This window comes from Vulcanisaeta sp. JCM 16161 (assembly GCF_001316285.1).
Genome location: NZ_BBDO01000005.1, coordinates 53925 through 108405 on the forward strand (window position 1 = coordinate 53925; position 54481 = coordinate 108405).

The 54481-nt window shown below is 48.8% G+C and carries 78 protein-coding genes and 5 pseudogenes (1 of these 83 running past the window's edge); 50 read left to right on the forward strand and 33 right to left on the reverse strand.

Annotation, left to right across the window (positions count from 1 at the left end):
• The first annotated feature begins 12 nt into the window (after positions 1–12).
• From JCM16161_RS16665 to JCM16161_RS07200, 4 genes are all read left to right on the forward strand, one after another.
• Positions 13–309: an HIT domain-containing protein gene (locus tag JCM16161_RS16665; RefSeq protein ID WP_243670308.1), complete on the forward strand. Its 297-nt coding sequence runs from the start codon at positions 13–15 to the stop codon at positions 307–309.
• Positions 300–476, forward strand: a complete 177-nt coding sequence (locus JCM16161_RS16670; protein ID WP_243670309.1) for a hypothetical protein — start codon at positions 300–302, stop codon at positions 474–476. The genes JCM16161_RS16665 and JCM16161_RS16670 overlap by 10 nt, the downstream gene beginning before the upstream one ends.
• Before the next feature lie 103 nt (positions 477–579).
• Positions 580–1479 (forward strand): hypothetical protein, encoded by a 900-nt coding sequence (locus JCM16161_RS07195; protein ID WP_054855437.1) that lies wholly within the window; start codon positions 580–582, stop codon positions 1477–1479.
• 83 nt (positions 1480–1562) lie between these two features.
• On the forward strand, positions 1563–2345 hold the full coding sequence (locus JCM16161_RS07200) for an acetoin utilization protein AcuC (protein WP_243670310.1): 783 nt from the start codon (positions 1563–1565) through the stop codon (positions 2343–2345).
• A gap of 278 nt (positions 2346–2623) precedes the next feature.
• Here the strand turns inward: JCM16161_RS07200 and JCM16161_RS07205 are convergent, their stop codons facing one another.
• Both JCM16161_RS07205 and JCM16161_RS07210 read right to left on the reverse strand, forming a co-directional pair.
• Complete coding sequence (locus JCM16161_RS07205; RefSeq protein WP_054855557.1) at positions 2624–2758, reverse strand: DNA-directed RNA polymerase subunit P; 135 nt, start codon at positions 2756–2758, stop codon at positions 2624–2626.
• A 136-nt stretch (positions 2759–2894) separates the two neighbouring features.
• The gene (locus tag JCM16161_RS07210) at positions 2895–3410 is read right to left on the reverse strand and encodes a nicotinamide-nucleotide adenylyltransferase (RefSeq protein ID WP_054855438.1); all 516 of its coding nucleotides are present in this window, start codon (positions 3408–3410) and stop codon (positions 2895–2897) included.
• A gap of 84 nt (positions 3411–3494) precedes the next feature.
• Here JCM16161_RS07210 and JCM16161_RS16675 point away from each other — a divergent pair, with 84 nt between their 5' ends.
• The gene (locus tag JCM16161_RS16675; protein WP_243670311.1) at positions 3495–3680 is read left to right on the forward strand and encodes a hypothetical protein; all 186 of its coding nucleotides are present in this window, start codon (positions 3495–3497) and stop codon (positions 3678–3680) included.
• On the forward strand, positions 3593–4504 hold the full coding sequence (locus tag JCM16161_RS07215; RefSeq protein WP_243670312.1) for an acyl-CoA thioesterase: 912 nt from the start codon (positions 3593–3595) through the stop codon (positions 4502–4504). The genes JCM16161_RS16675 and JCM16161_RS07215 overlap by 88 nt, the downstream gene beginning before the upstream one ends.
• On the opposite strand, the gene rrp4 is transcribed toward JCM16161_RS07215, so the two are convergent.
• From rrp4 to JCM16161_RS07235, 4 genes and pseudogenes are all read right to left on the reverse strand, one after another.
• Positions 4457–5023 carry an exosome complex RNA-binding protein Rrp4 gene (rrp4, locus tag JCM16161_RS07220; protein ID WP_243670313.1) on the reverse strand — a complete coding sequence of 189 codons (567 nt, stop codon included), beginning with the start codon at positions 5021–5023 and terminating at the stop codon, positions 4457–4459. The two genes, JCM16161_RS07215 and rrp4, sit on opposite strands and share 48 nt — an antisense overlap.
• A 201-nt stretch (positions 5024–5224) precedes the next feature.
• Positions 5225–5922, reverse strand: a pseudogene (locus JCM16161_RS07225) (ribosome assembly factor SBDS).
• A gap of 47 nt (positions 5923–5969) precedes the next feature.
• Positions 5970–6728, reverse strand: coding sequence for a hypothetical protein (locus JCM16161_RS07230; RefSeq protein ID WP_054855439.1), 759 nt, complete (start codon positions 6726–6728; stop codon positions 5970–5972).
• Positions 6715–7584 (reverse strand): ABC transporter ATP-binding protein, encoded by an 870-nt coding sequence (locus JCM16161_RS07235; RefSeq protein WP_054855440.1) that lies wholly within the window; start codon positions 7582–7584, stop codon positions 6715–6717. Before JCM16161_RS07235 ends, JCM16161_RS07230 begins: the two co-directional genes overlap by 14 nt.
• Positions 7585–7639: 55 nt before the next feature.
• Between JCM16161_RS07235 and JCM16161_RS07240 the strand changes: the two genes are divergently transcribed.
• Genes JCM16161_RS07240 through JCM16161_RS16680 form a run of 3 tightly spaced genes read left to right on the forward strand, consistent with a single transcriptional unit; the run spans position 7640 to position 8977 of the window.
• A complete protein-coding gene (locus tag JCM16161_RS07240) occupies positions 7640–8185 on the forward strand; it encodes a 30S ribosomal protein S4 (protein ID WP_243670314.1) in 546 nt (181 codons plus the stop codon).
• Between the two features lie 37 nt (positions 8186–8222).
• Positions 8223–8726 carry a hypothetical protein gene (locus tag JCM16161_RS07245; RefSeq protein WP_243670315.1) on the forward strand — a complete coding sequence of 168 codons (504 nt, stop codon included), beginning with the start codon at positions 8223–8225 and terminating at the stop codon, positions 8724–8726.
• Positions 8696–8977 carry a hypothetical protein gene (locus JCM16161_RS16680; RefSeq protein WP_243670316.1) on the forward strand — a complete coding sequence of 94 codons (282 nt, stop codon included), beginning with the start codon at positions 8696–8698 and terminating at the stop codon, positions 8975–8977. Before JCM16161_RS07245 ends, JCM16161_RS16680 begins: the two co-directional genes overlap by 31 nt.
• Before the next feature lie 17 nt (positions 8978–8994).
• Here JCM16161_RS16680 and JCM16161_RS16685 read toward each other — a convergent pair whose 3' ends face one another.
• Genes JCM16161_RS16685 through JCM16161_RS16700 form a run of 6 tightly spaced genes read right to left on the reverse strand, consistent with a single transcriptional unit; the run spans position 8995 to position 10485 of the window.
• Positions 8995–9219, reverse strand: a complete 225-nt coding sequence (locus JCM16161_RS16685) for an aspartyl protease (RefSeq protein WP_243670317.1) — start codon at positions 9217–9219, stop codon at positions 8995–8997.
• On the reverse strand, positions 9168–9353 hold the full coding sequence (locus JCM16161_RS16690) for a hypothetical protein (RefSeq protein WP_243670318.1): 186 nt from the start codon (positions 9351–9353) through the stop codon (positions 9168–9170). Before JCM16161_RS16690 ends, JCM16161_RS16685 begins: the two co-directional genes overlap by 52 nt.
• A gap of 45 nt (positions 9354–9398) precedes the next feature.
• Positions 9399–9713, reverse strand: a complete 315-nt coding sequence (locus JCM16161_RS07255; protein ID WP_243670319.1) for a nucleotidyltransferase domain-containing protein — start codon at positions 9711–9713, stop codon at positions 9399–9401.
• Positions 9710–10060, reverse strand: a complete 351-nt coding sequence (locus JCM16161_RS07260; protein WP_054855442.1) for a HEPN domain-containing protein — start codon at positions 10058–10060, stop codon at positions 9710–9712. The genes JCM16161_RS07255 and JCM16161_RS07260 overlap by 4 nt, the downstream gene beginning before the upstream one ends.
• Complete coding sequence (locus JCM16161_RS16695; RefSeq protein ID WP_243670320.1) at positions 10060–10254, reverse strand: hypothetical protein; 195 nt, start codon at positions 10252–10254, stop codon at positions 10060–10062. The genes JCM16161_RS07260 and JCM16161_RS16695 overlap by 1 nt, the downstream gene beginning before the upstream one ends.
• A 9-nt stretch (positions 10255–10263) precedes the next feature.
• On the reverse strand, positions 10264–10485 hold the full coding sequence (locus tag JCM16161_RS16700) for a hypothetical protein (RefSeq protein ID WP_243670321.1): 222 nt from the start codon (positions 10483–10485) through the stop codon (positions 10264–10266).
• A gap of 108 nt (positions 10486–10593) precedes the next feature.
• Between JCM16161_RS16700 and JCM16161_RS07270 the strand changes: the two genes are divergently transcribed.
• From JCM16161_RS07270 to JCM16161_RS07280, 5 genes are all read left to right on the forward strand, one after another.
• Complete coding sequence (locus JCM16161_RS07270; protein ID WP_243670322.1) at positions 10594–11352, forward strand: ATP-binding protein; 759 nt, start codon at positions 10594–10596, stop codon at positions 11350–11352.
• Positions 11318–11659, forward strand: a complete 342-nt coding sequence (locus tag JCM16161_RS16705; protein ID WP_243670323.1) for a hypothetical protein — start codon at positions 11318–11320, stop codon at positions 11657–11659. The genes JCM16161_RS07270 and JCM16161_RS16705 overlap by 35 nt, the downstream gene beginning before the upstream one ends.
• 354 nt (positions 11660–12013) lie before the next feature.
• Positions 12014–12820 (forward strand): hypothetical protein, encoded by an 807-nt coding sequence (locus tag JCM16161_RS07275; protein ID WP_054855443.1) that lies wholly within the window; start codon positions 12014–12016, stop codon positions 12818–12820.
• Positions 12821–12965: 145 nt separating this feature from the next.
• Positions 12966–13181 carry a hypothetical protein gene (locus tag JCM16161_RS16710; RefSeq protein WP_243670324.1) on the forward strand — a complete coding sequence of 72 codons (216 nt, stop codon included), beginning with the start codon at positions 12966–12968 and terminating at the stop codon, positions 13179–13181.
• A gap of 13 nt (positions 13182–13194) precedes the next feature.
• A complete protein-coding gene (locus JCM16161_RS07280; RefSeq protein WP_243670325.1) occupies positions 13195–14088 on the forward strand; it encodes a hypothetical protein in 894 nt (297 codons plus the stop codon).
• A 2-nt stretch (positions 14089–14090) separates the two neighbouring features.
• Here the strand turns inward: JCM16161_RS07280 and JCM16161_RS07285 are convergent, their stop codons facing one another.
• Positions 14091–14435: a hypothetical protein gene (locus JCM16161_RS07285; RefSeq protein WP_054855444.1), complete on the reverse strand. Its 345-nt coding sequence runs from the start codon at positions 14433–14435 to the stop codon at positions 14091–14093.
• Between the two features lie 213 nt (positions 14436–14648).
• On the opposite strand from JCM16161_RS07285, the gene JCM16161_RS07290 reads away from it, so the two are divergent.
• Positions 14649–15161: a type IV pilin gene (locus JCM16161_RS07290; RefSeq protein ID WP_243670326.1), complete on the forward strand. Its 513-nt coding sequence runs from the start codon at positions 14649–14651 to the stop codon at positions 15159–15161.
• A gap of 236 nt (positions 15162–15397) precedes the next feature.
• Here the strand turns inward: JCM16161_RS07290 and JCM16161_RS07295 are convergent, their stop codons facing one another.
• The 5 genes from JCM16161_RS07295 to JCM16161_RS07315 all read right to left on the reverse strand — a co-directional run bounded on the left by JCM16161_RS07295 (position 15398) and on the right by JCM16161_RS07315 (position 19036).
• Entirely contained in the window at positions 15398–15787 is a 390-nt protein-coding gene (locus JCM16161_RS07295; protein WP_054855445.1) for a hypothetical protein, read from the reverse strand.
• A 317-nt stretch (positions 15788–16104) separates the two neighbouring features.
• Positions 16105–16371 (reverse strand): hypothetical protein, encoded by a 267-nt coding sequence (locus JCM16161_RS07300; protein WP_054855446.1) that lies wholly within the window; start codon positions 16369–16371, stop codon positions 16105–16107.
• A gap of 851 nt (positions 16372–17222) precedes the next feature.
• Complete coding sequence (locus JCM16161_RS07305; RefSeq protein ID WP_054855447.1) at positions 17223–17894, reverse strand: hypothetical protein; 672 nt, start codon at positions 17892–17894, stop codon at positions 17223–17225.
• Positions 17895–17931: 37 nt separating this feature from the next.
• Entirely contained in the window at positions 17932–18351 is a 420-nt protein-coding gene (locus JCM16161_RS07310) for a hypothetical protein (protein WP_054855448.1), read from the reverse strand.
• Positions 18352–18409: 58 nt separating this feature from the next.
• On the reverse strand, positions 18410–19036 hold the full coding sequence (locus JCM16161_RS07315) for a hypothetical protein (protein WP_054855449.1): 627 nt from the start codon (positions 19034–19036) through the stop codon (positions 18410–18412).
• A gap of 319 nt (positions 19037–19355) precedes the next feature.
• On the opposite strand from JCM16161_RS07315, the gene JCM16161_RS07320 reads away from it, so the two are divergent.
• From JCM16161_RS07320 to JCM16161_RS07345, 9 genes are all read left to right on the forward strand, one after another.
• Positions 19356–19655, forward strand: a complete 300-nt coding sequence (locus JCM16161_RS07320; protein ID WP_243670327.1) for a hypothetical protein — start codon at positions 19356–19358, stop codon at positions 19653–19655.
• A gap of 192 nt (positions 19656–19847) precedes the next feature.
• Positions 19848–20519 carry a hypothetical protein gene (locus JCM16161_RS07325; RefSeq protein WP_054855451.1) on the forward strand — a complete coding sequence of 224 codons (672 nt, stop codon included), beginning with the start codon at positions 19848–19850 and terminating at the stop codon, positions 20517–20519.
• Complete coding sequence (locus JCM16161_RS16715) at positions 20503–20724, forward strand: hypothetical protein (protein ID WP_243670328.1); 222 nt, start codon at positions 20503–20505, stop codon at positions 20722–20724. The genes JCM16161_RS07325 and JCM16161_RS16715 overlap by 17 nt, the downstream gene beginning before the upstream one ends.
• Positions 20724–22472: a hypothetical protein gene (locus JCM16161_RS07330; RefSeq protein ID WP_054855452.1), complete on the forward strand. Its 1749-nt coding sequence runs from the start codon at positions 20724–20726 to the stop codon at positions 22470–22472. The genes JCM16161_RS16715 and JCM16161_RS07330 overlap by 1 nt, the downstream gene beginning before the upstream one ends.
• Positions 22473–22477: 5 nt before the next feature.
• On the forward strand, positions 22478–22819 hold the full coding sequence (locus JCM16161_RS07335; RefSeq protein WP_243670329.1) for a hypothetical protein: 342 nt from the start codon (positions 22478–22480) through the stop codon (positions 22817–22819).
• 453 nt (positions 22820–23272) lie between these two features.
• A complete protein-coding gene (locus JCM16161_RS16720; protein ID WP_243670337.1) occupies positions 23273–23620 on the forward strand; it encodes a hypothetical protein in 348 nt (115 codons plus the stop codon).
• Positions 23548–24135, forward strand: coding sequence for a thermopsin (locus JCM16161_RS07340; RefSeq protein WP_243670911.1), 588 nt, complete (start codon positions 23548–23550; stop codon positions 24133–24135). The genes JCM16161_RS16720 and JCM16161_RS07340 overlap by 73 nt, the downstream gene beginning before the upstream one ends.
• A gap of 255 nt (positions 24136–24390) precedes the next feature.
• The gene (locus JCM16161_RS16725) at positions 24391–24669 is read left to right on the forward strand and encodes a hypothetical protein (protein ID WP_243670339.1); all 279 of its coding nucleotides are present in this window, start codon (positions 24391–24393) and stop codon (positions 24667–24669) included.
• Complete coding sequence (locus JCM16161_RS07345) at positions 24614–24982, forward strand: hypothetical protein (RefSeq protein WP_054855455.1); 369 nt, start codon at positions 24614–24616, stop codon at positions 24980–24982. The genes JCM16161_RS16725 and JCM16161_RS07345 overlap by 56 nt, the downstream gene beginning before the upstream one ends.
• Before the next feature lie 728 nt (positions 24983–25710).
• On the opposite strand, the gene JCM16161_RS07350 is transcribed toward JCM16161_RS07345, so the two are convergent.
• The 3 genes and pseudogenes from JCM16161_RS07350 to JCM16161_RS07360 form a co-directional block, all read right to left on the reverse strand.
• A complete protein-coding gene (locus JCM16161_RS07350; RefSeq protein ID WP_054855456.1) occupies positions 25711–26745 on the reverse strand; it encodes a hypothetical protein in 1035 nt (344 codons plus the stop codon).
• A 57-nt stretch (positions 26746–26802) separates the two neighbouring features.
• A pseudogene (locus JCM16161_RS07355) lies at positions 26803–27246 on the reverse strand (glycosyltransferase); the annotation flags it as partial.
• On the reverse strand, positions 27195–27689 hold the full coding sequence (locus JCM16161_RS07360) for a hypothetical protein (RefSeq protein ID WP_054855458.1): 495 nt from the start codon (positions 27687–27689) through the stop codon (positions 27195–27197). The pseudogene JCM16161_RS07355 and the gene JCM16161_RS07360, both read right to left, overlap by 52 nt.
• Positions 27690–27841: 152 nt before the next feature.
• On the opposite strand from JCM16161_RS07360, the gene JCM16161_RS07365 reads away from it, so the two are divergent.
• The 15 genes and pseudogenes from JCM16161_RS07365 to JCM16161_RS07395 all read left to right on the forward strand — a co-directional run bounded on the left by JCM16161_RS07365 (position 27842) and on the right by JCM16161_RS07395 (position 40569).
• On the forward strand, positions 27842–28138 hold the full coding sequence (locus JCM16161_RS07365) for an AbrB/MazE/SpoVT family DNA-binding domain-containing protein (protein ID WP_243670348.1): 297 nt from the start codon (positions 27842–27844) through the stop codon (positions 28136–28138).
• Between the two features lie 65 nt (positions 28139–28203).
• Positions 28204–28545 carry a hypothetical protein gene (locus tag JCM16161_RS07370; RefSeq protein ID WP_054855460.1) on the forward strand — a complete coding sequence of 114 codons (342 nt, stop codon included), beginning with the start codon at positions 28204–28206 and terminating at the stop codon, positions 28543–28545.
• Complete coding sequence (locus JCM16161_RS07375) at positions 28535–29062, forward strand: hypothetical protein (protein ID WP_054855461.1); 528 nt, start codon at positions 28535–28537, stop codon at positions 29060–29062. Before JCM16161_RS07370 ends, JCM16161_RS07375 begins: the two co-directional genes overlap by 11 nt.
• Before the next feature lie 136 nt (positions 29063–29198).
• The gene (locus tag JCM16161_RS16730) at positions 29199–29354 is read left to right on the forward strand and encodes a hypothetical protein (RefSeq protein ID WP_243670350.1); all 156 of its coding nucleotides are present in this window, start codon (positions 29199–29201) and stop codon (positions 29352–29354) included.
• 550 nt (positions 29355–29904) lie between these two features.
• Entirely contained in the window at positions 29905–31818 is a 1914-nt protein-coding gene (locus tag JCM16161_RS16735; RefSeq protein ID WP_243670353.1) for a hypothetical protein, read from the forward strand.
• Complete coding sequence (locus tag JCM16161_RS16740; RefSeq protein WP_243670363.1) at positions 31815–33461, forward strand: hypothetical protein; 1647 nt, start codon at positions 31815–31817, stop codon at positions 33459–33461. Before JCM16161_RS16735 ends, JCM16161_RS16740 begins: the two co-directional genes overlap by 4 nt.
• Positions 33458–33712, forward strand: coding sequence for a hypothetical protein (locus JCM16161_RS16745; protein ID WP_243670371.1), 255 nt, complete (start codon positions 33458–33460; stop codon positions 33710–33712). The genes JCM16161_RS16740 and JCM16161_RS16745 overlap by 4 nt, the downstream gene beginning before the upstream one ends.
• A gap of 11 nt (positions 33713–33723) precedes the next feature.
• Positions 33724–34962, forward strand: a complete 1239-nt coding sequence (locus JCM16161_RS16750) for a hypothetical protein (RefSeq protein ID WP_243670373.1) — start codon at positions 33724–33726, stop codon at positions 34960–34962.
• Positions 34962–35582 carry a hypothetical protein gene (locus JCM16161_RS16755; protein WP_243670381.1) on the forward strand — a complete coding sequence of 207 codons (621 nt, stop codon included), beginning with the start codon at positions 34962–34964 and terminating at the stop codon, positions 35580–35582. The genes JCM16161_RS16750 and JCM16161_RS16755 overlap by 1 nt, the downstream gene beginning before the upstream one ends.
• Positions 35495–36322 (forward strand): hypothetical protein, encoded by an 828-nt coding sequence (locus JCM16161_RS16760; protein WP_243670384.1) that lies wholly within the window; start codon positions 35495–35497, stop codon positions 36320–36322. Before JCM16161_RS16755 ends, JCM16161_RS16760 begins: the two co-directional genes overlap by 88 nt.
• Positions 36323–36363: 41 nt before the next feature.
• On the forward strand, positions 36364–37008 hold the full coding sequence (locus JCM16161_RS16765) for a hypothetical protein (RefSeq protein WP_243670392.1): 645 nt from the start codon (positions 36364–36366) through the stop codon (positions 37006–37008).
• Positions 36966–37469 carry a hypothetical protein gene (locus tag JCM16161_RS16770; protein ID WP_243670394.1) on the forward strand — a complete coding sequence of 168 codons (504 nt, stop codon included), beginning with the start codon at positions 36966–36968 and terminating at the stop codon, positions 37467–37469. The genes JCM16161_RS16765 and JCM16161_RS16770 overlap by 43 nt, the downstream gene beginning before the upstream one ends.
• Before the next feature lie 125 nt (positions 37470–37594).
• Positions 37595–38764 carry a DUF3782 domain-containing protein gene (locus JCM16161_RS07385; RefSeq protein ID WP_054855462.1) on the forward strand — a complete coding sequence of 390 codons (1170 nt, stop codon included), beginning with the start codon at positions 37595–37597 and terminating at the stop codon, positions 38762–38764.
• A gap of 5 nt (positions 38765–38769) precedes the next feature.
• Positions 38770–39330, forward strand: coding sequence for a DUF86 domain-containing protein (locus JCM16161_RS07390; protein WP_243670913.1), 561 nt, complete (start codon positions 38770–38772; stop codon positions 39328–39330).
• Between the two features lie 701 nt (positions 39331–40031).
• Positions 40032–40569 (forward strand): annotated as a pseudogene (locus tag JCM16161_RS07395) (PaREP1 family protein).
• A 353-nt stretch (positions 40570–40922) separates the two neighbouring features.
• Here the strand turns inward: JCM16161_RS07395 and JCM16161_RS16775 are convergent.
• The 3 genes from JCM16161_RS16775 to JCM16161_RS07405 form a co-directional block, all read right to left on the reverse strand.
• Positions 40923–41090, reverse strand: a complete 168-nt coding sequence (locus tag JCM16161_RS16775; protein ID WP_243670396.1) for a hypothetical protein — start codon at positions 41088–41090, stop codon at positions 40923–40925.
• A 43-nt stretch (positions 41091–41133) separates the two neighbouring features.
• A complete protein-coding gene (locus tag JCM16161_RS07400; protein ID WP_054855464.1) occupies positions 41134–41871 on the reverse strand; it encodes a glycosyltransferase in 738 nt (245 codons plus the stop codon).
• A gap of 91 nt (positions 41872–41962) precedes the next feature.
• Positions 41963–42307, reverse strand: coding sequence for a hypothetical protein (locus JCM16161_RS07405; protein ID WP_054855465.1), 345 nt, complete (start codon positions 42305–42307; stop codon positions 41963–41965).
• Between the two features lie 214 nt (positions 42308–42521).
• On the opposite strand from JCM16161_RS07405, the gene JCM16161_RS07410 reads away from it, so the two are divergent.
• The 4 genes and pseudogenes from JCM16161_RS07410 to JCM16161_RS07430 all read left to right on the forward strand — a co-directional run bounded on the left by JCM16161_RS07410 (position 42522) and on the right by JCM16161_RS07430 (position 46049).
• Positions 42522–43211 carry a hypothetical protein gene (locus JCM16161_RS07410; RefSeq protein ID WP_243670398.1) on the forward strand — a complete coding sequence of 230 codons (690 nt, stop codon included), beginning with the start codon at positions 42522–42524 and terminating at the stop codon, positions 43209–43211.
• Positions 43212–43302: 91 nt separating this feature from the next.
• The gene (locus tag JCM16161_RS07415; protein ID WP_054855466.1) at positions 43303–43791 is read left to right on the forward strand and encodes a glycosyltransferase family 2 protein; all 489 of its coding nucleotides are present in this window, start codon (positions 43303–43305) and stop codon (positions 43789–43791) included.
• Between the two features lie 449 nt (positions 43792–44240).
• A pseudogene (locus tag JCM16161_RS07425) lies at positions 44241–45487 on the forward strand (glycosyltransferase).
• A gap of 58 nt (positions 45488–45545) precedes the next feature.
• Positions 45546–46049: a PaREP1 family protein gene (locus tag JCM16161_RS07430; protein ID WP_054855468.1), complete on the forward strand. Its 504-nt coding sequence runs from the start codon at positions 45546–45548 to the stop codon at positions 46047–46049.
• Here the strand turns inward: JCM16161_RS07430 and JCM16161_RS07435 are convergent.
• From JCM16161_RS07435 to JCM16161_RS07455, 8 genes are all read right to left on the reverse strand, one after another.
• Positions 46042–46755, reverse strand: coding sequence for a hypothetical protein (locus JCM16161_RS07435; RefSeq protein WP_054855469.1), 714 nt, complete (start codon positions 46753–46755; stop codon positions 46042–46044). The two genes, JCM16161_RS07430 and JCM16161_RS07435, sit on opposite strands and share 8 nt — an antisense overlap.
• 65 nt (positions 46756–46820) lie before the next feature.
• A complete protein-coding gene (locus JCM16161_RS16780; RefSeq protein WP_243670400.1) occupies positions 46821–47033 on the reverse strand; it encodes a hypothetical protein in 213 nt (70 codons plus the stop codon).
• Between the two features lie 29 nt (positions 47034–47062).
• The gene (locus JCM16161_RS16785) at positions 47063–47356 is read right to left on the reverse strand and encodes an NTP transferase domain-containing protein (RefSeq protein WP_243670409.1); all 294 of its coding nucleotides are present in this window, start codon (positions 47354–47356) and stop codon (positions 47063–47065) included.
• Complete coding sequence (locus JCM16161_RS16790) at positions 47353–47550, reverse strand: hypothetical protein (RefSeq protein WP_243670419.1); 198 nt, start codon at positions 47548–47550, stop codon at positions 47353–47355. The genes JCM16161_RS16785 and JCM16161_RS16790 overlap by 4 nt, the downstream gene beginning before the upstream one ends.
• Before the next feature lie 104 nt (positions 47551–47654).
• The gene (locus JCM16161_RS16795; RefSeq protein ID WP_243670917.1) at positions 47655–47804 is read right to left on the reverse strand and encodes a hypothetical protein; all 150 of its coding nucleotides are present in this window, start codon (positions 47802–47804) and stop codon (positions 47655–47657) included.
• On the reverse strand, positions 47755–48219 hold the full coding sequence (locus JCM16161_RS16800) for an NTP transferase domain-containing protein (RefSeq protein WP_243670435.1): 465 nt from the start codon (positions 48217–48219) through the stop codon (positions 47755–47757). The genes JCM16161_RS16795 and JCM16161_RS16800 overlap by 50 nt, the downstream gene beginning before the upstream one ends.
• 8 nt (positions 48220–48227) lie before the next feature.
• Positions 48228–48752 (reverse strand): hypothetical protein, encoded by a 525-nt coding sequence (locus JCM16161_RS07450; protein WP_243670437.1) that lies wholly within the window; start codon positions 48750–48752, stop codon positions 48228–48230.
• Positions 48753–48924: 172 nt separating this feature from the next.
• Complete coding sequence (locus JCM16161_RS07455) at positions 48925–49971, reverse strand: histone deacetylase family protein (RefSeq protein ID WP_054855470.1); 1047 nt, start codon at positions 49969–49971, stop codon at positions 48925–48927.
• 57 nt (positions 49972–50028) lie between these two features.
• Here JCM16161_RS07455 and JCM16161_RS07460 point away from each other — a divergent pair, with 57 nt between their 5' ends.
• From JCM16161_RS07460 to JCM16161_RS07490, 7 genes and pseudogenes are all read left to right on the forward strand, one after another.
• On the forward strand, positions 50029–50286 hold the full coding sequence (locus tag JCM16161_RS07460; RefSeq protein WP_054855471.1) for a hypothetical protein: 258 nt from the start codon (positions 50029–50031) through the stop codon (positions 50284–50286).
• A 41-nt stretch (positions 50287–50327) separates the two neighbouring features.
• Positions 50328–51463: pseudogene (locus JCM16161_RS16805) on the forward strand (NFACT family protein).
• Between the two features lie 167 nt (positions 51464–51630).
• A complete protein-coding gene (locus tag JCM16161_RS07475) occupies positions 51631–52332 on the forward strand; it encodes an NFACT RNA binding domain-containing protein (protein WP_054855474.1) in 702 nt (233 codons plus the stop codon).
• Positions 52333–52338: 6 nt separating this feature from the next.
• Entirely contained in the window at positions 52339–52491 is a 153-nt protein-coding gene (locus tag JCM16161_RS16810) for a hypothetical protein (RefSeq protein ID WP_243670445.1), read from the forward strand.
• Entirely contained in the window at positions 52488–52904 is a 417-nt protein-coding gene (locus JCM16161_RS07480; RefSeq protein ID WP_243670454.1) for a hypothetical protein, read from the forward strand. The genes JCM16161_RS16810 and JCM16161_RS07480 overlap by 4 nt, the downstream gene beginning before the upstream one ends.
• A 26-nt stretch (positions 52905–52930) precedes the next feature.
• Positions 52931–53626 (forward strand): AMMECR1 domain-containing protein, encoded by a 696-nt coding sequence (locus JCM16161_RS07485; protein ID WP_054855475.1) that lies wholly within the window; start codon positions 52931–52933, stop codon positions 53624–53626.
• A 68-nt stretch (positions 53627–53694) separates the two neighbouring features.
• Entirely contained in the window at positions 53695–54414 is a 720-nt protein-coding gene (locus JCM16161_RS07490) for a hypothetical protein (RefSeq protein ID WP_054855476.1), read from the forward strand.
• A 22-nt stretch (positions 54415–54436) separates the two neighbouring features.
• Here the strand turns inward: JCM16161_RS07490 and JCM16161_RS16815 are convergent, their stop codons facing one another.
• Positions 54437–54481, reverse strand: the end of a protein-coding gene (locus tag JCM16161_RS16815; protein WP_243670456.1) for a hypothetical protein. It continues 54 nt past the right edge of the window; 45 of the gene's 99 nt are visible here — the last part of the coding sequence; the start codon falls outside the window, past its right edge; its stop codon occupies positions 54437–54439.

Below are 54481 nucleotides of genomic sequence, written 5' to 3' on the forward strand. Positions count from 1 at the left end.
TGTCTTCACGCCATGGCGATGGACCTACATAAAATCAACAAACAACAAAGGCGGCGAATGCGCGCTGTGCGCTACCTACGTGGTAATGATGATGGATTGGTGGTTTACAGGGGTAGGCGGTGCTTCATTGTTATGAATAAGTACCCATACAATATTGGTCACGTAATGATAGTGCCCAATAGGCATGTGCCATCAATAACAGACCTAGGCACCGATGAATTAAGTGAGTGTGGGGTGCTTTTAATGGCCATTATTAAGGCGTTAGCAAGGTCCTCGGTATTGGTTATGGAGATTTCAACGTGGGCATAAACATCGGGAGGGTGGCTGGCGCGGGTATTGAGGAACACATGCACATACACGTCGTCCCTAAACCCTCGGTGGTGTCGTTCGAATCGGTGGACCCTGAGTTCGTAATGAAGAGAACCAGGGAAATAGCGGCTAGGCTTAGGGAGTTAGTTCCTCAATTTATTGGGTAATGCCGTCATCGGTGTTTATAAAATGGTTTTGCGCCATGGCGTGAATGCGTAAATGACCGATCCATAGATGTACTTTTTATAAACGCCTAGCTAATGAATCAATGTGCCATTTACAGGTGAGCCATTAAGGGCATTACTCACGGACATAGTCACGCCCAAGTACGTGCACTCACTAATGGAATCCCTTAAATGCGGATCAGTAACTAATAGGGAATTCCCAGTATTGACGATGGGCACTGGGGTTAGGCAGATACTCGTAGTGACCGGCTTCTCAATAAATGACTACAGGATAAGCAATACGTTGATCTACATGCTACTTAATAGGTGCATGAACCATGTATACTCAATACCAACATTCAGCGCATCGCAGTTAAGTAAATGGACAATCAGGGTAATACCCATGGCAAATCCATGGCCATTTAACTCATGGGATGTGATTCGAGGCAGGAGCTCATTCTACTCAATGGACGATGAGGGCATTCCCGTAAGGTACGACGCATTAACACTTAGAAGTAGATACTCAATTAAACTTCATAATTTCGTGCATGAGGTGAATCCAGAGCTCATAGTTATGCTTGTAAGCTCTGAGAAGTGGTCAATAGCGACCCCAGAACCAATAAGAATCGATGATTATAACACCGTTAGCTCAGACCCAGCTGACTTCACCCATCACTTCTCCTTTGAGAGCTACCCCACAATATTGCTATCAGTGCCTGAGGACGCCGAGCCACGTGAAATAGCCAATTGGGTTATTCAATTAATTAAGGAGCATAGCACCAGGGCGCAGGAGAGTAAGCCCCTTGAGGTCGTGGTTAGGGTTCATGGCGATATCGATAATATATCCAATATACTCAAACTTCACGGCTTTCTAGTGGGTATTGATGGGGACAAATTAATTATTAGGGCCAACAATAAATCCCAATCACTGCTAAATGCATTAATAGATAATAATCTAATTGAGCATTACTTCGATGTTGAGATTTCAGAGATTCATCTTCAATGACTCCCTGATCTTTACCTAGATAATAAATAATTACTTAATAAAAAAATAAGACTTATTATTCTCTAGCTTTACATAATTAGATTATGGAGAAACTCGTGCTTGCGTACTCGAATAGGTACTTGGATTATAATTTTGGCCCATGGCACCCATTTAAGCCATATAGAGAGAGGCAATTGGTTGAGTTGCTTAGGGAGCACGGCCTACTGGGCTCCCACGTTGATTTGGTAGAGCCTGAACCTGCGTCTGATGAGGAGTTAATGCTTGTTCATACAAGGGATTACATAGACTATGTCAAGAATGCAAGTATTAATGGTGTTGGTTACCTGGACTATGGAGATACGCCAGCCTTTAGGGGTGTGCATGAGGCCGCGGCTATTAGGGTTGGTGGTACGTTGCTCGTCACTAAACTCGTCAATGAGGGTAAGTACGTCCATGGTTTCAACCCAGGCGGCGGCTTTCACCATGCCAAGCCAAGCGAGGCGGCGGGATTCTGTGTGTATAATGATATCGCCATAGCCGTTAAGTGGCTTAGGAGCCATGGCGTTAGGCGTGTGGCCGTTGTTGATGTTGATGTTCACCATGCCGACGGCACACAAGCAGTCTTTGATAGTGAAGATGTCCTTTTAATATCAACGCATGGTTATGACGGTCGATTTTACCCAGGTACTGGCTGGATTGATGAGGATGGCGTGGGTGCGGGTAAGGGTCTTAAGGTGAATATACCATTACCGCCCCACACGGGTGATGACATATACTCCATGGTGATTGACGAAATAATAAAGCCCATGCTCGATAGGTACTCACCTGAATTCCTAGTGCTTCAATTTGGTGTTGATGCCCACACGGGCGATGAGCTTGGATCCTAGATCTAACCACAGAGTCATACCTCAAGGTACTTAATGCGGTTCATGATATTGCCCATAAGTACGCTGGCGGTAGGTTAGTCCTAACGGGAGGTGGGGGCTACGACGTTTGGAACACCGTTAAGACCTGGTTCCTAGCCACGGTATTCCTCACGGACCCCACCAAACTCAATCAATACCCAAACTACTTCGATAAGGAGCCAACGAGGACCCCAGAACGTTACTATGAGGAGGCATTATACATAGTTGATGCTGTGAAGCAGAAATTCGGCCTATGACCCTTACTCAATGTGTGATATCCTCTTCGTCTGGAATGACCTTATCTTAACAATGATCCTATAGCCACAGTATGGGCAGTGCACACCAGGCGTTATCATGTCCTCAAGTGAGAATATCCTGCCGCACCTAAGGCACATGTATATTTTTCGACCAGCAGCCTCGCCCGTCGTCTCCTCACCACCTCCCTCACCTAACGTCTTTGTCTGTTCCTCCTCACCACCCTCTTCAAAGAATTCCTCACTCACGCCGATTCGATGAAGTAAGCCCCTTAAATTATTTTTGCATTATCCTCCTCACCCTGTCCTCGGCATTAATCCTACTCAATACTGGCAATACCCCCGTTGCCACAAGGCTCTGCCACGACTTATCACCCATGGCCATCAACTCCCTAATCCTCGTACCACTGTAAACCTCCTTATTAAAGAGTGGCGTATTTAATACCTTGACACCACCATACTCAAGGCACAGCCTCGTGAATTCATCATTTGTGTATGCCACGTCAAATGAAGGGCACTGCTCATGGACATACGCATACCACAGCGCTGAATCACCCTTCGTGTCGGGTACGGCGCAGTAAAGGACCCTATCAATTAGGTTCAACTCCTTAAGCATCGAGTAAAGCATCTCAATCCTCTCACCAACGGTGAATGGATTCCTCGGCGTAAATGATTCATTAGCAGACCCAATGGCGATGACCAACTCATCATGCTTACTCAACAACCACTTAATCACCTCCTCATGACCCCTATGTAATGGTTGAAACCTGCCAACGAATAATGCCCTAACCATACAGTATTAATTAATTCCGGGTCATTTTATCTATTTCCCAGGGAATAATTATGCTTAAATTAATGCGTTAGAGACGTGATTAGTATGGTTAGCATTAAGGATACCGAGGTGGTTCTTATCGAGGCCGTTCAACCATTCGACATTAACTCCCTGGGCAATTTATTTGGTGGTAGAATGCTTGAGTGGATGGCGAACATAGGCACGGTAGCCGCCACGCGATTTTCAAGGGCCCCGCAGTCCTTGCATACCTGGACAGGCACTTCTTCATAAGGCCTGTCAGGCTTGGAGAGTTCGTAATACTTAAGGCGAGGGTTGAGTACGTGGGCACATCGTCGATGGAGGTGAGGATAGAGGCGTGGAAAGAAAGCCCTGGTGGCAAGCAGGAATTAGTGACAATGACTACAGCATCCTATGTGGCCGTCGATGAGTACGGCGTCCCAAGACCCATAAACAACGTGCTTGAGCCTACAGAGGATGAGAAACAACTCTATGAGGAGGCCAGGATGAGGTATGAGGAGAGGAAGAGAAAAATTGAGGATAGAAAGTTCAAGAGGTTTGACCTGACAGACCCAACCAAGGGACTTAGGTGGCGTGTTGAGTCTAGTCGCTGGGCAACGCCGTCAGACGCCTTTGTTGGTAACCTAGTGTCCGGTGGTAGGTTATTGGCCTGGCTTGACGAAATAGCGGGCCTACTCGCGGCTAGATACTCAGGCGGCGCCGCCGTGACGGGCTCCGTGGACGAGACGGCATTCTACGCGCCAATTAGGGTTGGGGATATAGTCACCGTGAGGGCTGGTATTACTTACGTTGGTAAGTCATCGATGGAGATAATGCTTGATGTAATTGCCGAGGGCACCTATGGACAGGCTAGGCATGTATGCACGGCATACTACACATACATCCACGTTGACAGTAGTGGCAGGCCAGCGCCCGTTCCTGAGTACGTCCCTAGTAATGACTATGAGAGGAGGTTATTCGCTGAGGGTGAGAGGAGAAGGCAGGTTAGGGATGAGGAATTAGCAAGGATTAAGAGGATGTGGCTAAGCCTAGGACTTAACGGCGGCTTTCCTAGCCCTGTACTGGGTCACGATTGACCTAACCCTATCAGTTAACCCACTCGTGTGGCTCTCGCGCTCTATTAGCTTTATGACCCTCGCAACGAATGATTCATCCCCAGGATCCTTACACCTAATCCAAACCCTACCGTTCTGCCCGACGGTCACGTCACAATTAAGCTCCTCACTAAATATACTAACCATTGAGCCCCTCCTACCAATTACCCTAGCCACCTTGCTCGCATCAATCTCGACAAGAGTACCACCCTCAATCCTACCAAGCCTAGCCTCTTTAAGTGTCAATGTCACTGGGTAATCCTTAGTTAAGTTGAAGTCTATTATCCTGGCGAGCACGATATCGCCAATACCCAATAAACTCTTCAGGTCAACGGTGGTTAAATCAATGGGCTTAAGCGTGGCCTCCTGCACAGGTAGGTATGCCGAGTATGGAGATTTAATGTCAATGACCCAACCAGTGAGTCCAATATCAACCACATAACCAATGACTATGTCCCCGACCCTAGGCTTATAAATACCACTAAGTGGTATAACCTCCACGTCTCTCTCACCTCTAATGTTTATGAGCCGACAACCGCCGAGTAGGCCACATCACCATCCCAGTAAATACTACCGCTAACGTTGTAATCCCTTGTAGCTACGGCGTCCCCAGGCAGTACAATCTGCTTGTCGCTTACGTACAGCGGCATAATCAAGATACCCTGTGATTTCCCCAATTTATTTTTAATCCCAAGCCAGCCATTATGACGTGGAAATAATCTTAACATCCCCAGAACCGTGGGTCAACTCATTAACCTTGGCAATTATCGTGTCCTGAAGCCCAGCAGGGACCTCGAGCTGCATCACCAGTGACCCATCACCCTCAAACCTCTCCTTAACCACCCTACCCATCCTCGACAGTGTATTTCTAACCTTATGTGCATGTTCGGCTGGGGCCTAATCTCGAGGACGCTAACGGCCACCTTGAGAGGCAGGACCTTCTGCAGGGCCTTTATTATGGCGTTTACCTGCTCCTCAACGGGCTTAAATGGGTCTATCGCAACATCGACCTGCTGCATCGCAGCCTCAACCCTCTGCGGAGGCACCGGGGTCCTGGTCCTGGTGTCTATGCAATTCCTACTAATCCAATCAATTATCTGCTTCCTCTTTTGCTCAATGAGTCTCCTCCTCTGATCGGCCGTGAGTGGTAACTCGCCGTTCTTAACAATGAACTCGGCCACCTTCCTAGGGTCAGTCGTCTTGAAAACCCTCATTAACGACTCCTCACTCGCCCTAAGGCCCTTCCTTGCGTCCTTATATATCGTGTCCGTTATCAAGACCTTATCAATACTAATAGGCTTACCAAGCCTCATTTCAAGGGCCGCATCTGGGTCAACGAGTATCTCAAAGACGTAGCCATCCTTCTCATACCTAGCAATCACGTAATTCCTCTTACTCATATCACTTAACCCTATGCAGGAGAATTTTTAATTCTTCCACACATAGCCTACGGAGTCCTCCACCTGGCGACCCTCAGGGTAAGTAACGTACCGGCAATGCACCAAGCGGTGTTGGAGATGTACGCAGCGCCTATCTGCAGCATGGAGTAATGCGTTACCCCAACAGCGTTTTGTATAACCATGGCCGTGGCGGATGTCGGCACTAAGTATGCAACCCACCAGGCGCTGCCCAGGTAGGTCGCTGGGTAATAAACCGGTGGTAGCACACCGAGCGAGAGTGTCAGTAGGCTAACGACGGCCCAGGTATACCTAATGTAGGTGAATAGTGTTGATGAGTAAAAGGCTATGGAGGAAATGGCGTACCAAAGCAGTATTAATGACGTGGCAATCTCGAGGGATCCCCATGGATTAACGGTGGTATTGAAAACCATCAATACTGCGAACAGGGCAATACCAGGCAATGTGAATATGACCTCACTAAGTGCAAGGCCGATGGTGTAGGCCAGTGGGCTTGTTGGCGTGGCCACAATCATCTGCTGGAACTTAAGCTCAAGCCTATAATACGCGGCATCCCCGATTAAGGCCGTACCGCTAGACAACATTGTCCAGACGAGTCCTCCAACGATACCCATTACCATGCCAACGCCCCGGTAAAGCACTGTGAGCAGTATTAACAGGGAAATAGGCATTGCCAGGGTGGATACAGTCCAAAGAGGCGACCTAAGTATCGGCAGTAACCCATTGAGCCAGGCAAGCACCAGGATAGCCCTTAACTGATGGCCTAAACCACCACTAACCCTCCTCATCCCCCTCACCCCAGGACTTAATGGTTACAAGCACATAGTGCTCCAGGGACTTAGGCGAGACCCTAAGGGCGCCATTACCAACCTCATCCAGGGAATTCACGAAGGAGAAGCATGAAGAGCCAACCCGAATGCATGGGCCATTGCTCATGGATGCTGGGTACTCAACAACGTACTTACCAGGCAACCTCTCAACAAGCTCACTTGGCCTGCCGCGCGATACTATTAGGCCATTATCAATTAGGAAAACAACATCCGATATCTGCTCAGCCTCCTCAATATAATGCGTCGTTAGGAATATGGAGGCACCACTACTGCTATAACGCCGCAGCGAATTCCAAACAACCCGCCGAGATGCGGCGTCAAGACCCACCGTTGGTTCGTCGAGGAATACGACCTCGGCATTCGACGCGAGCACCGCGGCAACCAAGACCCTCCTAGCCATGCCGCCAGATAATTGGTAAATGGGCGTGTTCCTAAGATCCCACAGGCCGAGCTCCTCGAGTGATTCCTTGGCAGCCTCCTTGGCGTCACCCCTCGATAGGCCGCGGAGTAATAGGTATGAGTAGACGAACTCGTAGGGAGTCATATAGGATATGGGCTTGGAGTCCTGTGGAATCACGGCAATCCTACGCCTAACCTCAGAGGCCTGGTTAACGACGTTGAAGCCCGCTACGTAGGCCTCGCCATCATGCGGCATTAACTCCGTCGTTAATATCCTAATTAGCGTCGTCTTACCGGCACCGTTCGGGCCCAGCAATGTGGCTATCACGCCATAATCAACGTCAAGGTCTATACCCCTCAAAACCTCCTTAGTTCCAAAGCTCCTTCTTAATCCCCTAACCATTATTGCCTGCATTTACATGGCTTGTTGAGGGACCTCAAATTTAAAAAGGGTTCTATGCATATGCCGTTTGAATGGGCGATCCAAGGAAGTCAAGGAAGAAGTACCTAGCGGTAAGCCAAGGAGGCTTTGGAATAGGCAATTACTTGAGGAGGAGCTTAGGCTAATTGGTGAGTATGGGCTCAGGAATAAGAGGGAGCTTTGGCTTGCGAAGACGATACTCAGGGAGATAAAGCATAGGGCAAGGTCACTGCTCTCAATGCCCGCTGAGCAGAGGGCAAAGCTAGAGACAGAGTTTAAGGCGAGGCTTTTCAAGGCCGGGTTCATACCAGAGCAGGATATACCACTCGACGCGGTGTTATCACTGGATGTTAGGGCAATACTGGATAGGAGGCTCCAGACAATAGTCTATAGGAAGGGCCTTGCCAAGACTATTTACGAGGCAAGGCAGTTGGTGACCCACGGCCACATAGCGGTTGATGGTAGGGTGGTCAAGTCGCCGGGCTACCTCGTGCCTAGGGAGCTTGAGGACAGGGTGACCTACGCAATAACAAGCCCAATATTAAAGAGGCTGATGGCACAGCCACAACAGGCGCAGCAAGGTCAACCTGCCTAAGGAAGGTTTTTATTTAAGCCCATTGAACATGCACTAAATGGATATATCATTAATCCTAGGCATTGTTGGGCCTATAGTTACCATAGTGACTATTCTGGGTACGACGCTTTATTGGCTTGGTGGTAAGTTTAGGGAGATTGACATGAGGTTCCAGCAGATTGACGAGAGGTTCAAACAAATTGATGAGAGGTTTAGGCAGGTCGACGAGAGGTTCAGGCAAATCGACAAGAGATTCGAGGAAATCGATGAAAGATTCGATAAGTTAGAAAAGGACCTTAAAAACTACGTTGACACCAGGTTTGGTGAGCTTAAGGGTTATGTTGATTTGAGGATTAATGAATTGAAGGGTTACATAGACTCAAGAATTAGTGAATTGAAGAACTACGTTGATGAGAGATTCAACCAGGTTAATACGAGGATTAATAGGTTGGCTGAGGCATATAGTGATTACCAGGAGTTCTTCGTTGAGTACCTCGCTGCCGAGGGCTTGTTGAGGGCTGAGAAGGCTCAATGCTTCGTAACGAGGCTAGGAGGGTCATGAAGCTCGCCGTCTCCGGCAATCCACTTAGTAAGGAGGAGTGGGATAGGATTAAGGAGCTTCTTGATAAGGATGAATTAACGCTCGAGGAGGCCCTCGAGCTCCGCGAACTCGCCAGAAAGGTGGTTAGGGAGTACGGTGAGTACCCAGAGGCCTGGAAGCTCCATATATACGCGAGCATAATGGTTGGCGAGGCCATTAGGAGACAGTCGCAGCAATCGCAGAAGGGGCAGGAACAACAAAGGCAGTGCTGAATGCGCTAATCCCGGCGCTAATACAGCAATGCCCCCCTCCTCTTCCTAACCAACCTGCCGGTGACCGGATCAACAACTAGGTTTAGCGTCTCTAGGGTTGTCTGACCAATGAGGACCTTATCCAAGCCATCAATCACCATTACGGGCACAACCTTCCTAAGGCCCTCAACCTCTATCAATGCGGCACTCGCTATATACTCAACCTCGCCCTTGGCGGTCTCGGCAACATCCCTATAGAACATGGGCAACCCCAACTCATTGGCCAATTCCCTGGCACCGCCGTGTCCGTAGCCCCAGTATCGACTAGGGCATCTACATCCTTAATTACGGAACCATCCAACGAACCAATCCTGGCTCTAACCCAGACCTCACCCATGGCTAATCAAACACCGTGGATTAAATTAATAAGCCTTTAGTCCGCTTAAAAGACCCTAACGGCATTCCTCAGGAACCACGCGTACGGCGGCCTATCCCTATCCCTGGCATTAACGACCTTGACATCGAATAAGTAGGCCAAGTCGCCAAACCTATCCTCGATTTCCTCGATTACCCTGACCTTAACATCCAGTGGATCCCCACCATCAATCACCAGGAGGATGTCCACGTCGCTTGAGCCCGTGACCCTACCCATCACCACGGAGCCAAAGACGTAGCACTCAACGCCATACCTCCTGAGTATTGGTGAAACCTCATTAATTAAAGACTTCCAATCCCTGAGCAGCCTAATCCTCCTCATAGGCTCCATAGCCTCCTCACCAATTCGATAATGGACTCGGCAATCCTTAGGGCAATCTCAGCCCTATCCCTATCGACACTGGGCATTCCATACTGTCCCAGGCTCCTTGAGTCCTCTAGTATTATTAATTCCCTACGATTACCGCTCACAAACGCCCTAATCTCCTCGCCGGCACTACCTCCTAACTGATTAGCCACGAGCCCCAGTAATGACCTAATGTTGTGTGTCCTTGGCGGCTCAATCCCGAGCTTTATGAGTAACGCCTTAATTGATAATTGGGCAGCTATCTCGGCATTAACCGCCGCGGCGTTGTAAAACCCCCTCTCAAAAGATACCCTGGCAACCACTAGGTACTCCTCAGCCTCCTCATGAAATCCTCAGCAACGTCAATGCTCATGGAATTATCAAGACATTCCTCCTCATACAGGGTAATAAACCTATTGATGCAAGGCCAAGAGCAGCACGCCCATCCTCTCCAGCCGCCCATGGTTGGGTCTATCCTCGGGCTGAAGACTCCCAATATGGTCACCCCAATGAGCACTTGCTCGATCTAATCACCAACCAAAGCCACGTTAGTCCTCTCCTCATCCATCAACCCAATAACCACCACGTCCTCCTCAAGTATGGTCTCGCCCCTCACCATCATTATCCTAACATGCCTAACAATACCGGCAATACTAAGCTCCTTAGCAACCTTCCGAGGAACCACAGTATACGTGACGCCCGTATCCATAGATGCCCTGAACCTGCCAACTCCCTTACTGCCAATCACCTCGATATCACGTATACGTTCCCACAATTAACCTGGAGTCATTTGCTCGTTAATACGGTTTTGGAAAGCTTAAGTATTGGGGGTGTTACTTAGTATTGGGGGTGATACTTGCTCTTCAGCACTGAGCCAAAGACGTCGCTGGATGAGCTCTTTGACAGGGAGGTTGAGGTGGAGAGGTTTAGGAGTGGCCTTAATGAGCGGTTGGTCCTTGTGCTTGGGATTAGGAGGGTTGGTAAGTCCAGCCTTGTGCTTTCTGTCCTTAATTCCCTTGGTATTGACTATGTATTTATTGATGTTAGGAAGCTCTATGACGACGTCTCGAGGAAGGTACCGGCGGAGAGGATATACGAGGAGCTAAAGTCATCATTACGTAGACTCAGCCTTTGGTGGAGGATTAGGGATATCATTAGTGAGGTTGATGTATCCCTCGGGCCTGCCAGGCTTAAGTTAAGTGCCTCGAGGATTAGGGATGGCATTGCGAGGATTCTTGAGACCATTAATAATGCCGGTAGGCGCGTGGTCCTGGTACTTGACGAGGCTCAATACCTCAGGTACTCAACCATAGGCCTTAGGCCATTGCTGGCGTACGCCTATGATCACCTGAGGAACATAACCCTGGTACTCACTGGTAGTGAGGTCGGCCTACTCAATGACTTTCTGGGCCTTAATGATCCATCATCCGAGTTCTACGGTAGGTATTACTACGTTGTGGAGCTAAGGCCATTCGATAGGGGGCGTTCCATGGAATTCCTGAGGAGGGGGTTCAGGGAGTTGGGCATTACAGTCGATGATAGGGTCATCGAGAGGGCTGTTGATGAGTTAGGCGGCATTGTTGGTTGGCTCGTCTACTTCGGCAGGCTCTACTGAGAGGGGTGAGGATGCGATCAATGAGGTTAAGGAGGTTGGGGCCAACCTCGTTAGGGCTGAGTTGGAGGAGTTGTTCTCAAGGAGTCGGTATTACCGGTACGTGATGGAGGCCGTCGCAGTGCTTGGCAGGGCCAGGTGGGGTGACGTGATGAGATACGTAATGGCTAGACTCGGAACAAGGCCAACAAACGCCACCCTCTCCCGGGACTTAAACAACCTGGTCAAAATGGGGTTCCTGACCAAGGACGGCGATTTATACAGTATTCCAGACCCAATAATTAGGTACGCCGTGTTAAAGATGAGGTAGTTAATACGATACTTTACGTTTTTCACACCGCCCCCTCATTTACCTATGGTGGCCTTATTACTGATGAGGGTATCGTTGGCACCGTGAACACTTCGTTGAACCTCCTTAAAGTGTACGTAGGCGTGCCAAAAGCTCAAAACCCTCAATAAAGTCTGAGAGGAAGAGACGTGAACCAGGGAATTAGGAGGATCGCCAGTGCCCTTATTAATGTTCCAATATTATTGCCTAAATTGCCTCGTGAATCGGGCGAAGAGGTCCTTAACCTTACTAGGGCTGCGCGTCGTATGGCTTAGCAAAAGGTATTAAAGGCCGTGATTGGTTATAATACTGGTGGTTCAGGACCTTAAGCAATAATTGCTCAAGTTACTTGAGGAGGATGAGGAGTTCAGGCTCATGGTAGCCGCTAAGTTGGGAATACTGGATATCCATTCAATGCTTAAGGAGCTCATGAACGCAGTCAATAAGTTAATTGAGGTTGATAGAGGCGTGTTAGAGAACCAGGATAGGATGCTGGACGCGTTCAAGGGCATTTTAGAGAACCTAGATAGGTTATGGCAGGAGGTTAGGGCGTTGCGTGAGGGTCAGGAGGCCATGAGGAATGACGTGAGTAAATTATGGGAGGAGAATAGGAGAATCAATGAGAATATTGAGAAATTGTGGCAGGAGGTTAAGGTCTTGAGGGAGGGTCAGAGTAAGTTGTGGGAGGAGGTCGTCAAGATTTGGGGTGAGATTAGGGATATGAGGATGGAGCTTAGGGGCCTTAGGGATCTCTACGGTGGTTTATCAAAGTCCGTTGGGTCTATACTCGAGATGAATGCTAGGCATTACCTACCAGTTTGGGTCAGGAATAACCTGGGCCTTAATATAGGTAGGTTGAGGAGGTTTGTTGTTAGGGGCGTAGTCGAGGTTGACGGTTACGCCGAGGTTAATGGGAGAGCCGTGGTCGTTGAGATCAAGGCGACCCTGAGGTTGGACGATGTCCTGGAGTTCGTGAACTCGAAGCTCCCAAAGATCAGGGAATCGAGGCCTGGCGTTGAGGTGATTCCAATAATAGTCTATGTGAATGAGGCTGAGGATACCGATAAGGCCATCAAGTACGCCAGGAAGAGCGGGGTCAAGGTGCTCAGGCACATTGGTGAGGACGAATTTGAGGAGGCCTAACTACCCACGCCCAGCCTAGATTAGACACGCAAGCCTTTAAGCCTTAATTACCGACTTACTATACATCCCTGCCTACCCCCATTTCCCCAATCTAAAGGGCAGGTCACGGTAGTGCCTTATTAATTAAGTTGGTAGTACTCTATCGATGAGGAGTAGGGGTTCACTATCGACAATACTCGCCGGAATACTGGTCTTAATCGCCCTACTCATGGGCATCGGCATAGCCATAGAGGTCATGTCGGCGGTAATAACCCTAGAAAACCTAGCGGTCAACCACGTGAATACCGTCGGCAGGGCAGCAGCCACATACAGTGGATTAATAATCCAGGGAGACACGCTACTAAGCACCAAGGCCCAGTGACGGTAATAGCGCGGTGACGCCAGGTGGTTTTAAGGCTATGAACATGACAACGTATGAGTACGTAAACAACGGCACAGAGCCCGAACTACTACTGACCAATGTCGGGCCCGTGCTACTAGACCCAACCCAGCAGTCGGTTAGTGATGCCAGGTTAGTGAGTGGCGGCATGAACATAATTAGTAACTACCTAAATCACTGGGTCGAGGCCGTGGTGGTCACCGGGCAGGGCAGTGAGCAGTTGTTTAGTGGCGTGGTCGTAATGATCAATGACGAGTTCTACCTACTGCACATATCCAGGGATAATGACCCGAGCTACATCGTCGGCCCACTAATGGGGAGTAACGCCTACGTGATTCATGACTACGGCATTGGCCAGTACGGCTGCGAAGCCCTCTACTCATTCCCCTGGAAGTGGTTTGTCAATGAACCGCCGAGTAACACCACATGCCCAGCACCACCACCAGGCCCGGTAACCACACTCCTGTACCAGGGGTATTGGCCTGAATTGTCGATAATTCTCATAAACACGACCGCGATAAAGATCGAGGTAACGTTTAAGGAGGGGACCAGATTCTCGGCAATGCCCCAGTACTTCACACTGAGTTTCCTGGACCAGGGAAGCGCCAGGTGGTTGAGCCCAACCTGCGTTGGAGCTGGTGAGTACCGGGGATGCTCATTCACAATGGGCGCCATGTACTCAACACTACAGCAGAACCTCAATTACAGCATTGTGGTTAACTTCGGCCGGGAGGCACCGAGGAACTACTACCTAATAATGACCATAACCTACGTGGATGGCCTACCCAATGAGTGGTTCGTGTGGAACATAACCAATTACTCAGTGGTTAATTACCCAATGTGGCTCGACGCCGGCGGCCCACCAGCTAATGTCTTGTATGATGGTTAAGGTCAATGGCTCATTAACTCCCTATAGAGCCTGAGCCATGTGTATATTGACTCACCCCCAGCCACAAGCCTATCCCTCAGGACCCTATACGCCGTTGTGTAGCCCCTGAAAACGAGGAATGCATAGAAGGCATTCAACTTCGCCCTATCTCCAGCATCACTACCGAAGTCGCTTAACAGCATCCTCAGCGTGTGCGCATGCCTAACCCTGACCTCACCCTCCTCGCGGTTCCACCCAGCCACCAACTCACTTATGAAGCTCATGAACTCATCAATAAATCCCAGATAATCACTGGGGACCATACTCCTTAAGTACTCCCTATATCTGGTCTCCCAATCCCTGGGCATTGGTTAATCGCTTAATTAACGGGCCTATAAACTAATCGTGCAGGATACACAGCCTCATTCACCAACTGAACCCGCGCCAGGCCCGGGAAGACTGCCCTAGTGGGTGCTCAATGGGGCGTTGCTACGGATGTATAAAGAGTTTTTTTCAGGGTTGAAAGTGACTAACGACACGATTACGAGCACTTATAAATTATTGGGGAGTTGATTGTATGTATGCAGAGTAGAATGAATAGGAGGGGCATATCAAACGTGGTGGCTACGATAATACTCATAGCCGTGGCTATAGCGCTGGCTGTGGCGGTGGCTGTGTGGGTCTTCGGCCTAGCAGGCTCAGCGAGTAAGACATCGACGTTGACTGTTGTAATGGCGCAGTTAACTGGTGTTTCTAGTGGTAAACCCACCTTGACTCTTACGGTAAGTAATCCGTCGAGTAGCTCAATATCCATAGTAGCGTTGGTAATAGGGTCATCAACCTGCCAGTCACCAAGTAATAGTCCAATAATACAAATAAGCGCAGGCGCCCAGGGAGAAATTATATTCTCAGCAAGCAGTTCGACCAATGTAACTTCCTTAACTGTGACGGCACAAGGCAACGGCATAACTATACCAAGCAACTCAACCACATGTAACTCACCAATTAACTTCCAAACAGGTGTTCAGTACAGTGGCGAGCTAATAACAGCAAGCGGCCAGACATACCCATTCACAGTAACAGCAAGCTCATAATGAACTAGCGCCTTAAATAAATCGCATTAAAAATTATCCCTCTTTATTTTCTCTTCCATCTGTAGTGATTAATTTTGGCGTTGATCACCAATGTGTTAATGCCCTGAGTAGGTGCCTAATCATTAATGCGTGGTTATTGACCCCGGTTATGTGGATCCCATTCTTAATCAACGATTTGTAGAGCGCGTAGTTTGCGTATTCTCTTAAGTGCCTATTGCAGTTGTTCCCGTTGCTCCCTAACCTGCGGCGCCCGGGAACCAGGGCGTCATTGACTGCCCAACCATCAATGCGTATATCCCCAGTACGACACCCTCATCAACGCACTGCCTAACAGCCCCTGGGACCCTCTCGACAACGCCCAGTAGGTCGTTTATGTACTCATTGACTGGCCTGTGATTTACGACTATGGCTAAGGTGGGGCCGAAGGCTATTGAGCCACTGTGGACTACCCTTACATGTGGCACACCATCAATCTCCAGGTCCCTAGGCCCAGGCCTCCCACCAACATCCGCAACCCCAACCAACCTACTCCCAAGTCTCCTGGCAGTTTCGTAGTACCTCATGAATGAGTCCTCGAGGATCGCCCCATTAACAATCACGTCGCCGGCCTCGGCAATACCGAGCATCCTCAGCAGCGCCTCGGCGCCGCCGTAGCTAACGCAGTGAACCTCATCGGCGCCTAACGGCTTATCACCGCAGCGTGGGCATCACTCATGAATACTACGGACTCGCTCGGCCTCACGACCTCGACATTGACCCTAAGCACGCCACCAGGACTCCCAGCGCCGCCTGGTATGTAGGTGATCAGCCTCATGCGTCGCCACCCATAGGTCCTCAATACACACCTTGTTAATCCACAGTCTCCGGCTGACCCGGGTAATAAATAATTAATTCTTAATGAGGATCATGACCCTAATCAATTAATTATTCCCCGCCTCAGTCGTTAGATGTACTTCCTAGGTTGGTGATGAGTATTCATACTACTGCAGGTCTGATGGTCGAGACATAGCTGATCAACGTCTCTGCGGTCCCCGTTGAATTGCCTCATCATCAGCGCTATTGAGACCACGGATGCCGAGGACACCATGAGCATTGAGGCCGCGACTAAGGCGTGTGGGTTCCTGGCGATGAAGCCGAGTATTGTCATGTAAGCGCCAATCATTGCCAGCGCCGTCGTTACCGCCACAAAGGCGTAGTCCAAGAGACCCATCAATAATAACCACAGGCCAGGGTTAATAAGATAACCAAGTAAAATAGGTGATGGGTATAAATAGGCAGCCTTAAATTAGCCTGGTGTTGGGGGTCACGAGCCGTACAACCCTGCAGGCGTCCCTGGGGATATTTCCACAGAGTCTTGGGTTGATGTACATTAATGGGTACGTTAGAGGCAGAAGTAGTAACGGCATGGTTAACCAGGTTAGTGCGTAGAACAATGCTAATTACAAAAGTCGGAACTTTTAATTAATGCCTCATTTTTATGCCTAGCTACTCATTCAGGCGCCCTGTTATGCATTGGTGGCAGCGTTCTTAAATTAATGCTTTGACCCGTTACTATCAATGATTAATTACCTACCGATTGCCGTGAGGGTGTGTATTAATAACCAAGCTTATTCCTGCCAGTGTTGTTAGGTGTTAAAGACGTTGATTACGTAGACGCGATTGTTAAGTTTAATGAAAGCCTATTGAAATAATTAAAATATTAAAATAATGTTAAGTTACTTAAGCAACCCGTGGTAGGGGCCTTAATAGGCAGTTCATGATTCCCAGGGAGGTTAGGGAGGAATTTAGCATTAGACTTATTTGATTGATTAGGGAGGAAGAAGGAAAGAAGGAGAAGTGCGTTTTTAATTGGTGAGGCCGCGCCAAAGCCTCACTTATTTGCTGAGTGATGCCAAGGCTGATAGTGCCTGGGCAGCGCCATAAACATTCAGCTGGCCTAGCCCGGTCACGGGGCTCCACTGATATGGCACTGACCAGTACAGGCCGTTGTCTCCGCCCAGTGTTGGAACATGGCCCCCGATATGCCGCTGAAGAAGCTCATGGTCGTTATCGTGATATTGCTCACGTAGGCTCACTGGGCATGTAGTGGTATACAAGGTACATACTCGGTGCCAAGTCACCTATTGTGTAGTCAGTGCCGGTGCCGTATAGGTAGCTCTGTATGGTCGTGGTCATGCCGGCGGTCAATGGCGTTGCCAGGCTTGTGCCGCCTATGAAGTATGGAGGTATAACGCCATTAAGCACAATAAACACGCCGGTGTATGGGTCAGCGTCAGCGGCAATGTCCGGCACACCCCTCATTCCCACGGTGTTGAACCAAATGCCCAGGTCCGGCTCATACACGTACTGCACCTGGTACGGAATACTAATTAACTTCTGACCAGGGGTCTCCGTGAATGTGAAGGAGTAGCCACCACCACTACCCCAGACTATGAATGGGTTCCAGTTCCAGGCAGTCTCCATGCGCTGTGCATAACCGCCAATGAATTGGGCGAACAACTCAGTACCACCGACACCAGTCACCCATGGGTCGCTGGCTGGGTATAGGACGCTTGGTTCCATGGGCATGTTGAATGCGAACCACTGTACGTCATAGGCACCCCAATCACCCGACGCTGCAAATGCCCCGATGCCCTCTGCGGCTGCTTGCATGAATATTTCGTCATAGCCGTAGAGTAGGTTGTAACTTGGCGGCGGGTAATAGAACATGTCCTCCCAGGAACCCCAACTCATGCTAATGAAGTTGGCTAGGGAGTTATTAACACGTACTCTACATCAACGAATAAGTCATCACCAGAGTCCGGGGCAACAACAAGGAGTATCTTGCCCCAGGGGCCATTGTGTGGGCATACTCAATGTCCAACGCAGTCTCCCATGACCAACCCTCGGCATAGGGCAGGTTATAAGGCGTGAGCATCGGCACACCGGTTGGGTAGATGATTGTGCATGAGGCTGGCGGTGGTAGGTAGAATATGCTGTCGAAGGTCGCCAGGTCATTGCAAGCAACGTTCTGGTAAACATACTGACTGGCCAGCGTGAAGTTAACATCACCAAAGGCATCAACAATGGCTATCGTCAAGCCCTGGCCCGTGTAACCGCTGTAGAATAGTGGCAATTCATCATACATCCACTCAAGGCCGATTGGGAACCAGATAACTGCGTAGCCCCACTCCTCCTGGGCACTCCTCAATGCATTTAGGCGTAGGCCATGCCCATGAGACTCGGCTTAGCCATTAGGTACTGAGCAATTAACTGGGCCATGTTGAGCCTGGCATAGGCCGGCCTTCCATTAACCCTAACGGCACTACCCAACAACTGGCCTGGCTTAGGCCGCTTGGTAGTGGCTCCTTAACAATCATTGGCTGGTACTGAGGCGCCTTACTATGCACCGCGAAGTAACCCAGCGGTATGCACTCCCCAGCCAGTATCCACTGGGTTATGTTGCTTGGTGCTGATTGTAGGGCTGTTAGGAAGTTGTCCACTGCCGATGCATTGCCCGTGGCCTCAATGAGCATTGGGAAGGTGTAGTTGACTATAAGGCCGTTCTGCTCCGCCAGGCTCGTTATGTAACTAAAGACGTAACCCGGCGGTGAATACCACTCAGCAAACTCCTGAGGAGTAATGAATTCGTGGTAATACGGACTGGATAGATTGTAGTACATTTGGTCTAGGAGGTATAGTAAGCCGTTGGGTGTGGTTACGTTATTTAGCCTTAGCCACACAATCACGTGACTCAAGTTAGAACCAGGAACACCAGGCACGACCTCAGTGCATGTGAAGTACTGGGGCATTGACTGCTGCGCATGGGCCACTGATGCCGTGACTGCCAGGGTTATTACTAGGAACAGAACCACGTAGGTTAATTTCCCCATCATCGAGTAAAGCAATTAAGGCTCCCTTTAAAGCATTACCCTCATTTTTAAAGAGGACTCGGTAAACATTGTGAATATGGTCAACGAATGCATAGGGCGTTAGGGCGCCGGTAAAATTAAACTAATACCTTAAAAAAATAATTTTAATTTAATTAATAATCCACAACACCGAAGTGGGTTACCTTTAAATTCTGGGTGTTGCCCCCTATTCGATGGTTGAGGAGATAACCTGCGAGAGGTGCGAGCTCAATAATGGAGTCCTAAACTGCAGCGGTTGTAGGGTTAGTGGGAGACCGGCTGTTAGGGAGCGTTAATGGCCATAATGGGCGCGAGTACACTATACCTACTCATATCCCTACTAACAACCAGCATATACCAAATACCACTCATCGCAATCCCCACAGCAATCACAATCGCACTAAGCCTATACACAATCTACGCATTAAATAAGGGGGTCAGTAAGGCCTTAATCGCCGCGACAGCCACGGCAATAGCCCTCGGACTAGCAACAACGCTAATCATCTTCACAATTGGGTTGAGAGCCTCGGCAGCAGCCCTGGGCTCGGGCTGGGTAATCTACGGGGTCGGGGCCTACGAACTACTGAGGCTCTCGAGGGCATAAATATATACTTACCATGAAATTATAAATATTTTATTTATAAGTTCCAACGAATCGATAGGGCGCAGTGGAAAATTCAACGAATGTTCCAAGGGTGTTCTTTAAAAACCCCCAACCCCAAAGCGTCCTGATGAATCCAAAACCATAACCGGGAGTAGAAAAGTAATAATACCACTAGTAATAACACTAGCGCTGATGATAATAGCGATAGTGGCGTTGGCACAACAATCCAGTGTAACGTACATGCCCGTGCTAAACTTCACGCCGGTAAAAGGTACGTCTGGCCAGACAATAACTATTACAGTACAAAACGGCTATTTCTCACCATATGCAACCGTGGAAATATACTTTAATAACACCTACATAACATCCGTATCAGCCAACGCAACCGGCGGAGTCTACGCAATCATTCAAGTCCCATATAACTTATCAGCCGGCAGTTACAACATAACAGCGATAAGTAATGGCGAGGTTGCTTACTATGAAGGGTATTTATTCAATGAAACCTTCTCGTTAAGCCCAGGCTTTGGCCCGCCGGGAAGCACCGTTTACTTCACGGGCTTTGGCTTCCAGCCGGGTGAAACGGTTAAGGTGTACTTCGACGGTACTGTCGTCGCCACGGTAACGGCGAATAGTTCAGGCTACGTAAGTGGTTCGTTCACGGTGCCGTTAACCGCGACCGTCGGCTCCCAGAAGCCGAACACAGTGGTAGCCGTTGGCCAAACCAGCGGCGTCACCTACGTGTCCCTATTCTACGTTACTAATGCTAGTATAACCTTATCAGAGAAAAAAAGCCACAATGGGCACGAATATATACGTAAGTGGTTCAGGATTCCCAGCAAACCAGTATGTGGTGCTGTGCTTTAACAACATTGTAGTTAACACAGCATACACGAGCTCCAGCGGCACATTCGTAACGAACTTTACAGTGCCGCAGATGCCAAACGGAACCTACCCAGTGGTGGCGATGGCGTCAATAAACGCAGTACCCATAGGCTCAAAGTGCCCGTTCGTCGGCGAGGCTTATGAGGGTGGCTACGCAAAAGCGAACCTAACCGTAGTACCAAGCTAGTGGTCAGCACAACAACCACATGCCCACAGTACAGCATTACCGTTACTGGTTACGGATTCCCAGCAAACACGTCCATAGCATTACTACTAAATGGCACAACATTACAGACAACAACCACGAACTCCTCCGGTACATTCACGATAACAATAACAGCACCACAAACACCAGGCACTTACACACTAACCACAAACGTTACATACATGGGCTACCCAACACCAGTCACCATAAATGTCACGCCACCGTACGTACAGGTCAATGGGCAGAGCAGTGTCTCAGGCATAGTCGGTGGCACAGTAACCGTTAGCGGCGCATGCTTCCCACCAACTAAACCCGTGAACCTATACATAAACAATGTTGAGTATCCAAGTGTAACCACGACAAGCTCACAGGGTAGTTTCAGCGTCAACGTGGACCTACCACTACTACCGCCAGGCACGTACACAGTATACGCAGAAGTAAATAATATACACAGCGTTGTAAATGCCAGCGTAACAATACTACAGCCGCAGATAGTCTCGGTAACACCAACGGCAGGCGGTGAGGGTAGCTGCTTCGTGATTAAGGGCATAAACTTCGCAAACGCCACGCTCTACAGCATTGCCGTAACCATAAACGGGGCAACCTACACATACGGAGAGTACAGTGAGTACGTGAATAGGTCATCAGTAGCTAATGCATTTGGAGTTTCCTGTAGTCAAAGTGTTACGTTATACGCGAACGGTACTGTGATACTGCCGGTAATTGTACCCGTGACCACGCCCGGCCCGTACACGGTGTACGTCAACTCAACAGTCCACTCATCGTTGATAAGTCCTACTGGCGTCCCATCAACGACACCTGAGGAAATTGTGCCATCAACCATAACGGCGCCTAACGACACGTTGTACGCAACCACGAGCTTCACCGTGCAGCCCTCCTACATAACCGTGACGCCAACCCAAGTTGTTGGTGGTCAGCAAATACTAATAACGGGCTATAACTTCTACCCAGGGTCGCCAGTAACTATAATTGTTAATGGCACGAACGTGACGTCGGTAATTGTTGGCTCCAACGGTCAGTTCAGCGCCACATACACAGTACCGAGCTACCTAACCAGCGGCGTGCTCTACATTGTGGCTGAGGAGAACTACACAAGCTACATCGCCGGCACCCCGCCAAACGCTGTCGGTAATGCGACCGCCACCGTCAAGATAGTCAACTTCTACATTGCTGTGCTTGACGACCTAACAAAGCTACTGCAGTGCTGCAGCAGTGTTAATGCAACGCTACAGCAACTAATGAGTAAGGTGGAGGGGGTGGCCAGTGAGGTTAGTACGGTATACAGCACGGTGCTCAGCATGAACTCCACACTAACATCAATCAGCAGTACGTTGAGTAGCATTAGCTCGACACTATCATCAATGCAGAGCACGCTCACGAGCATACAGGGCATGCTATCATCAATAAGCAATACATTAACGACGATACAGGGCATATTGACGGCGGACTTCTCAACTGTGATTAGCGACTTATCATCAATGCAGAGTACGCTGAGCACGATAAACAGCAATGTGCTGAGTGTCAATAGCACAGTGACTTACTATGCTCAGCAGTTGCTGAGTGGTATAAGTAACATACAGAGTATGATACAGGGCCTGCAGACAACACTATCGAGTCAGTACAGCACGATAGAGGGCCAGTTGGGCGCCATTGGCAGTGGCTGGTTAGTGTTAATAATACCGTTACGTACTACGGAAGCAACATACTGAGTGCTGTGCAGAGCATTAACACCACAGTGCAGAGCGTTAAGTCGGTGGTGCCAAGCGTGATGACCGGCTACGGAAGCTATACATTCACGGCGCCGGGCACGTACACCATATACCAGAGCTCAACTGTCGGCCAGATAACGGTGACCCTGTACTACACCGGCTACAGCACTGTGTACATCTACGTATACCCAATACCCGGCGATACGACGCACGTGGTTAAGCTGCAGGTGACGAGCAGCGCGGGCTACACAGTGACTGTGTCTGGCTGGAGGGTTGACGTATACGTGACGTCGGCATCATCAGTCTCGCCAGTCACTGTGTACTACTCATACACCGCAATATCGTGATGAAACCTAAGGCTTAAAACATCTAAAAACTCAAAATTAATCCTTTCCCCTTCTCCCTTCTTTTCCTCCAGTAATACATGCGCATTAACAATTTATTTTGCATATATGGATTAAGTAAGACCATCCTTCCAAAGACCTGATGGGAACCCCACTGAAGGTTTACGCGGTGATTATCGGATTAATAACCCTAGCCTCACGGCCTTAGTTAATGCCCAGGTGCTCGTGCTACCGCCTCAGGGCCCCTGGCTAAGCGAGAGCATGGCCATCCAGGCGCCAAGCTACCTGGTGGTGCTACCCGCCGGGTGTAACCCGCAGCAGCCCTACAACCTGTATGTGTTCACGCCGAGCCAATACAGCGCCTGGGCCTCTGGGGGACCGCGGGGCTATCTACGCGGGGGAGCTAACTAATGGGCCCCGACTGCGGTTTACCTAGGCCCGGGGGAGTACGTCGTCGTGATATACCCGGAACCAAGCAATTACAATACCTGCCTATCAATCACTGGGCCTAGCCAGGGCCTGGCCATGGGGCTCGTAAGCCTGCCCAACAACCCAATAAGCACTGATGAGGCCCTTGGGTACTTCAGTATATCCTCAATAAACGCCTATAGCCAGAACGCCAGTCAGTACGGGGTGCCGCCTGACGGGGCTGGCCTGCAGTTAAGTGCCGTGGTCGTCCTGCAGCTCGCGACGGCTCAACACAGTACTACCTGGTCCAGGACATACTCAGGCTGGAGACCCAGGGTGGGTACTACTCGGTGGCCGACGTGGTCTGGAACGAGACCGCCACGCCCAGCACACTAACTGGGGTTGTGGGTAATGGGGAAGTCACGGCCTACGGCGTTGACGAGGCCTACGAATACTCAACCCCCTTCAGCACCTACAAACTGCCGCTGAGTGGTTACTTGATCATTGACGTGGCCGTGTCGGGAGGCTCGGCAGTCATAGGCCTCGGCTACACCATAATACAGAGCGGCGCCTATAGGCCGCCCCAGGTGGTTTGGTTCGACAACGTAACCATAGCCCCAGACTCCCCAGTGGTCAGTGCCTTCATTGAGGCGTATAACGGTAGGTTAACGGGCTCCGGGAGACCCATGAGCCTGGAACTGGTTTTTGGGGGTTATGGGAATGGCGAGATAACGACATTCAAAAGCCTAAGTGCCGAGTTGGCCCTGGCCTACTGGGATGGGTCGGGGTGGGCCTCGCCACCAAGCATCTACGACTACTCCCTAAACCCCGTGGGGTCGGCCACGGACCTGAGGGTGCTGATGCAGGGGAGCGTGGCCACGGTCAGCACGGGTAGCCAGATCCAGGCCTAATAAGTCCCCAGCCCCGGCCCTGCCCATGACATACATAGCCGTTTACAACCCGGTCACGAACGGTCTCAACACCACCTACGTAACCCAGCCAATCACTGTGACCCAGCCCTAGACAATATACGTGGGGCCAGGGGCTAGGTATGTGCTTGTTGGTTATTATGTGAATGGCGCCTACACGACGACCCAACCCACGATAAGCCCAGCACCTGGTTCACGGCGTATGAAGTGGAGGCCCAGTACCAGGGGCAGTATCTGATGAGTATAACGAGCCCGTTGCCGATCACTGTGAATGGGGCAACAACCGCAAACTACACCAGCTGGGTCTGGGCTGGCTCCCTTCTCAACCTAACAACCAGTAATGTTTATCTAACCAACGGAACCATGTTTGCCCCATCGGTGGGTAATGAGTCGATTATCGTATCCTCACCGATAAGTATGGGAATTACCTGGACCCCATACTACCTAGTGAATATAACTAGTGAGTACCCGGTCAGTCAATGGGACGCTGACCAGGGAGTACAGCGCCTACGTTAGGGCCGGGTCGACCATAGTGGTGAGGGCCGATCCCGTGGCGAAGTACCTGGGCCTCGTGATAATGCACCCAAATGCCACGTCGCTGACCATAGTGGTTAACAAACCGGTCAGGCTATTCATAGCCTACACACCAAACTACACAAACCTGCTCCTGCTCATGTTCCTCATCGCCCTTGCACTGGCCGTCGCCCTAATGAGAGGCGCCTGGGCAATGGCGAGGACTGGGGCGAGGAGGTTCAGTTATAGGAATGTTGGGTGGGTGGTGACGGCCGTGAACACCAGGCGGGCCTGCGGTGCAGGGGTTAGTAGGTGAATTAGGACTTGGGCAGCCAACGCGGCCAGCGCAAGGGCAACCCAAAGGCACTCAAGGCGGCACCGCATAATGTGGTTGCCGGCATGACCCCATTTAATAGTATTACCCCTAATACATCAACTCAACCTACTACTGCTCAATGCCGAATCCGTTCCTCGCAATCGCCAGCGACACCATCTACTACATTTACAACAACTGGGCATTGAGCCGCAGTATAATTGGTCGGTACTATACCTATCGTCAAACCCTCACGGCGTTGGCACCTACCTATCCACCCAGGGCGACGTGTTACTACCCCAAAGCTAATCACCATACCTGGTGATTCAGTGGGACCCAGGGTGGCAGAAACCCGGTGAGGTGACGCCAAGCGGGGGCCAATTCAACGTCTGGGTCGTAAGAAACCCAGGTAATGCCGCCAATGACTTAAGCGTCTACGTAGTGGGCGGCGTGGGTAACGGCCACTTCACCCCGGGCCCCGGCGACTACGTATGCCTATCGGTCACCTACGACCCATTGAGAAACGCCGTAATTGCCTACGTGGTCGACCTAAGCACAGGCGCAGCCGCGTTATTAATATACGACCTAGGCAGTGTCTTCATGCCGCCGATGCCGGCACGTACGTATTCGAGGTCGCAGATAGCACCGGGGCTCTCCATGCTAATTGGGGCGTCGTCTACATTAATTACCAGGGCTAGTCAATCACGGCTAAACGTATTGGCACCCAATACTCAGTGGGCTGCCGTGGAGCCCCCGAGTATGCTCTCCAGTAACCTCTCATGTGCCTCCTCATCCTTCATTATACCCTTAACTTCCTCGACGTCTAGCCCCAACTTACTGCAGGTCTCAATCACAAGCTCCGCATAAACCTTCATCATAACCTCCTCAGCGATGAATACGAGCCTACCCAAGTCCTCAACACCCAGTCTCTGGCTACTAACCACCTTATCAACGGTAGGCCTAGTCCAACCGCAATCAACACCCTCCACGGATAACCCCCTCAAGCGCTTAAGCGACCTGAGGAGCCTTGCATAAATCTCGGCATGCCTCGCCGAGTCCTCGGCAATCCTCCTAAGCACCTCTGAGTACTTCCCATGCACCTCGGCAAGCCTGAAGTAATGCTTAGCAATGACCCTCTCCAGCTGTATGCCGCAAATGAGCAGCTGCAGTACATGATGCTCGAGGCCCTCGTAGGACTGGGAAACCCTCCTAACGGCATTCTCCGGCACAGGAAGGGCAAGGCTAATGTAAAAACCAAGCAATGCCATAACCAACCACCAGCCGGCCCGGAATAAATTAATCACGTAGGCATAGAATAAATCACCGCCTGTGTGGATCGCATTAAAAGCCCCAATGACTATAGCCGCCGTTAAGAGGGCGATGATAGCCAGGTAGTATGTGTGGTAAGTAGTGAGGTGAACAGCGCCAGTGCCCTTCGGTGTGACCCTAAAACTCTTCCTCCTCCTCAGGACCCACCAAATGAATGCTATGGTGACCGGTAGGGAAACAACGAATTGAATGCCCTGATGATGCATGAACTCCCTAAGTCCATAACCATACCTACCCATTATTGCTAGATAAGACATTAACGAGGCAAGGAACACGGGGAAGTACACAATCAGGTAAAGTATTGGGTTTATGCTTAGGAAGAATACCCTGAACATTAGGAATATGCTTGGCGCCAGGATGCCCGCTATGGTTAGGATGCTCACGAAGAACCAGTAATAAACGCCATTGATGTAATCTAAGAGTTGTGAGATATTCAACCTGGCATTAAGTAGTTTCTTAATTAATTGAAAGGTTCCGAGGGACCACCTACTCTGCTACGTTATATAACTCGGTAAGTCCTTGGGTGGCTCGCCACCCCACACAAATGGTAAATCAACGTAGACGCTCCTGGAACCCCTTTCATGAAGCATGACTGAGGTATACACGTCCTCAGTCACGCTACCCTCGTAAAGGCCGCCAATCGATAATAAATGCCTAACCCTGTAAATAGTGCCACTGCCCAGGCTAAACGCCGAGTTCCTCATGTGCCTACCCCTCATTATGACTCTCAGGAAGGGTATTTGCTGAATCCAGGCGGAGAGGGCGATCGTCGTGTCGAGCCCCGAGTAGTACTGCGGAATCTGCACAAAGGCGACCCTCGGGTCATCGAAGGATCGCATAACATGCTTAAAGACATCAGGCAGAAGTCTCTGGTCAGCATCCATGATCATCGCGTAGTCATGATCCTCACCAAAGGCCCTGAGCCAGTCATTAATGGCGCCGGCCTTAAACCCCCTCCTACTGCCTCTCCTGAAGACCTTGAAGCCAAGCCACTCCGCATAGTGACAAGTTCCCTCCTTATATCTTCTCTCGTTGAATCATCAAGTACATAAACGTCGCCTAAATCACCAACCGCCGCCTTGGATATTGTGGCGGTCTCGGCAACGAGCCTAGGAGGTTCATTGAATATGGGTATTACCACGGCAACCCTGTAATTACCCGTACCACCAGTGCTCCAGGCCCTACTGAGCACGGCTTCATCATAATCCCTACCCCTAAGCCAATAAGCAATAAATAGACCCATAGACAGGAAGGAGATGACCATCATGAGCACTATAAAGTAACCCAGGACAATGCCCCAACCTCTAACATTAATAAGGTAGGTAATAATGAGCGCTATGATGAGGGGTGAAAAGACAATGAATATGTTGATGGGTTTCATCTTAATTTTATGATTTGCGAATGTTAATTTAACTTTTTCCTAAAATCTAATTATAACCTTAATACTTATGCATTGTGTCGGTAAGGTCAACGCGACCCATGGCAGGTTATTTTGAAAGGATTTAAAAGGGGGTAAGGGAGATAATGAGGTTAATGGGTAATTGCCTACCAGTGGCTTCCAAGGTCTACGTGAATAACCAGGTGCTGGTCCCGGCACGCGTCGTTAAGTGCCTGGGGATTAAGGACGTGGATTACGTGGACGTGGTTATCAAGTATGGTGGTGAGGTCATTGAGTTAAGAGGTGTCAAGCTTCTCAGGTCTGTGAAGGGCGGCGCTTCGAGGCAGTTCACAATACCAAGGGATATCAGGGAGAGGTTTGGGATTCAGGCTTTCGACACCGTGGAGATAATAAGCATTAGGCCAAGCGCCCCGCTGAAGCTCACGGGCTGATCTTTCGACCATAATTGTCAACTCCTCAAGAAATCCTTTTAACCCGGAATTGAACCTAGTAACAAATGCCCAGGGGCAAGGAGGTTAACGAGCTTCCCTACTGGACGAGGATATACATAAACGGCCAAGTCCTACTGCCAGCAATGCTGGTCAGGGCCCTTGGTATTGAGTGGGCCCGTTACGCCGACATAGTCATTAGGCATAACGGGAGGTTAATCGAGTTGAGGGGTGTGCATCTATTGAGGGCCAGGAGGGCGGCTAGCAGGCAATTCACAATACCGAGGGAGGTTAGGGATAGGTTCGGGATAATGCCGCTGGATGGTGTGGAGATTATCGATGTGAGACCACTGAGGACCAGCGAGGTTGGGGGAGGGTCAGTGATTATTCATGAGGGTAATGAGCATTAACGGCAGCCCGAGGAAATGCCCAGGTAACGCCGATGGGGTTAAGTTCCTCGGTTACTGGTGCGTCGCCCTAGGCTCCTTCAGGGGCTTCGAGTTAATGTTCCAGGGCGTGGTCGCGGACATTGCCTGGGTAGCCCTACAGCCAAGACTCGACAACAACGTGGTTAGCTGGGTAATAGAGGACTCGGGGATTGAGAATTACTTCGACACAACACTCGTAACCCCAGGTTGCAAAACACCAAGCATTGTAGTCCTGATACCCAAGTCCGTTAATGGGTTAATGAAGCTATACGGGCGCGGTCTGGGTGGCGCCAGGCTCATCAATTGCCCATTACCTAGGCGCGAGACCTACAGGGCCTGGCTTAGTATAGTCGGTGGGCTTATCAACGTGGTTGGCGTTGATGAATTGCTAAGGCATGCCCTGAGGCACCTATTCGGTATTGAGTATGGAGGAGGTGAGGGTGGTGGGCCGAGGGACGTAATGCACGAGTTGGTACAGGCCTTCGGCCTAACCCAGTAAGTAGGCCTGGTGCTCAATGATTTTCTTTAAATGGTCACGGTGGCTTGGTTTTTAAATACACATTCAATTTATCATTAATGCCCAACCCAAGGCCAGGCACCCACGGCCAATCCAGCGCCATTGAGGTTGCCTGATAGTGCCGGTGATTATTGCCGCAATTATTATCTTCGTATTCCTAGTGCCCAATTACTCTTACTCGGCTGGTTCTGAGGTTGATACCTTCCAGTTGAACGCCATGGCCCAGTCGTTGCTTCAGTACATTATTACTAACCCGGGTAATCCGCCTACCTAAGCCAGCTTGGTGTTACAATGGTAATAACGCATTATTGAATTATTAATTAAGGCGGTGGCCTGCCTTATAGCCAGGTGTTGCTGTTGTGTGTTTTTATGCTTTAGGAATAGAAAGTAATTTAAACAACCACTTCATAATACATCGTATGGCCGATGTTGAGGAATTAATTGATAGGGCCTAGGGATCATTATCAATGCCCGGAGGGGCCTCATCGATAAGGACGAGGCCCTAGACGCTCTGGGAGTTCCTAATAAACATTGATTACGAAGTAAGGACTAGGTACGCACTAATAAACCCGAGCACTTAATAGGGAGTGGGGGCAGTAGTGGGTGTTGGTTAATGGCAGGTTTACGATGAATCAGGGGCGCCGGCGCTGAGCTTCTATTTCACTAGTCATAACCATGTGCGTGAATGGGTATATAAATTAAATATTTTCTCGGTAATTATAAGTATTTTATTTATATGTTTCATCGAGACGTATTATTCCACGGGAATGTACAACGAATATTCCAAGCGTGTCCCTTAAAAACCCCACCGTTAGGGTCATGTGATGACAGGTCTAGGAATGAAAACAGGACTAATTAAACAACTAAAACCACTCACGGTAATAATCGCGTTAATGGTAATGGGCGTAGTACTCGGGCTTGGACACCCACTGCTTGCGCAGTCCTATGGGCCAACGTCGGTGCCCATACCGCCAGTGACGTATACATGGACCCTGTACTGGAACCTAACTGATGCCAGGCTGCCCTACGGCGCCACGCCAGTCAATTCAATAGCAGTTAGTACCTATAACTATTTAATTAATTATATGGTGCCGTGGTACTTCACGGCAAGTAAATCATTCAGCATATACATAGCCAACGCAACCGACGTCTACTACTGGAACGGGACCCAGTTCATACTCTACTCACCAATAATCATGAACGCAACCGCAACAACAAACTCAACAGGCGGTATAACCTGGACCGTCAGTACCACACTGACCAATGGAATAACACCGAGTCAGGTATATGCCAATTGGACCATTGTGGTTGTACTCAACAACTATGGAGGAGCCAACTGGATGGTATTCAACGTAACATCAACATTCATGGACCTCGCAGACTTAATGGGCAACCTAACAACAATAAGCACCAGTAGTTACGTACCGGTTTCACCATCAATAGCCTCAAGCCTAATACCGCAGGTAACAACCACCATTACATACGCATTGCCAAATGGGACCCAGGTAACGGCCTATGTATACCACCTATTCACCCCCGTATGGGGTGCTGAAACAACGCCAAGCGACTTATACGTAATACTACCAGACCTATACTTCTTCTTCTTATTTGCTGGTGCATCGGTTAATCCATCAGTTGAGCCTGTGTCACTACCATCAACCGTGCAGTTGCAGGCAATACTGACGCTAGGCACTGGAGTAGCGGTGTTTGAATCAACCCCGAACAGCACGGTTACCTCGGCATCGCAGTATATATATACGGTCACGTACACGGGCTTCGGCCCAATCTACTACGTAACCAACGAATTCAGCGGCCTAAACCCGGCAGATCATAACTACCCAATGGTCACTGCGGAGCCCGTGACCCTAACGGTTAATGAGGTATTCCCAAGCGGCCAAACCCTAATGCTCTTCAACTACACAACAGCAACCTCTAATTACCAGACAACGCCAGAGTCATTTAATCTGGCCCAGGCATATACATGGCCATCACCGGTAACCCCAAGTTACACTGTGAGTCTGACGGCGCTCTCAAACGTAGCCCAGGCAGACCCAGACTGGCTCATTGGAGTCCCAGTCATTGAGTTCTATATCGGTGATGTCTACGACTTAAAGGCCAACCCAATAATCGAAAGCTCACTGACGGTGCCGCCATCAATAACGGCAGAGCCTAACCCAATAGTCGCCAGTAAGCTCTATGTAAAGTGGTTGTTGCAGACGACCCCGGTGGCTACCGTAATAAGCGAGAACTACCTGCCGTACTACGAGACATCGCCAGCCCTAGTGCCGGTTGGTCAATTCACGGGTACAGGACCATCAACGCCAAGTTTCACAGCCCTGTCAGTATCGCCCGAGGTCCAGATATTCTTCGAGAGCCAGCCAGTATTCACAGCCCAGATAACCGGTGCATCGCAGTCATCACCGCTCATACAGTTCATAAACAATATTTACGTATCCCTATTGCCCGTGTTCATAAACCTGACGCAGTACGCACCAGGCGTACCGGCAACAAGCCAGTTGCAGCTAAGTCCTAACATCGCGAGCCAGGTAACCGTGTATTACGCCTACTCACCGAGTGTTAGCCAGTTAATACAGACGGCACCGCCGTCATACGCAACACAGGGTAGTGTCTATTATGCTCAGAATGTCTACGTTACGTACCCAACGGTTTCCCAACTACCGCGGCCTTCGCCACCTTCCCACCATTCACCCAGTCGGTTGTTTGGGGCGTACTCGTGACCCCACAGGTTAACTGGTTCCCAGCACCACCACTGAGTGGCACGTACAACGCAACCTCCATGAGCTTGACTGAGAGCGTGACGCAGGAGCAGACCTACTACTACGCCTTCTGGGTGACTTACAACGGCATGACGGTGGGCTATGGACTATTCGAGCTCGGTTACGAACCGTCAACGACATACTTCTACAACCCAGTTACCGGCGTTACATCGCCATTCACGTACCAGCCGGTCTTCGACGTATACCCAGTGAGCGAGAGCAATTCAACGCTGCTGTCATTCTACGACAACAGCAGTGAGGTTGGCATAGGCAACTTCCTGGGCGGTGCGCCGGCACAGATAACAACATTGAGCGTTTATACCGAGGTTGCCTACATAGCGGTGTCCTACACGGTGTATGACGTGCAATTCCTCAACCTATGCAATGAGACAATAACCACAGGCACCGTTAGCATAAGTGAGTTAACACCAAGTGGTGCAACTGTCTCATTACCGCCGGTCCAGTTAAGCTCCATGGCGTACATCATGAAGATAACGGCCCCAATAGCAATGCAGATATCCTCGGTCTCTGGAGTGCCTTACATAGAGACCATGTCCCCAGTATTCAACTTCACGCTGAATTACTACGGCTACATAATGCCAAGCGTCAGCTACACAACGAGGCAGCCCAAGTATAACTACATGCTGACCCCCGGCATCATTAATGTTGTTTACTTCCCGCTAATTGACATTAACATACAGGTGCTGAGCCAGACAACGCCGCAGTACCCACTGTGGGGCTTTGTTGTGAATATGTATAGTGCAGTGACTGGGCAGAAGATGTGGGAGGCAATAACCAACTCCAGCGGTTATGTCTATATAATGAACGTTCCACTTAATGCAAGCTACATACTACCGCAGGGCAAGGCATACGTAATGCTCAAGGTTAGGACAATAAGCCCGGCCACAGACAGTGTCTACCCATACGCCTCTGTGTCGCAGCAGTACGGGCAGACGTACCAGGCATATGCAAGCGCCTTGGGAATACCGAGTAGCTACTACGCCTACACGCTTGGTACCAGGGGTCCATTCGATGAGGACTTAACAATATACTATGAGCAGTTCTCAGCGCCGGTGACGACAACATGTGGTCAGGTATTCCCAATAACCGTGCCAGTTGAGAACCTACACATAGTGGTTACTGACCTGAAGGGCAACGTCCTAAGCAGCCAACCAGTCTACCCATGCGCCACGCCGAGCTACTGCCCAAGCTTCTACTACAACGTGACGTTGGTACTCGATGACCAGTATAGCCCATACTACCTAGCCAGCCAGTGGCTAAATGGCTACTTCGGGACCTACTGGCTAAACCTGACTGACTTCAGGGTTGTTGGGCAGACCTGGATGCAGCCTGAGTATGAGGCCCTGGAGAGTACATTCCAGTCATTAATAGCCGCTGACCAGGCAGCGTACCAGAGTGGCATGATTAGCCTACAGCAGTTCGCTGAGTGGTATGTTGGTAACTACAGCTACTACACGCTGGCGGCAATGCTGGCCAACTACAGTACATCATCGCCATTCGCAATATTCACATTCCCGTCGATAGTGCCTCACGAGGGCACGATATTCACGAGACTATTCATGCCAGCCAGGCATTCCAGATGAAGGTCTACTACCTAGGGCAGGAGGTGTTTAACCAGATAGTCCCGGTGCCACCACCTAACGAGAACGTCATAGTGACACCAACTGGCAAGGTTGAGTACACCACAAGCCCAGTGACAGTTTACATAGCCGGGCAGGCAGTCACAATACCGCCAAACGGCACGATAATAATCGAGACCAGCGTATACCCAGTTACCTTCAACATAACCAGCAAGAGCGGCATATACCCAGTGGGCAACACCTACCTAGCCTAACATTCACGGACGTGCTCTATAGAGAGTACGTGATGCCGCCATACTCAGCACTAAGCACGCCAGTGGCCCAGAACTACATAAGCAACATATTATACCCATTCAACGTGACTGGCTCAGGACTATTAACGCCATCAGAGCTTGAGTTGCTGACGAAGGGCACGTACGCAATTACTGAGACATATCAGACATCAACCGTTAACTATAACCCGGAGGCTGTGGCCAGCGAGGAGCCATTAACTAATGTCTACTCAATGGCTGGTTACGTACTACCAGACCTAATGGGCTTTGTAGTTAACTCCAGTAGCCCAACAACAAGCCTAACACCGCTATACATGACCAGTATATCCCCGAACGTATTTAGCACAACACCAATTGCAGTGGCCTTTAACCTAACCATGGGCATACCGATATACGCCCATGTCGGCACGACAATAACCGCAACGGCATACCCCAACGACACATTCCTATACGCACCAAGCGTGGCCTATAGTGAGTATAGGCTATTAGTCAATGAGTCGCTGATGGAGCCTGGTGTAGTACCAATACCGGCAGTGATTGATGGCTCACCAACCACACTAACAGCCAGCCCACTGGCTGGTCTATACCCAACGACGTATGCAGTTGAGGTTTCACAGATGGCGAGCAGCAAGGTCAACTTCACGTACTACGCAGTGCCCAACCTAGCCAGCTACAGGCTGTGGGAGGCCTACGTCAACGCCACTGGAATGACCTCAGTCACCAACGCAACAATAGGCATATACGCAGCCAACACCACTGGTTGGTACTACGTGTACAGCGTTAACGTAACATCAACATTCCAGCAGGCAATGACAAGGACAGTGCCATTATACGTCTACCTGAACTACGGCAAGATAACAAGCGTTGTCCAGTCACCGACTGAGGTTGCAGTCGTACTCTACGTATACGGCAGCGGCACCTACTACATACTACCACCGGCCTACTACGGAGATCACACGCACATTGAGTACCCACCAATAAGCAGTGGCTTTGGCGGTGTGGTGCACCACTACACAGAGAGCCTGTACACGGTTGCGACGGGTTCAATGGCGGGAACAACACAGACAGTAACATTCACGTACCCAACAGTGAATGCCACGTGGTATCCGTACTTCGGAAGCCCACTGACAGTGGTGATACCAATACCGAGTAGTGGTGAGGCCGTGTTCGACATGCGTGGTGGGCACCAACAACTGGCGCCTATGGTACGAGGATTGCGAGATTCTGGATAATGGGTACAACGAGCACGACGAATGTTGGTTACGGTAGCATAACGCCAGTAATAACACCAAGCCAGTATGTAGCTGGTACAGTATCTCCACTACCTGAGTATGCAATCAGCAGCTATGTACTCCTGAACTACATAACACCAAGCGGTGGAGCAACGACAGTATACACCGGCGAGATACCGTATGGAGTGGTTACAAGCAATGGTACACTATACATGACAGCCATTGGCGCAGGCACAGGTGGTACATCAGCACCAATGTTAATGTTTGACACACTATTCCCAGAAGACCTATGGAACGTGACTATGAGCGCAATACAGGCTGTCAGTGGTGTCTACAACCTAAGGACAGTCGCGCTGGAGAGCGTTGACATATACAACGGCGCCACATTCCCAATAATAGTCACTGGAATAACATACTCAATACCAAGCGGTGCTGGGCAGGTCAGCATATCACCAACCGCTGTACCGCCAAGCACAATGGTGCAGATACCAGTGCAGTACATCTACGGCAGCAGCTATGAATTCACATCAACGTGGTGCGACCTAGCAACTACACGCCATACATACCAGACCTATCAGCAACCTTCTACTATGAGCCGCCAAACGCCACCTTCTACTTAGCCAACGGAACGGCACTGCCATTCACGGTGTACCCGAACGGCCAGGTAACCATTGGACCATACACCTACAGTATAAGCCAGCTGGAGGCGCCGCTTAAGTCCGTAGCTATCAACTTCACCACGCTATACGCAGGCAGTGAGTTAACGCAGCTCAATACGTCAGTCGCAATACCGCAGTTCGGAGAGAGTGCCGTAAGTGGTGTATACTATGAGTCATACTACAACGCCACAAGCTCAATAGTTGGTGCTGACTCGTTCGTGCATGATGACCTGCCATATCCAACATACGTATCACTTACCAGTGGCAGGCATGTGTACTGGAACATAGCCGGCTACACAGGACCGCTGGCAAGTGCAAGCAATGACACTGAGGCTAAGCTGTACTTCACATACCCAACAGTGCCGCTGGCAGCCATTGAGGACTGGGATGGTAGGCCACTACCCAACCAGATGGTTGTTGAGTACGGAGTAGGCACAACGCCAGTGCTCTGTGCAGGCACTGCGCCGATAGCCATTGACTTCAGCGGCGTTAATGGACAGCTACTGCAGCCACTACCAGCCGGTGCTAATAGGACCGTGGTGTACTGGTACGACAGCTGCCTACTATACACAATAACCAGCGGTGCCTACCCATACATTGACATATACGACACAAACATAGCCACCGACGTGAGTACACTGGGCAACGCCTTCACGGCAACCTCAGTTGAGACCCACGTGTCCCAGCCACCATATACCTAAAGAGCGCCACAGGCACTGGAATACCGGGCGCCCTAGTCGTTGTGTTTGACCAGCCAACAATGGGCAATGAATTCCTAGGCTTCAACGTAACCGGCACCGACGGCTCAATAACACCAGTCGACTACAGGATATACCCACCAGCCACGAGCCAGCTACCGCCAACCAACTACTACCTAGTCGCCTACTACGCGGCCAACGGCACGCCACTCACGTGGCAGGAGATACAGCAGGCAATAAGCAGCCACTCAACGCTGTACCTAGTGCCTGTATTCGAGAACACCTTCAGCATACAGAGGACTGTAACTGCCACTGAGGCCATTGAGTCCTTCACACTAAGCAACATACTGACCACCGCAAACATAGTAGTCGTGTTATCAAGCTTCGGCCCAGCGCCTGGCGTTACCCTGAGCTACAGCGTGTCTGAACCCGAGTGCCCAGTGACTATAACCGCCATATCACCTGCATCAACAATTGTCGGTTACACGTACAGTGTGACGCCACTAATGCCATCACCAAGCGTGTGCAAGCCTGTCACGGCAGTGACTGGCTCTGGAACGACTAATGCCCAGGGCCAGATAACGACGACGACCTTCGTAACGCCAGTGGCGCCATTCGCGGCTCAGGTAACGATAACGGTGCAGTCATGGAAGGGCATACCACTGGCTACACCTACACCTACTACGTAACCAGTAGTAATGCGACGACGCCAATACAGGTGTCTGTGCCTGCAGTTGAGTTGACAGTGACCCCGGTGAGTGCCAGTGGTGCTCCGTTGACGACGCAGGCGACGGTCAACGTGACATGCAGCGGCGTCCCAATCGCCAGCGGTGTTGGTCAGCAGACGGTGGTTGTCCCAATACCGAGCAGTGGCTCAATAACGTGTACAATAACTGGTTATAGCTATGGAAAGAGCGCGAGCACCACGGTGACGCTGACGAGTAGCCAGGCTGGGCAGACAATAACGAAGACGCTAACGATACCGGTGAGCGGCTACTACATACCTGGCGTGGGCTTCGTGCCGGTGAGTACATTCATACTGCTGGCCGTTGTGATAATAATCATAATAATACTAATAGTGATACTGCTGATTGAGTACAGCAACTGGAGGAGGAGGAGATTAGCCGGCCTGCTGGGTCCGCCGAAGTGAGGGCCTTAAATACATAAATTGCCTCAAAATCACCCTTCCCTCAAATTTTCCTCCTTTCTTTTTCCCACTTCCTCCCCATCTTCAGGACCAACAACCTTATATTTAACTCCAGGGATTTAGCATCAGTGAGTAGGCAAGCGGATAAAATCAATAGGGATGAGCTGCTCAGGCTTCTTAGGGAGGATGAGGAGCTTAGGCTAGCCGTGATGGGGCTGCTTGGCATTACCGACATTCAGTACTCCCTGAGACAGTTAATAAACGCCATTAACAAACTCGCCGAGGCCCAGACCAGGTCTGTCAATGCAATGCAGGGTATTGCCGAGGGTGAGGCCAGGATTACGGAGATGCTCGGTAAGGTGACTGACATGTTGGCTAAGATCAACGAGATGATTATGGACCTCGCGGAGACCCTGAGCAGGACCATCGACATGGTCGATAAGCTGGCCAAGGGACAGGAGGGGCTGGGTAACGCCATTAAGCAGTTGGCTGACGTACAGAGGGTTACCTGGGAGGCGGTTAAGCAGTTAATTGATGGTGAGGGCAAAATACTCGACCTACTCAGGCAGTCCCTTGACTCACAGGGTAGGCTTTGGCAGGAGGTAAGGAGTCTCCAGGAGCAGGTCAAGGCGCTTCAGGAGGGCCAAAACAACCTACTCACCGAGATCAAAAGGTTGGGCGAGAACCAGGTGGCGCTTTGGCAGGAAGTCAAGAGACTAGCCGATAACCAGGATAGGCTTTGGGAGGAGGTCAAGGCCCTTAGGGAGGTCCAGAATAAGCTCCTCGAGGAGAATAATAAGTTATGGCAGGAGGTGAAGGCGTTAAGGGAGGAGGAGACTAAACTGCGTGAGGGTCAGGAGAGACTTTGGGAGAGGTATGATAGGCTTGATAGGAAGTTATCAGCAATTGGCGCCAGGTGGGGTATACTCAGTGAGGACGCCTTTAGGAAGGCCATTGAGGAGTTACTCAGTGGGGCTGGTTATAGGGTTGAGAAGTGGAGTTATAATGACGCTGAGGGTTACGTGTTTGGTTACCCAAGCGTTGTCGACCTAGACATAGTGGTTAAGGATAACAAGACCTTCGCAGTGGAGATAAAGTCCTCGGTGAGCAGGGGCGATGTGATGGCATTCAAGCGCATTATGGAGCTTTACGAGAGGGTCACCGGCAGGAAAGTAGACGCCAGGTACTTAGTGACCTACTTCATTGGGGAGAGGAATGAGGATGCCGTGATTAAGCTAGCCAACTCCCTGGGGATAAGGATCATAGAGCCTGAGGAATTAACGAAGGGGCAATCGTGATCTTCATGAGGCTGAGGAGAATCCTTGACCTGCTAAGTAAGTACTTTAGTGAATTCAGGGATATGCGTAGGAGCGGTGGGAGTATTTACGCGATCGAGAGACTTGCCCAACTAACAATACAGGCCCTGCTGGACCTGGGCGCAATGCTCGCAATTGAACTCAGGGACAAAAAGCCTGAGACCTATGGTGGTGTTGCCGAGTATCTATCCAACAAGCTAGGCCTGGGCGAGGACTTGAGGAGGTTCCTGAGAGGTCTCGCCGGCTTTAGGAATGTGCTGGTTCATGGGTACGCAGAGATTGATAGGGGCCTTGAGGAGGAGGCGTTTAGGGAGATGGAGGAGAAGCTACCATTAATACTCGAGAAACTCAGCAACTTCATAAGCAGTGTTGGTGATCCGGGGCAATTGAGCATTGAGGAGTTGAGGGTTAGGCTAAGGCCGGTGTTTGAGAGGTATGGCGTCAGGTTCGCATTCCTATTCGGCTCGAGGGCCAGGGCCGGGGTGGGTAGGGACTACGACATCGCGGTTTCCGCAAGCCTCAGGAGCGCCTGGAGCTCGGCGGGTTAATAGTGGATATAGCCGAGGCGCTGGGAGTAACCGAGGACCTGGTCGACGTGGTGCACCTAGAGAGTGCGGGCGCTCGATCCTCTACTCGGTGATTATTGATGGTGTGGTGATCTACGGCGATGAGGATGAGGCCATGAACTACCTATGGAGGAGGTATCTGGAGCTCCTGGACATTAACGAGTATGTAAACCACCTAGAAAGGCGCGTAGGCACCTAGTCAGGGCACCAAGCCGCTGGGTAGTGAGGACTAGAACGTGAGCAAATAATCAATAAGCCACGCCGAGGACATAATTAATCACCAACCGAGTTCAGAAATACCCGAGGAAGCCACTGAGCAATTAATGGTTAATACCGACCATCAAGACATTAAACCCAAAAATAATGAAGGGACAAGGACCCTGCACTAGCGAGGGGCACCTGATAATCGCAGTTTCGCAGATAGGCCATTGGGCCGCCCTGGCGAGGATTAGGTTGGGTTTTTCTTCCCTTGTTGCGTTTAGAAATTTCCAAACGTGATGGGCAATGCGTAATTAACCATGACTGCGTCGTGGCCTGTTGGGCCTTTGTCCATTGTACTTAGTCCCTGCTTCCCGTCTCAGCGTCTTTCGCTTGGCGTGTTAATCCTGGTTTTAACTACCGCTGGGACCTACTTAATGAGCTGACCAGACTAAGTATTTAAGGAGCTGATTGGGTTTTAAGATGTGGAAGCGCTCGAGAAACCGCTGCCTAAACCAACCACCGAGGACTATGTAATCGCCAGGCTACTGGAGGCCTTGATCGAGGCTAGATTGGCCCTTGAGTTCCTGGGTACTTGTTAGGGATGCTGCTGGTAAGGCCTTCCAGGCATGGAGGGCCTTGTTGGCTGCCTTACTGAGGCTCGAGCTTGATAAGCTAATCCAGGTTGCAAGGACTGAGGAGGAGCGTAGGTGGCTAATGGAAAGAGCTGTACCGAGGATACCAACAAGTAGGATGAAGATGCTCTCCCAAATGCTTGAGGAAATAGGCTACTACGGGCTATCATTCGCAACGGCCATAGCCCTGGAACTACATGACTACCAATACAATGGGCCGGACCCAGACCTAGCACTATCGAAATACAGGGACAGGCAGGAGGCGGCAATAGACATAAAACTCCTCATAAAGGAGCTAGTGAATAGGGTTGAGGAACTTAAACCAAGGACAAAGTGGAGTGACGAGCTCGAAAACACACTAAACGAATTAAGGAAGGCCATTAAATAGGTCCCGGAGACTAACATTAATGAGGTGGGCAACTCCGCAAAACCGCTCAAACAAACAACTCCGCTCATAACCAAGGACCAGGCCAACTCTCTACTCCTCAGTCACGTTCAGAAATTTCTAGATGCAATAATTAAAAATTCATCACACCCTGAATGATACGCATTACTTCCATGCCGTGCAACATAGCAATAAGCAATGCGGAATACGCATTCACACAATTAAGTAATGCACCGCCTTACTACTCAGCGGGCGCGGTCGATTAGCGACACGGCACATGATTACATGGATAAGTTGTTGATGTTGCATGTTTAGAAATTTCTAAATGTGGTGAGTGAAAAATCATTGGACGTGGATTAGCGTACTACATATGCGTCTACTTCCTTCGGCTTTATCCCGTACTTGCTCTTTAGGAATTTGAGGGCTTGTTTTAGGGCATTGATTGGTGGTTCGACTGGTGAGTGCTTATGCCTAGTCCACCCCTCCTCCTCACCCGCAAAAACCAACTCACCATCAACAACCATAAATGACCATTTTACAGACTTATTTTTTAATTAATTATTAACTTCACCGAATGTTTATCATCACCGTAGTTTTTTTAATGACATATTTAATATTATCCCTAAACCTTTCGTAAGAGAATTCTCTCGCTCTCTCCATTGCTAATCTGCTCATTTTAATAAATTCCCTGTCACTCGTTAAAATCCTACACAGGGCATCTACTGCTTCACCTCTATTTACATACCCATAGCCATACTTACCCATGCTTATTATATCGAACCATGGACCACCAGACTTATGAATAATCGGCACGGCACCCGCTGCCATGGCTTCGACGACTACTATGCCGAAGGGTTCATTAGGCCTAACGTATATGAAGGCCATGGATCTATTAAGCACCTTATACACATCGCTAATGCCTGGGTTAACGAGCACACGAACCTTATCAGCTATGCCTAAATCCCTCGATAGTTCAAGCAGATGCTTTATGTACCCAAGCTCAATGGCATTATTAACCGAGCCCATTAAGTAAAGCTTGGCGTCTTTAATACCGCATTTACGAACTGCCTCACCAAATACTGTTATTGTGAAGTCCCAACCTTTAGCAGCGCCAAACCTGGCGAGCATACTAACAATAGGCTCTTTATCACTCACGTACTTAACGACCCTATCGACATCAACAGGTGGGTATAAAACCTTAGGTGTATAACCGAGGGCATCCCTAGAGAGCATTGCCGTGAATAGGCTATTAGCATAGACCCTATCCTCAGCACGAAGTATCCTATAATCAGATAAGGCGCTCAATAATGCGTGTAGGAACAGCCTATGGGGCTTAAGTGTTAATACAGGCCTTGGCTTAATTGTTGTTATAGCACCATGTATGTAGTAAACATAATTACATTTTTTTAATTAATACTTTACTAGCTGGGTAAAGAAATAAAGTGTCAATAAATACTAAGTCATAATTACCATTACTTATTATATTAGCCAGGACGATATTGCCCTGAACATTATTAACTAAGTCGCAGTATGCACCTCCGCAATCGATGATTCCATATTTAATAATATGCGCACCTTTTATCTTAACACCGTGGTAATTCTCAACATCCCCTGGATTAAATGATGATGGGACCAATATTGAGGTCTCAATACCAAGATCAAGTAAGGCTCTTGTTAATAGCGCATCGAACCTCTGAACACCGCCTATGCCACTTAATGCCCAGTAAACTAATGCCTTCACAAATAATTTAAATATGCCCTTCCTTTAAAGGGTTATTGAATGGTTACCCTAGTTACGTATTTACCCTTCTATAGGATTCATGAGATTAATGAATACTTCATGAGAAACGTTGAGATACTAAAGCCTAGAGACGCCATCGCTACATAGACAATGTTTACCATGAGAGACAAAGAGAAATAATAAGCAGGGTTATACCCAGCGGCATCGAGGCAGGGTGGGTAACTGGCGAAATAGAAATAATACATGGTTGACGATGCTTAGGGATTTCCATAACCTAAGTGGCGAGGTTATGGTTGTTGATAGTGATAATGTAGTTGAGCCGTCATTGACGGATGTCCATAAGGTATTAAGTACGCAGGGACCTATATACACGATACTTGATGAGGAGGCGTGGAGGAGAAATCCAAGGCATTTCTTAATTAGGAGTCGAAAAATAAACGATATTGAATTACCTGATGGAGTAAGGCCTGTTTATGCATATAAGGTTTATGATAACTCAATCAGTGGTATGTTTAGGGGCGGCTCAGTATTCTTCATAGGCCCTAAGCAGGTAGTTACCTTCATGAAGTTACCCGACACTGAATTGATAACTAAGGTTGAAAGGGCATTAAATAGGGTTGATCCATGGTTAAGAAACTTCATAAGTGATGAAACACTTCTCGGTATTGTGGCGCATTTAATGGGTGTTATAGAGGTACCATGGACAATAGCAAGTCATCATTACCACCACGGCTCAACGCTGGGTAAAGCTACTGAATTACTGGTTGCCGCTGCTCATCATCAATTCGCCAAGGAGTTATATAGAGAATTCCATAGGCGGGAATTCATTAGGTATAGAATTAAGTATCTTTTATCAACAATAAGAAACATAGATAATATTATGAGTGCCGGTGACTTTGAGTGAGGGTTTCCGTTATAGTACCTACATATAAAAGGGCTTGGTCATTACCATACTTATTAAATGGCTTGATTAATCAATCTATTAAGCCAGTGAAGTGATTTTTATATTAAAGCCGTCAGGCGATGGCAGTGAGGACGTGATTAGGCGTTATGAAGATAAATTGAACATAAGGGTCATAATCCAGGAGAGAGGGCATGCGATAGATGCTTATGACATGGGTATTAGGGAGGCTGATGGCGATTTGCTGTTATTCATTGATGATGATGCGGTACCCCATGAGGATTGGGTAAGGAGATACATAGAATTATTCAGTAAATTGGCAGATGCGGGCGCAATTGGTGGTTTATCGTATAAAGCTTATTTAATTAATGGAGAGATTAAATTAACAAATGAATCATTATTTGGTAATGAATCAACGAAAAACGTATTTTACAGGAAACCGCTTAAGGAGCTTTATGATTATTGCCGTTGGCTATCAATTAGCGGCTTTCCTGGCTCAAGGCCATGCATAAGTCCCGTTATGAAGTCGGTATTACTTAATGGAATGAATATGGGCTTTAAATCTGAGGCTTTAAAAGGTTGAATTTAAGTAAGGCATATTTCGATAGCAGGAGAGGTTTTCACTTTGAATCTTATATGGCATATTACGTGGTTAAAAGAGGTTATTCGTCATATCACGTAGTAAGTAATGAGTTTGCACCTATTGTTTGGCATATAGAGAGTCATAGGGAATCATTAACGAGAAAACCAGGCTTTTGGAGCGAATTTTGGCTTCACTTTGATAGGGCAAGTATGTATTTTAGGCTTAAGAGACTTGGTGCAGACGTATCATTATTGGCTTATCTGGCGGCGAATGCATCACTTATGAGGAGGAAGCCATTACCTCGCTTATTGGCAACAATTTATGCTTTAATTTATAATTCATTGTTTTTATGACTAGGCGAAATAACGTTGTTCATGATATCACGGTATATAATACGCCATATATGGCATGTTGAAATACTTTTAATACTTCAAGGAATTACTGCTGCTGTGCAATCTATAGTGGCGCATCGTTATTGGGGAGCGCCGGGTGGCGGACAGCTCGTCTGCGCCTCTGCGGCTATTGCCCTGGATAAGGCGGGACTTAAGCCCATACTCACTGGTACATTTAAGTTTGACCCTGCTAAGTACGTTGATTGGTATGGTATTGACATTTCCAGGTATGAGGTTCGTACTTTAATGCCCGTTAACATTAAGGCCTTTGGTTTATGGACTAGGCTTTACATGTGGAGACCAGCCAAGGAGGTTCTTGATAGGTTTAGCGTTAAGGTTTTATTTATTGATGATGAGACCTATAAACCATTGGTTAAGTATAGGTCTCGTGGATTAAAAATCATTGAGTATATTCACTTCCCGCTTGAGGTTGTTGTTGACCCTAGGTTTAGGGGTAGTGGGCTTGCCTATGGTGAGGATCCGTACATAATGGAGAGATATGGTAGGTTCCCGATGAATGTTTACTGGGGCGTATTCACCAGGTTGCTGCCTAGGTACCTAAGGGAGAATCCATTCCGTGATGCCGACCTTGTCCTAACTAATTCTAAGTGGACCGCTGGCGTGGCTAGGATGGTCTATGGTGAGGAGCCGGTTGTGCTTAACCCGCCGATACCGCCGAACATGAGTGTTTTGGGTTCCGTTAGGGGGTTTGGGGAGAGAGGTAACTTGGTGGTCATGCTTGGTAGGTTTAGTGAGGAGAAGCGTTATCACTGGGTTGTGTCTGAGTTAATGCCTAGTCTCATTAAGGAGGTGCCCGGTGTAAAGTTGATTATTTTTGGTGGTGCAACTACTAGGACTCAGTTAAGCTACGTTAATAGGGTTGTTGATTTAGCTAGGAGAAGTGGTCTTAATGTTAAGGTTGTTAGCGAGGGCTCTGTGCTTAGTGAATTAGATAGTGAGCACCAGGTTTACCTGAGGCTTAATGCGCCCAGGGCTGAGATTAATGAGGTCATGGATGAGGCCAGGGCTTTTCTACACGCCACAATCAATGAGCATTGGGGTATTGCGGTTGCTGAGGCCATGGCTAGAGGCTTGCCCGTAGTCGTGCATAAGAGCGGCGGTGCTGGAGTGACCTGGCAATGAATGGTGAGGTTGGGCTAGGCTATGAAAACACTGACGAAGCTATTGAAGCCCTAGCTAAGCTCATGACAGACGCCAAGGCATGGAGTAATTACTCCATGAAGAGCCTGGGTAGGGTTAGGGACATAACCTTCGACAAATTCGTCGAGAGCTCGCCGAGTTAGTTAGGAAGATCCTATAGTTTTTCGAAGGTTTTTAAGTCAGTAGTACGCAGTATGAGTGATGGTTGTTTCACTTGAGTTGCCGAGGGTTATTTATGAGAAGGTTAGGGAAAGGGGTTTGGATATTGAGGACCTCGTGATGTATGCACTAATGAATGCTATGCAGTTAGACCCTGGTGAGCTGGCTAGGGCGAGGCTTGAGCTCGCAGATAAGTACTTAAGCGAGGCCAGAGAATACGTTGGTAAAGGTGATGCCGTCCAAGCCAGTGAAAAGGCCTATAAGGCCGTGGAGGAGTGCGTTAAGGCATTGGCTGAGAAATTCAACATACCCGAGTACCAAGAGGCCGTGAGGAGTGGCAGGTGGTTCGCTTATTTGCTCGGTAGGGCGGCTAGGACGTTGAGTGGTAAATTAGGTGAGTCAAGGATTGTTGATGCTTGGTCAAGGGCGTATGACCTACACATGTGGGGTTTTCATGAGGGTAAGTACGGAATTGATTATGTAAAGGTTGACATGCCGCTCATTGAGTGGTTCGTGAACTACACCAGGCAGTTAGTGGCTAGGTGAGTTCCTCGAAGTCATCCTCACCATGGTGCTTAACGACCTTGATACCGTTAGCCCTCGCAAGCTCTATGGCCTTGCCCGTATCCCTCGTCTCATTCACATAGGCTATCACGGCAATGACCTCTCTACTAGCCTTAACACTCCTTAATTTGCTCACTTTATCCACGAAGTCCTCGACATCCCTAAGCCTAAGCGTTGCCTTAATCTCGGCAGCAATCACCTTATTATCGACCTCCGCATAACCATCAAACTCGCCAACACCCTCAATCCTAGCTCTCCTAAGCCTATCAACATTAATGCCAAACCTCTCCCTAACCCAATTAGGCAGGTAATGCCTAACATCACGCTCAACCAAAGCCCCAACAGTCCTAGAAATGCCAGAAAGCTCACGCCTAATACTCCTGTTCTCTTGCCATAGCCTCTCTTGATTATCGGCAAGCCTCTTGACCTCCTCCCAAAGCCTATTATTCTCCTGCCATAATTTCTCGATGTTTTCGTTTATTCTCTTATTCTCCTGCCACAACCTGTTTTGGTCCTCGCGTAATGCCCTAACTTCTTGCCAAAGCTTCTCCTGGTCCTCGGCGAGTCTTTGTACTGTCTTCACCAACTCATTGACCGCATTAATTAATTGCCTAATTGACGATTGAATATCGGTAATGCCAAGCAGCCCCATCACGGCTAGCCTAAACTCCTCATCCTCCCTCAACAAACGCAAAAACTCATCACGAAAAGACATCCCTATAAGATTTCGTGGATTGGGTTTAAATAACTTATTTATTCATGTCTACACAACCTAAACGCGAGTTTTAGGTCCTCTTGCGTGTTTACATTTAGTAGTTCCGTTGTCCAGGGAATTATTAAGGATACCCAGGGTATGACCTCGTGCATAAACTCCAGTCTCTTCACTAGGCTTATTCCTGTGAATCCCATTTTGCCGTTTTTCTCGTACATTAGGGTTATCATTGGCGATGTTACGTACGCAGCCATAACCAGGAACCTCTTAATTAATTCCCTGGTTATGAAGGCATATCGCTTGGTATGAACATGGTTGGCGCACCAACCATTAACAGGGACTCAAGTAAATCCTTAGAATAATCCGTACCACTGGTTATTAGGACTTCATAACCACGTTGCCTCGCCCAGTTAATTACCTCGGTATGCCTAGCCGTGGTTGCTATGTACGCTTTACCAAACCCGTTAACCGCTAATGCTACACGCTCAATCATCGATTTACCGCAGACATTGATTAATGGCTTATTTGGGTTTAACAGCCTACTCCCCATGCCGCCAGCCATTATCACTATGTTCATGCCTTATCAACACCAAAGGAGGTTAGTATACGCCTACCGAGTTGCTTAACATTCTCATTAATCGAGTCAAGCAGTACGTGGGCAGCCAGGAAGTGTAGTCCAGCCTCTGCGTAGAGCCTGAACTCGGGCCACGGATCAGTGGTTATTAATGTGTACCAGAGTGAACCTATGATCTTGCTAAGGTCCTTATTCAAGATATCGTTGATTGTATAGTTTCTAATTATTGAAATATCATTTTTAATCAGTCGATCGCTAACGTTAACTACGGTGTTTGTTAAATCATTTCGTGAATTCACATTTACGAGATTTTTTTTAAATCAATTCCGTGAGTCAATGGATTTAGAAATGAAATCCTTGGTAATCCCCTGATTAGGTCGAAGATCTTTGACCTACCATAATCAATGAGTAGGTCCATGTACTGAAGCGCCATGTCTCTCCTGACGGCCATCAAGGCATTCTCCAAGTGCCCATTTGTATATGTACGTAGTTACGTCAAAGTCCCTCAACCCACTCATTAACCGTTTAAGAGCCTCGGGCGTTATGTATGGCATGTCATTGGGGACTATAATGGCGTAGTCCTCATCACACGCACTAAGTGCTGAGTACATACCTGCAAGTGGTCCCCTGAGCCTCCCATCATCAAAAACATACTCAGCACTTGGTAATACGGATTTATAATTAATGGCTCTTTCGGCGTTATTCACGGCAATAATGACCTTGCCGGTCACCTGCGATATGGCGTTGTAGACAAGCCTTATCATCGGCTCATTACCAATCCTATACAGTGCCTTATCAACCCACGGCTCACCACGTACCTGAAACCTCCGCGACAAGCCACCGCTCAGTATGATGCCGCAAGCCATCGCTAGCCCTACTCAGGCGGTCTTATAAGTCTCGCTAGTCTCTCCCTCCTCCATCTTGCATATTCTATTAACCCAATGGTTATTAGCACTATGATTATTATCACCGCCACGGCTATGGCTATCAAGGTGCTTATCGGCACAAAGCCTATGCCCGGCACGTAGTAACCACTCACGGGTATTACTAAGGTCACAGACACGGTCTCACCACTCTCATTCGCTGTGAGGGTCACGGTCTTGCTCGAGTACACACCAAAGGAGTAGGCGTAGGCTTTGCAGGTTATTGAGCCAGTACTCGGTATTGGGATCACCGCGCTCATGAGTCCTAGACTACTTACGTTATACCCAGCGCATTGAAGACCCACTATTGCGTATTTCGTTAGCGGCATGCCGTTTGCCGAGAGGGCTGTTATGCTTACGTTAACGGCTGGTATGTACACCGGTAACTGAACCTGCTGAGCATACGAGATTAGGGTAATACCCAGCAACGCCACTAATGCGGTAATAGCCATGACCAAGTACTGGGGTTTTGTCACATCACATAACTACTCCCTAAAAATAAATCACTAACTCACAGGAATTACTTAAAGAGTTGCGTCAGCGCTATTAACCTAAATCACCGCTCATCAAGCCCAGCATCATCACGTAACCACATCAAATCATGGTAAGTTATAAATGTTTAGGCCGTAAAATACGGCATTGCCATCATTAAGTCAAGTGCCAATAATTCCTCTGAACACTAACCACGTCTCTAATGACAGAATTCACGCGCGCCATGACCCTCGGGTCCGTCTGGGTTACCCCCTCATCAACCTCCGCATCCTTATTACTCATGATATCGACTAAAAGCCTTGAGCCCCTACCCAAAACATCGACGTTATAACCCCCCTCAAGCACAAAAACGACACCCTTAATTCTACCAATCATATCCCTCAATCTCCTAAATATGTGGGCATACGTATTTAGGGACAGCCTAAGGTTAGCTATATTATCAAGCATGTGCGCGTCAAATCCCAGGGAGACCAGGATAATCTGCGGCCTAAATTCATCAATTATTGGCCAAACAATCCTATCCAGAGCCTTCATGTACGCATCATCTGCCGTGAATGGCGGCAATGGAACATTAACATTAAACCCCTCGCCCTCCCCCTCACCGACGTCATCAATAAACCCAGTGCCTGGATAAATCGTTAGTGGGTCCTGATGAAGGCTTACATATAAAACCCTCGGGTCTTCATAAAATATTTCTTGCGTTCCATTCCCATGGTGAACGTCGATATCGAGTATGGCAACCTTATTAATACCATGCTCAAGAGCGTAGACTGCCCCAATGGCTACATTATTAAATATGCAGAAGCCCTGTGTGGGTGCCATTAATGCCCTGCCACCACGGCCAACGTGATGACCAGGCGGCCTAACAACCGCGTAAGCCGCACTCCACTCCCCACCCAACACCTTATCAATACCCCTCATAACAGCGCCAACGGCAAGTCTCGCCGCCCTACAGGTGCCCGGACTAACGTATGTATCGGCGTCTATGAAGACGTAACCCATGCCGCAAGCCTCATCAACCTGCCTTACGTAGTTGGGGTCATGAACCTTAAGTAACCAATCATCAACATTATTAATGGGTCTCTCAATGATGGCGGCATCGCTTATAGACTTAATAACTGCTAAAATCCTACTCGGGTTCTCGACATGGTTCCTCGGTGGTTTATGTTCTAGGTATGCATTGTCGTAAATTACGCCAATCATTATAAATGAATTTTTACCATAGTGCCTTATTAATTTACTTGAGATTTCATAATTGATATGTTCGGTAGGAAAAAGAAGGTGGATCTTGAGGAGCTTCTTCAGGAGTTGGCGAGTGGCGATGATGGTAATGTTAGGAGTAGGGTGAGGAGGCATGTTGATGAGGATGAGGACTACGGGCAACAAACTAGTGTTAAGTTTAAGGTTGAGTTTGAGGGTGTTGACGAATTAATAAAGGAGATAAGGTCCCTGAGGGAGTCAATTAATGAGTTGATTAGTTTATTGAAGGAGCAGGAGTCGGCGGTTACGAAGAAGTGAATCGTTTTTAAAGGCCTACCGCCACTTAAAACTAAGTTGTAATGCCAGGTCAAAAGAGGTCGTTGAATGTCCTGGACCTATTGGCAATCCTAACAGAGCTTGGAGTCCTGAGAGATTCAATAATTGATAAGGTGTACACAATGGGCGACTCACTACTTCTTAGGTTTAGGAAGGGTCCTGAGAAGTACTTCGTAATAGCCAACTCCCATAGGTTTGGATTAACGGGTTACGTCCTTGAGCATGGAGCCGAGGGGGTTACGTCACTTAGGAGGTTGATTGAGGGGTCAAGATTGAGAGGCCTTGAGTTATTGAACTTTGATAGGGTTGTTAAGTTGTCATTCGACAATGGTTACTTAGTGATTGAGCTTCTAGAGCCTTGGAATGCAATCTACGTGGATGGTGATGGTAGGATTAGGTGGGTTTTAAGGACGTATAGGGGTAAGGACAGGGTAGTGAACGTCGGTCTTGAGTATAAGCCTCCTCCTCAGAGCTTCGTTAAGCCCATTGATAATCGTGAAAACATTATTAAGGCATTACAGGCTATGACACGATAGGTAAGGCAATCGCCAGGGGTTTGGGCTTGGGTGGTGAGGTGGCTAATGAAGTGTGTGCCAGGGCGTTGATTAACTGTGATTCTCCCGTCAATTCTATTAACATTGATAATGTGCTGTCCGTAATAACATCAATGATTGACAGAATAAGTAGGGGTGACCTGGAGCCGAGCATTTACTATAGTGGTGGTGCGCCAATAACCGTAACGCCAATTAGGTATCAATCGATTAGGTACGATTACGTTAAACAGTTCAATAGGTTTAATGAGGCAGTTGATGAGTACTTTCATGAGATTGAGGTTAGGGAGGAATCCGAAAAGAGACTTGCCAGTATTTCCGGTGAGATTGCTAGGCTTGAGAGGAGTATTGATGAGTTAATCATGAGTATTGAGGGTTTCAGGAAGGGTTCTGAGGAGTTGAGGGTTAAGGCGGAGACCGTGCTTAATTGGAAGTACGTTGTCGAGGAATTACTTAACGTGCTTAGGAATTACTGGTCCTCCTATAAGGATGAGTTCCAGGAGTTGATTAGGGGTATGGAGTACCAGGGAATTAGAGTTAAGGGTTTTGAGCCGAGGAGTAAGTCGGTAATTCTCGAGATTAATGGTGTTACCATATCAATACCCTGAATGCGGATGTAGGCGATGTAATCAATGAGTTCTTCAGTAGGGCTAAGGAGCTCGAGCGAAAGGCGAAGACCGCCGAGGAAAGCCTTAATCAACTTAGGGCACGTATTGAGGAGCTTAAGGCTGAGGGTGAGAGGATCACGGAGAGTATTAGGGAGAGCTCTGTCCGCGTGGTCTATGGCGCCAGGGAGTGGTTTGAGAGGTTTAGATGGTTTATAACAAGCGGCGGCAAATTGGTGATAGCCGGTAGGGATGCGACACAGAATGAGGTTATTGTTAGGCATTACCTCAGGCCCTGGGACATATTCGTGCATGCCGACATACCGGGCGGCGCAGCGGTGGTTATTAGACTTACGAATTCCAACGACAGTATTAGTGATGGGGACATTCAGGAGGCTGCCCAATACGCTGTTTCATACTCGAGGGCTTGGGTCATGGGTTTATCAGTACTTGATGCGTTCTACGTAAGGGGTGAGCAAGTGACTAAGAAGGCGCCGTCGGGTGAGTACCTGGGTAAGGGTAGCTTCATGATTTATGGAACCAGGGGTTGGGTTAGGAATGTGGAGCTTGGTCTTGGCATAGGTGTGAGGATTGATAATTTCGGTGAGGCATCCATTATTCGCCTCATTACAGCGCCGCCTAGTGCGATAAATTCACTAGTTAATTATTACGTTATAGTGAGGCCTGGATCCAGGGATAGGATTGCCGTGAGTAGGGAAATCTATGATTTATTTAGAGGTAAAATACCTGGAATTACTAAGGTGATTAACCTGAGCCACATTGTTGATGCGGTACCTGGTTCATCAATTATTGAGGGCATTTACGAGGGAAGCCCAATCCCCTGGGATAAATTAAGGAGCCTTATCAAGTGACCGGCTTTGGAGGTTGCCAGACTTAATGCCTGTATTGACCTGCCGGTAAACGATGATGAGGTTGTGGTTGACTCAATGCTTGGTTGGTTAGTTAGGTGGTTAAGAATGCTGGGTGTTAAGGCCATATATAGCCTGATTTCCGCGATTCCGACTTATTGAGTGTTGAGCACCTATTGGTGACTAAGGATAGGGAATTATTTAGGAGGAGGACTAGGCTGAGCCTGTTATTGGTCACGTCGAAGCACGTTGAGTGGTTATCGATTCTTTCGATGATCCTTGGTTTCCCATTAACGTTAAATATGGAGCGCAGCCTATGCCCTGTCTGCGGCTCGAGGCTTACTAGGGTTAGTAGGGATCTGGTGGTTGATAAGGTACCAAGAAGCGTATTACTTAGGCATAGCGAGTTTTGGCTATGTACTGGTTGTGGTAAGGTTTACTGGGTCGGTAGCCACCACGTACGTATAAGTAAGGAATTGGAAATTGCAGGAAGTATCCAGAGTATGCTAAGTACTCAGTGTGTCGGTAATAATTTACTAGTAATTCGGGGTAATAAGGAGGGGCATTATATATAAATTGCTGATTATAGCATAATACTGCCATGGAATTGTTCAGACCGCTTAATGAGCAGGAGTACACGAGCCTCATTAAGTACCTGAGGGCGAAGATCCTTGAGAGGTTAGGCGTCAAGGCTGATTACGAGATTGACCCAACACACCTGGTCAGGATTGCAGAACTTAAGTTCGGCGTGTTCGTATCGATAGAGAAGCTCATGTACTCAGACGGCATGATTAAGAGGGTCCTCAGGGGTAGTATGGGTACGATAAGGCCGATAAAGAACCTACTCGAGGACTCGATAACCGCCGCAATACATGCCGCATTCTATGACCCGAGGTTTTCACCAGTGTCAATTGCGGAGTTTAAGAATTGCGTGCTCGAGGTTACGGTGGTATCCCCATTAATGGATGTTGACATGGATTGGGTTAGGAGGGAAATGGTGCTTGGTTATCATGGGTTATACATAGTTGATTCAGGCAAGGCAACAATACTACTCCCGCAGAAGGTCGTTGAAATAGCTGAGAATTACTATCAAAGGACGAATAAGCAACTTGGCGTTGATGAGCTCATTCAGGAGCTCTGCGATTCACTGAAGATATGTAACCCCACGAGCATTAAGGCGTTTAAGACGCAGATAATATATGAATTACGCCCAGACGGTAATGTAGTTGAGCGTAAACTCTACCTTAATAGGCTATTAAACAATAATGTAAAGCCGCAGGCCGTAGTTGGTGGGTAATAGAATTATTAACGCCATTTTAAACACTAAAGATTTATTAAATCGGCCTATATTAAGAATTGAGGTATATGCCGGTCATGATTAAGTTTTACATGGTTGTGGGTAGGGATGAGGCTTATGAAAACGCCATTAGAGGCGTTGTTACGGAGGTTAGGGAGAAATTTAAGGGCAGTGAGAGGAGTGTCAATGCTACGTTCATTAGGATAAAGCCTGAGGCCGTTGATGCGGCCCTCAATGCATTAAACATGCCCGAGAACCAAGTGCCGCAGAACCTAATATACCTAGTTAAGTCGATGAAGCAGGACGGGGTAACGTCACTACCGGCATTGATAATTAACGGTAGGAAGATCTACGAGGGCCAATTACCACCGCCGGATGTGGTTAGGCAGACTGTCATGGATGAGGTGGCTACGGCGTTATCGCCACCGCAGGCACCACCACAGCCAGTACAGCCGGTAGCACCAGCTCAATCACCTCCTCCGCCTCCTCCACCGCCACCAAGCACTCCTCCACCGGTGCAGCCTTCCCCACCTCCGCCTCCACCTCCACCACCTGTGGAGACTAAGCAGCAGGTCGAGACAGTAAAGCCTGAGGTCACAGTCACTGAAAAGCCGCAATTGCCATCAATACCCACGATACAGTCGCCATTACCGAGTGGCGTAAAGATAGTGGTGGGTAGGCCAAATGATTGCAGGGAATGTATTTACTACGGCGCAAACACAGGTACATGCCTGTTATTCGGGTATAAGATAGCTGATCCAACAAGGCCTCCGTGCAAGTCCTCGTAGCACTTTTAATTCCTTAATACCCTTATAGTATTAAATCCACGGTATCGCCCAGGGCCTGCCCAGGCAA

Bases quoted from the DNA above. Each gene is read 5' to 3' on its own strand.
- JCM16161_RS16735 (WP_243670353.1), top strand. From the start codon at position 29,905: ATGACAGGTCTAGGAATGAAAACAGGACTAATTAAACAACTAAAACCA.
- JCM16161_RS07295 (WP_054855445.1), bottom strand. From the start codon at position 15,787: ATGCTCGGTATTGCCGAGGCCGGCGACGTGATTGTTAATGGGGCGATC.
- JCM16161_RS07205 (WP_054855557.1), bottom strand. From the start codon at position 2,758: ATGTGCCTTAGGTGCGGCAGGATATTCTCACTTGAGGACATGATAACG.
- JCM16161_RS16680 (WP_243670316.1), top strand. From the start codon at position 8,696: ATGCTTCGTAACGAGGCTAGGAGGGTCATGAAGCTCGCCGTCTCCGGC.
- JCM16161_RS07305 (WP_054855447.1), bottom strand. From the start codon at position 17,894: ATGAGTTGGGGTTCCTGGGAGGACATGTTCTATTACCCGCCGCCAAGT.
- JCM16161_RS07365 (WP_243670348.1), top strand. From the start codon at position 27,842: ATGGGTAATTGCCTACCAGTGGCTTCCAAGGTCTACGTGAATAACCAG.
- JCM16161_RS07390 (WP_243670913.1), top strand. From the start codon at position 38,770: ATGAGGCTGAGGAGAATCCTTGACCTGCTAAGTAAGTACTTTAGTGAA.
- JCM16161_RS07235 (WP_054855440.1), bottom strand. From the start codon at position 7,584: ATGCAGGCAATAATGGTTAGGGGATTAAGAAGGAGCTTTGGAACTAAG.
- JCM16161_RS07285 (WP_054855444.1), bottom strand. From the start codon at position 14,435: ATGCCCAGGGATTGGGAGACCAGATATAGGGAGTACTTAAGGAGTATG.
- JCM16161_RS16685 (WP_243670317.1), bottom strand. From the start codon at position 9,219: ATGTTCTATAGGGATGTTGCCGAGACCGCCAAGGGCGAGGTTGAGTAT.
- JCM16161_RS07230 (WP_054855439.1), bottom strand. From the start codon at position 6,728: ATGAGGAGGGTTAGTGGTGGTTTAGGCCATCAGTTAAGGGCTATCCTG.
- JCM16161_RS16755 (WP_243670381.1), top strand. From the start codon at position 34,962: ATGGGTACAACGAGCACGACGAATGTTGGTTACGGTAGCATAACGCCA.
- JCM16161_RS07430 (WP_054855468.1), top strand. From the start codon at position 45,546: ATGGTTGTTTCACTTGAGTTGCCGAGGGTTATTTATGAGAAGGTTAGG.
- JCM16161_RS07460 (WP_054855471.1), top strand. From the start codon at position 50,029: ATGTTCGGTAGGAAAAAGAAGGTGGATCTTGAGGAGCTTCTTCAGGAG.
- JCM16161_RS07325 (WP_054855451.1), top strand. From the start codon at position 19,848: ATGATAATAGCGATAGTGGCGTTGGCACAACAATCCAGTGTAACGTAC.
- JCM16161_RS16775 (WP_243670396.1), bottom strand. From the start codon at position 41,090: ATGGTTGTTGATGGTGAGTTGGTTTTTGCGGGTGAGGAGGAGGGGTGG.
- JCM16161_RS16690 (WP_243670318.1), bottom strand. From the start codon at position 9,353: ATGGGTGAGGTCTGGGTTAGAGCCAGGATTGGTTCGTTGGATGGTTCC.
- JCM16161_RS07290 (WP_243670326.1), top strand. From the start codon at position 14,649: ATGCAGAGTAGAATGAATAGGAGGGGCATATCAAACGTGGTGGCTACG.
- JCM16161_RS07315 (WP_054855449.1), bottom strand. From the start codon at position 19,036: ATGATGGGGAAATTAACCTACGTGGTTCTGTTCCTAGTAATAACCCTG.
- JCM16161_RS16780 (WP_243670400.1), bottom strand. From the start codon at position 47,033: ATGGCTGCGTACGTAACATCGCCAATGATAACCCTAATGTACGAGAAA.
- JCM16161_RS16800 (WP_243670435.1), bottom strand. From the start codon at position 48,219: ATGGCTTGCGGCATCATACTGAGCGGTGGCTTGTCGCGGAGGTTTCAG.
- JCM16161_RS07300 (WP_054855446.1), bottom strand. From the start codon at position 16,371: ATGGGTCTCTTGGACTACGCCTTTGTGGCGGTAACGACGGCGCTGGCA.
- JCM16161_RS16710 (WP_243670324.1), top strand. From the start codon at position 12,966: ATGAGGAGTAGGGGTTCACTATCGACAATACTCGCCGGAATACTGGTC.
- JCM16161_RS07320 (WP_243670327.1), top strand. From the start codon at position 19,356: ATGGGCGCGAGTACACTATACCTACTCATATCCCTACTAACAACCAGC.
- JCM16161_RS16795 (WP_243670917.1), bottom strand. From the start codon at position 47,804: ATGGCCGTCAGGAGAGACATGGCGCTTCAGTACATGGACCTACTCATT.
- JCM16161_RS16785 (WP_243670409.1), bottom strand. From the start codon at position 47,356: ATGAACATAGTGATAATGGCTGGCGGCATGGGGAGTAGGCTGTTAAAC.
- JCM16161_RS07200 (WP_243670310.1), top strand. From the start codon at position 1,563: ATGGAGAAACTCGTGCTTGCGTACTCGAATAGGTACTTGGATTATAAT.
- JCM16161_RS07485 (WP_054855475.1), top strand. From the start codon at position 52,931: ATGGAATTGTTCAGACCGCTTAATGAGCAGGAGTACACGAGCCTCATT.
- JCM16161_RS07490 (WP_054855476.1), top strand. From the start codon at position 53,695: ATGCCGGTCATGATTAAGTTTTACATGGTTGTGGGTAGGGATGAGGCT.
- JCM16161_RS16725 (WP_243670339.1), top strand. From the start codon at position 24,391: ATGAGTATAACGAGCCCGTTGCCGATCACTGTGAATGGGGCAACAACC.
- JCM16161_RS16665 (WP_243670308.1), top strand. From the start codon at position 13: ATGGCGATGGACCTACATAAAATCAACAAACAACAAAGGCGGCGAATG.
- JCM16161_RS07255 (WP_243670319.1), bottom strand. From the start codon at position 9,713: ATGAGGAGGATTAGGCTGCTCAGGGATTGGAAGTCTTTAATTAATGAG.
- JCM16161_RS16745 (WP_243670371.1), top strand. From the start codon at position 33,458: ATGAAGGTCTACTACCTAGGGCAGGAGGTGTTTAACCAGATAGTCCCG.
- JCM16161_RS07375 (WP_054855461.1), top strand. From the start codon at position 28,535: ATGAGCATTAACGGCAGCCCGAGGAAATGCCCAGGTAACGCCGATGGG.
- JCM16161_RS16770 (WP_243670394.1), top strand. From the start codon at position 36,966: ATGGAAGGGCATACCACTGGCTACACCTACACCTACTACGTAACCAGT.
- JCM16161_RS07360 (WP_054855458.1), bottom strand. From the start codon at position 27,689: ATGAAACCCATCAACATATTCATTGTCTTTTCACCCCTCATCATAGCG.
- JCM16161_RS07210 (WP_054855438.1), bottom strand. From the start codon at position 3,410: ATGGTTAGGGCATTATTCGTTGGCAGGTTTCAACCATTACATAGGGGT.
- JCM16161_RS07455 (WP_054855470.1), bottom strand. From the start codon at position 49,971: ATGATTGGCGTAATTTACGACAATGCATACCTAGAACATAAACCACCG.
- JCM16161_RS16675 (WP_243670311.1), top strand. From the start codon at position 3,495: ATGGTTAGCATTAAGGATACCGAGGTGGTTCTTATCGAGGCCGTTCAA.
- JCM16161_RS07370 (WP_054855460.1), top strand. From the start codon at position 28,204: ATGCCCAGGGGCAAGGAGGTTAACGAGCTTCCCTACTGGACGAGGATA.
- JCM16161_RS07245 (WP_243670315.1), top strand. From the start codon at position 8,223: ATGGATATATCATTAATCCTAGGCATTGTTGGGCCTATAGTTACCATA.